This window comes from Hominisplanchenecus murintestinalis (assembly GCF_943193015.1).
Classification (GTDB): Bacteria; Bacillota; Clostridia; order Lachnospirales; family Lachnospiraceae; genus Hominisplanchenecus_A; species Hominisplanchenecus_A murintestinalis.
Genome location: NZ_CALPCM010000021.1, coordinates 1 through 47,685, shown reverse-complemented (window position 1 = coordinate 47,685; position 47,685 = coordinate 1). Strand labels below are relative to the sequence as shown.

Annotated in this window: 35 protein-coding genes and 1 tRNA gene; 14 read left to right on the top strand and 22 right to left on the bottom strand. The window is 44.7% G+C overall.

The window, feature by feature from the left end; genetic code table 11:
- The first annotated feature begins 183 nt into the window (after positions 1 to 183).
- Positions 184 to 1,284 carry a chorismate synthase gene (gene aroC, locus NFR99_RS09040; RefSeq protein WP_251353458.1) on the top strand — a complete coding sequence of 367 codons (1,101 nt, stop codon included), beginning with the start codon at positions 184 to 186 and terminating at the stop codon, positions 1,282 to 1,284.
- Between the two features lie 98 nt (positions 1,285 to 1,382).
- Here aroC and NFR99_RS09035 read toward each other — a convergent pair whose 3' ends face one another.
- Complete coding sequence (locus tag NFR99_RS09035; protein ID WP_120485059.1) at positions 1,383 to 2,438, bottom strand: lactonase family protein; 1,056 nt, start codon at positions 2,436 to 2,438, stop codon at positions 1,383 to 1,385.
- Positions 2,439 to 2,608: 170 nt separating this feature from the next.
- Between NFR99_RS09035 and NFR99_RS09030 the strand changes: the two genes are divergently transcribed.
- From NFR99_RS09030 to NFR99_RS09010, 5 genes are read left to right on the top strand one after another with little or no spacing between them, the layout of a single operon-like run.
- Positions 2,609 to 3,148, top strand: coding sequence for a helix-turn-helix domain-containing protein (locus tag NFR99_RS09030; RefSeq protein WP_120485060.1), 540 nt, complete (start codon positions 2,609 to 2,611; stop codon positions 3,146 to 3,148).
- Between the two features lie 17 nt (positions 3,149 to 3,165).
- On the top strand, positions 3,166 to 4,239 hold the full coding sequence (locus NFR99_RS09025; RefSeq protein WP_120485061.1) for an ABC transporter ATP-binding protein: 1,074 nt from the start codon (positions 3,166 to 3,168) through the stop codon (positions 4,237 to 4,239).
- Positions 4,229 to 5,044: an ABC transporter permease gene (locus NFR99_RS09020; protein WP_120485062.1), complete on the top strand. Its 816-nt coding sequence runs from the start codon at positions 4,229 to 4,231 to the stop codon at positions 5,042 to 5,044. The genes NFR99_RS09025 and NFR99_RS09020 overlap by 11 nt, the downstream gene beginning before the upstream one ends.
- On the top strand, positions 5,041 to 6,921 hold the full coding sequence (locus tag NFR99_RS09015; protein ID WP_120485063.1) for an extracellular solute-binding protein: 1,881 nt from the start codon (positions 5,041 to 5,043) through the stop codon (positions 6,919 to 6,921). Before NFR99_RS09020 ends, NFR99_RS09015 begins: the two co-directional genes overlap by 4 nt.
- A gap of 14 nt (positions 6,922 to 6,935) precedes the next feature.
- Positions 6,936 to 7,442 (top strand): flavin reductase family protein, encoded by a 507-nt coding sequence (locus NFR99_RS09010; protein ID WP_120485064.1) that lies wholly within the window; start codon positions 6,936 to 6,938, stop codon positions 7,440 to 7,442.
- A gap of 75 nt (positions 7,443 to 7,517) precedes the next feature.
- On the opposite strand, the gene NFR99_RS09005 is transcribed toward NFR99_RS09010, so the two are convergent.
- Both NFR99_RS09005 and NFR99_RS09000 read right to left on the bottom strand, forming a co-directional pair.
- Entirely contained in the window at positions 7,518 to 8,048 is a 531-nt protein-coding gene (locus NFR99_RS09005; RefSeq protein ID WP_120485065.1) for a hypothetical protein, read from the bottom strand.
- Between the two features lie 110 nt (positions 8,049 to 8,158).
- The gene (locus NFR99_RS09000; protein ID WP_120485066.1) at positions 8,159 to 9,529 is read right to left on the bottom strand and encodes a sodium-dependent transporter; all 1,371 of its coding nucleotides are present in this window, start codon (positions 9,527 to 9,529) and stop codon (positions 8,159 to 8,161) included.
- 291 nt (positions 9,530 to 9,820) lie between these two features.
- On the opposite strand from NFR99_RS09000, the gene NFR99_RS08995 reads away from it, so the two are divergent.
- Positions 9,821 to 10,714 carry an RluA family pseudouridine synthase gene (locus tag NFR99_RS08995; protein ID WP_120485067.1) on the top strand — a complete coding sequence of 298 codons (894 nt, stop codon included), beginning with the start codon at positions 9,821 to 9,823 and terminating at the stop codon, positions 10,712 to 10,714.
- Here NFR99_RS08995 and NFR99_RS08990 read toward each other — a convergent pair.
- The 6 genes from NFR99_RS08990 to NFR99_RS08965 form a co-directional block, all read right to left on the bottom strand.
- Positions 10,711 to 12,876, bottom strand: coding sequence for a COG1470 family protein (locus NFR99_RS08990; protein ID WP_135976566.1), 2,166 nt, complete (start codon positions 12,874 to 12,876; stop codon positions 10,711 to 10,713). The two genes, NFR99_RS08995 and NFR99_RS08990, sit on opposite strands and share 4 nt — an antisense overlap.
- Positions 12,877 to 13,141: 265 nt before the next feature.
- Positions 13,142 to 14,146, bottom strand: coding sequence for a tryptophan--tRNA ligase (gene trpS / locus NFR99_RS08985; RefSeq protein ID WP_135976567.1), 1,005 nt, complete (start codon positions 14,144 to 14,146; stop codon positions 13,142 to 13,144).
- 122 nt (positions 14,147 to 14,268) lie between these two features.
- Positions 14,269 to 15,654: an MATE family efflux transporter gene (locus NFR99_RS08980; RefSeq protein ID WP_251353457.1), complete on the bottom strand. Its 1,386-nt coding sequence runs from the start codon at positions 15,652 to 15,654 to the stop codon at positions 14,269 to 14,271.
- A 12-nt stretch (positions 15,655 to 15,666) separates the two neighbouring features.
- Positions 15,667 to 16,218, bottom strand: coding sequence for a DUF5662 family protein (locus NFR99_RS08975; protein ID WP_120485070.1), 552 nt, complete (start codon positions 16,216 to 16,218; stop codon positions 15,667 to 15,669).
- Positions 16,112 to 18,028, bottom strand: a complete 1,917-nt coding sequence (locus tag NFR99_RS08970) for an alpha-amylase family glycosyl hydrolase (RefSeq protein ID WP_251353456.1) — start codon at positions 18,026 to 18,028, stop codon at positions 16,112 to 16,114. Before NFR99_RS08970 ends, NFR99_RS08975 begins: the two co-directional genes overlap by 107 nt.
- Before the next feature lie 22 nt (positions 18,029 to 18,050).
- Positions 18,051 to 18,806: an exodeoxyribonuclease III gene (locus NFR99_RS08965; RefSeq protein ID WP_120485072.1), complete on the bottom strand. Its 756-nt coding sequence runs from the start codon at positions 18,804 to 18,806 to the stop codon at positions 18,051 to 18,053.
- A 167-nt stretch (positions 18,807 to 18,973) separates the two neighbouring features.
- Between NFR99_RS08965 and NFR99_RS08960 the strand changes: the two genes are divergently transcribed.
- Positions 18,974 to 19,333 (top strand): DUF1292 domain-containing protein, encoded by a 360-nt coding sequence (locus NFR99_RS08960; RefSeq protein WP_120485073.1) that lies wholly within the window; start codon positions 18,974 to 18,976, stop codon positions 19,331 to 19,333.
- 73 nt (positions 19,334 to 19,406) lie between these two features.
- Here the strand turns inward: NFR99_RS08960 and NFR99_RS08955 are convergent, their stop codons facing one another.
- Together NFR99_RS08955 and gltX are read right to left on the bottom strand one after the other, a co-directional pair.
- Positions 19,407 to 21,278, bottom strand: a complete 1,872-nt coding sequence (locus NFR99_RS08955) for an ATP-dependent helicase (protein WP_120485074.1) — start codon at positions 21,276 to 21,278, stop codon at positions 19,407 to 19,409.
- A 1-nt stretch (position 21,279) separates the two neighbouring features.
- Positions 21,280 to 22,740, bottom strand: coding sequence for a glutamate--tRNA ligase (gene gltX / locus NFR99_RS08950; protein WP_135976570.1), 1,461 nt, complete (start codon positions 22,738 to 22,740; stop codon positions 21,280 to 21,282).
- Between the two features lie 461 nt (positions 22,741 to 23,201).
- Between gltX and NFR99_RS08945 the strand changes: the two genes are divergently transcribed.
- Both NFR99_RS08945 and NFR99_RS08940 read left to right on the top strand, forming a co-directional pair.
- On the top strand, positions 23,202 to 25,592 hold the full coding sequence (locus NFR99_RS08945) for a S8 family serine peptidase (RefSeq protein ID WP_135976571.1): 2,391 nt from the start codon (positions 23,202 to 23,204) through the stop codon (positions 25,590 to 25,592).
- Between the two features lie 23 nt (positions 25,593 to 25,615).
- Positions 25,616 to 26,404 (top strand): Ig-like domain-containing protein, encoded by a 789-nt coding sequence (locus NFR99_RS08940; protein WP_135976572.1) that lies wholly within the window; start codon positions 25,616 to 25,618, stop codon positions 26,402 to 26,404.
- A gap of 112 nt (positions 26,405 to 26,516) precedes the next feature.
- Here the strand turns inward: NFR99_RS08940 and NFR99_RS08935 are convergent, their stop codons facing one another.
- Complete coding sequence (locus tag NFR99_RS08935) at positions 26,517 to 28,049, bottom strand: DUF5722 domain-containing protein (RefSeq protein WP_135976440.1); 1,533 nt, start codon at positions 28,047 to 28,049, stop codon at positions 26,517 to 26,519.
- 23 nt (positions 28,050 to 28,072) lie between these two features.
- Positions 28,073 to 32,842: a GDSL-type esterase/lipase family protein gene (locus NFR99_RS08930; RefSeq protein WP_251353455.1), complete on the bottom strand. Its 4,770-nt coding sequence runs from the start codon at positions 32,840 to 32,842 to the stop codon at positions 28,073 to 28,075.
- Positions 32,843 to 33,267: 425 nt separating this feature from the next.
- On the opposite strand from NFR99_RS08930, the gene NFR99_RS08925 reads away from it, so the two are divergent.
- Positions 33,268 to 34,365 (top strand): prephenate dehydrogenase, encoded by a 1,098-nt coding sequence (locus NFR99_RS08925; protein WP_251353454.1) that lies wholly within the window; start codon positions 33,268 to 33,270, stop codon positions 34,363 to 34,365.
- Positions 34,366 to 34,401: 36 nt separating this feature from the next.
- Positions 34,402 to 35,682, top strand: a complete 1,281-nt coding sequence (gene aroA / locus NFR99_RS08920; RefSeq protein WP_251353453.1) for a 3-phosphoshikimate 1-carboxyvinyltransferase — start codon at positions 34,402 to 34,404, stop codon at positions 35,680 to 35,682.
- Positions 35,683 to 35,702: 20 nt separating this feature from the next.
- Here the strand turns inward: aroA and NFR99_RS08915 are convergent, their stop codons facing one another.
- From NFR99_RS08915 to NFR99_RS08890, 6 genes are all read right to left on the bottom strand, one after another.
- The gene (locus NFR99_RS08915) at positions 35,703 to 36,185 is read right to left on the bottom strand and encodes an acyl-CoA thioesterase (RefSeq protein ID WP_251353452.1); all 483 of its coding nucleotides are present in this window, start codon (positions 36,183 to 36,185) and stop codon (positions 35,703 to 35,705) included.
- 4 nt (positions 36,186 to 36,189) lie between these two features.
- Positions 36,190 to 37,593, bottom strand: a complete 1,404-nt coding sequence (locus NFR99_RS08910; protein ID WP_120485081.1) for an amidophosphoribosyltransferase — start codon at positions 37,591 to 37,593, stop codon at positions 36,190 to 36,192.
- A gap of 90 nt (positions 37,594 to 37,683) precedes the next feature.
- Positions 37,684 to 39,930 carry a DNA gyrase/topoisomerase IV subunit A gene (locus NFR99_RS08905; RefSeq protein WP_120485082.1) on the bottom strand — a complete coding sequence of 749 codons (2,247 nt, stop codon included), beginning with the start codon at positions 39,928 to 39,930 and terminating at the stop codon, positions 37,684 to 37,686.
- A 22-nt stretch (positions 39,931 to 39,952) separates the two neighbouring features.
- On the bottom strand, positions 39,953 to 41,875 hold the full coding sequence (locus tag NFR99_RS08900) for a DNA gyrase/topoisomerase IV subunit B (RefSeq protein ID WP_251353451.1): 1,923 nt from the start codon (positions 41,873 to 41,875) through the stop codon (positions 39,953 to 39,955).
- 264 nt (positions 41,876 to 42,139) lie between these two features.
- The gene (locus NFR99_RS08895) at positions 42,140 to 42,691 is read right to left on the bottom strand and encodes a Uma2 family endonuclease (protein WP_120485084.1); all 552 of its coding nucleotides are present in this window, start codon (positions 42,689 to 42,691) and stop codon (positions 42,140 to 42,142) included.
- A gap of 182 nt (positions 42,692 to 42,873) precedes the next feature.
- Positions 42,874 to 42,945: transfer RNA gene (locus tag NFR99_RS08890), tRNA-Glu, on the bottom strand.
- A gap of 143 nt (positions 42,946 to 43,088) precedes the next feature.
- Here NFR99_RS08890 and NFR99_RS08885 point away from each other — a divergent pair.
- Entirely contained in the window at positions 43,089 to 43,985 is an 897-nt protein-coding gene (locus tag NFR99_RS08885; RefSeq protein WP_120485085.1) for a DUF4474 domain-containing protein, read from the top strand.
- Complete coding sequence (locus NFR99_RS08880) at positions 43,982 to 44,884, top strand: metallophosphoesterase (protein WP_251353450.1); 903 nt, start codon at positions 43,982 to 43,984, stop codon at positions 44,882 to 44,884. Before NFR99_RS08885 ends, NFR99_RS08880 begins: the two co-directional genes overlap by 4 nt.
- Before the next feature lie 217 nt (positions 44,885 to 45,101).
- On the opposite strand, the gene NFR99_RS08875 is transcribed toward NFR99_RS08880, so the two are convergent.
- Genes NFR99_RS08875 through NFR99_RS08865 form a run of 3 tightly spaced genes read right to left on the bottom strand, consistent with a single transcriptional unit; the run spans position 45,102 to position 47,471 of the window.
- Positions 45,102 to 45,968, bottom strand: a complete 867-nt coding sequence (locus NFR99_RS08875; RefSeq protein ID WP_251353449.1) for a recombinase zinc ribbon domain-containing protein — start codon at positions 45,966 to 45,968, stop codon at positions 45,102 to 45,104.
- A complete protein-coding gene (locus tag NFR99_RS08870) occupies positions 45,965 to 46,726 on the bottom strand; it encodes a recombinase family protein (RefSeq protein ID WP_251353448.1) in 762 nt (253 codons plus the stop codon). Before NFR99_RS08870 ends, NFR99_RS08875 begins: the two co-directional genes overlap by 4 nt.
- On the bottom strand, positions 46,665 to 47,471 hold the full coding sequence (locus NFR99_RS08865; protein WP_251353447.1) for an Ig-like domain-containing protein: 807 nt from the start codon (positions 47,469 to 47,471) through the stop codon (positions 46,665 to 46,667). Before NFR99_RS08865 ends, NFR99_RS08870 begins: the two co-directional genes overlap by 62 nt.
- Positions 47,472 to 47,685 lie beyond the last annotated feature (214 nt).

The following is a 47,685-nucleotide window of genomic DNA, read 5'->3' as shown; positions in this document are numbered from 1 at the left end:
ATCCAGCCCTTTGCGAACAGCAAACTTTAAATGGGCTGGATTCCGTAACAGTGAAGCCGCAGGCTGAACTGTTACGAGCAGTTCTGTCAAGCCGAACTGTTACTTGAAAATAGCCTCTAAATCCGATATACTAAAACCCGACAAAAAGTTACTGTAAAACAATTATAACAGCGAGGTAAACATATGGCAGGATCAACATTTGGGAATATATTCAAAATCACAACCTGGGGAGAATCTCATGGCAGAGGCGTAGGTGTGGTAGTAGACGGCTGCCCCGCCGGGCTTCCACTGGACGAATCAGATATCCAGAAATATCTGGACAGGAGAAAACCAGGACAAAGCCGTTACTCTACTCCCCGCAAGGAAGAAGACACCGTTGAAATTCTTTCCGGCATATTTGAAGGAAAAACCACAGGAACCCCTATTTCTATGACTGTATACAACAAATCTCAGCGTTCCAGAGACTACAGCGGCATTGCCGGGTATTACCGCCCGGGACACGCCGACCTCACTTATGACATGAAATACGGATTCCGCGATTACCGGGGCGGAGGCCGCTCCTCTGGCCGGGAAACCATCGGGCGCGTAGCTGCCGGAGCCATCGCCTGCAAAGTCCTGAACCAGCTCGGTATCCGGATTCTAACCTATACAAAAGCCATCGGGCCCATAGAAATCACTCCGGAAAACTTCGATATCCACCAGATTTCAGAATCCCCTCTCTATATGCCAGATTCCCAAGCAGCCGAAAAGGCGGCTCATTATCTGGAAGAATGCATACGCTCTCAGGACTCTTCCGGAGGAGTCATCGAATGTGTAGTGGACGGAATGAAGCCTGGTATCGGAGACCCTTCTTTTGAAAAACTCAGCGCTAATCTCGCAAAGGCCGTATGCTCCATCGGCGCCGTAAAGGGCTTTGAAATCGGCGATGGCATGGCAGCGGCTAAAGCCAAGGGTTCCCAAAACAATGACCAATATGCCCTTTCTCCTGAAGGCGACATTCAAAAACTTACAAACCATTCGGGCGGTATTCTAGGCGGAATCAGCGATGGCAGCCAAATTATCCTGCGTGCCGGTATTAAACCAACCCCTTCTATTTCCCAAAAACAGTCTACCGTTACAAAAAGCGGACAGACTGTCCAAATAGAAGTAAAAGGCCGCCATGACCCCATCATTGTTCCCCGTGCCGTAGTCGTAGTGGAATCCATGGTTGCTTTGACTCTGCTGGATATGATGTTCACAAGCATCAATTCCAACATGGACAACCTAATCCGCTTTTTTTCCTAAACGAACTGCCGCCAGACATCCTGTATCCAGAAACATTTTAAAGGCAGCGCAAACGAACATTCTCTCGCTTGCGCTGCCTTTTGCTAAAGCTTTTCTCCCTACTCTTCCACTCTGGAAATCAGAATGCAGTTTGGCGTATCCACTTTAATCGGCCGCCCTTTCTGGACAATAATTTTCTTTTCATAATCAATGCGGAAAAAGCGTATCTCATTAGATTCATGATTCAACACCACTAACGTTCGCTCATCCGGAAATACCTCTAAATCCTTCGGATACTTTCCGCTGATCGGCAGAATACAAAGTTTCTCCAACATTCCTGTTTCCGGATCAATTTTAAAAATCCCGGCGCTGTTTTCCCCTGCTGTAGAACAGTAGAGATATCTGCCGCTTGGGGATATCCTGAGCCCGGATGCGGCACATCCTCCCTCTTTCTCATCCATCACCGTGCTTACCTTCTGAATCAAATCAAACTGAGGAGACTTGCCCGCACCATCATAAGAATAAACTAAAATCTCATTGCTCAGCTCACAAATGACATATGCAAACCGCCCGTCCTGGCTAAAACGAAGCAGCCTTGGTCCCGATTCCAGCTTACAGCGCACAATATCATACAGCTTCAGCTTTCCGGTGGTGGGATGAACCGTATAAAGCTTTATCTGATCAATGCCATTATCCACTACACACAGGTACTTTCCATCCGGTGTCGGTGTCGCACAGCTTACATGCGGCCTGAAGTTCCGCTCAGCCACGCTCCCCAGCCCTTTATGGAAAATCCCGTCCATGACCGAACCAAGCCTTCCGTCTCTGTGGATGCGCACAACTGTAATCTTTCCATCATGATAACCTCCCACAAACAGACGGTTTCCCTCTAAATTTGTAGAAAGGAAACATCCCCGCATTCCATCAATCCCCACTTTATTTATCGGTGTCAAATCGCCGTTCTCATCAATTTTTAAAACTTCCACACCCTCATCCGCTATGGAATATAGATATTTTCCGTTATTTGATTTCGTAATATGGGAGGCATTATTTACAGGAACCACTTCACGCTCCTTCATATGCCCTTCCTCTACATCCAAATCGTACACATGAATTCCTATGCTGCTCCCGTGGGTATAAGTGCCCACATATGCCACATATTTGTCCTGTCCCATTTTCTATTCCCCTCCTTCGCATATTCAGTAATCTAAGATGTACTTATTTTAACACAGAAAAAATCTATTGACAACTCCTGCATCTTGCGTATAATCAGATATAACGCTTGTTTATTGATACTAAACTCAAAGTTTATTTTTGCTGTTCTACAGCACGAAAGGCGGTTTACATGGACATTGGATTAAAGCTGAAAGAACTGCGCACTGCTTTACGGCTGACTCAGGAGGAACTGGCAGACCGCGCCGAGCTGTCGAAAGGTTTTATCTCCCAGCTTGAGCACAATCTGACCTCCCCTTCGATTGCCACACTGACGGATATCCTGCAGTGCCTTGGCACGAACCTGCAGGAATTTTTCGCAGAGACATCGGAGGAACAAATTGTTTTTAGGAATAATGACTATTTTGAAAAAATCGATACGGAACTTTTCAATAAAGTCGAATGGATTATTCCCAACGCCCAGAAAAACATCATGGAACCTATACGGCTGACGCTTGAACCCGGAGGTTCCACGTATCCCGACCAGCCTCATGAGGGTGAAGAATTCGGATATGTGTTAAGCGGCGCTGTATTGATTCACATTGGCAAACAGACTTACAAAGCGAAAAAGGGCGAATCTTTCTACTTCGTCCCGTCAAAACGGCATTTTATCGAAAATGCAGGAAAGGGCGCTGCCACACTTCTCTGGGTCAGCTCCCCGCCCAGCTTTTAACGAGAAGGGAGATACTTATGAGTAATAAACTGATTGACCTGGTAAACATCTCAAAATCTTATGACGGGCAGCTTGTTCTGGATGAGCTGAACCTGTACATTCGGGAAAATGAATTTCTCACTCTTTTAGGCCCCAGCGGATGTGGAAAAACCACCACCCTGCGCATTATAGGCGGTTTTGAAACTCCGAATTCCGGAAAAGTTATCTTTAACGGCGAGGACATCACCCACCTCCCCCCAAACAAACGGCAGATTAACACTGTTTTCCAGAAGTATGCGCTTTTTACCCATATGAGCATCGCAGAAAACATCGCGTTTGGCCTAAAAATAAAGGGCAAAAGCAAACAATATATTTCCGATAAAATAAAATACGCTTTAAAACTTGTAAATCTGGACGGTTTTGAAAACCGTTCCCCCGCCTCCTTAAGCGGCGGGCAGCAACAGCGTATCGCCATCGCACGGGCTATCGTAAATGAGCCGAAAGTACTCCTTTTGGATGAGCCTCTGGGCGCACTGGATCTGAAACTCCGGCAGGATATGCAGTATGAGCTTATCCGCCTGAAAAATGAGCTTGGCATCACTTTCATCTATGTAACTCATGACCAGGAAGAAGCCCTCACTATGTCCGATACTATCGTAGTTATGAATCAGGGCTACATTCAGCAGATCGGCACGCCGGAAGATATCTACAATGAGCCGGAAAATGCCTTTGTAGCCGATTTTATCGGAGACAGCAATATCATCCCCGGCCTGATGCTGGAAGATAAAATCGTACAGATACAGGGAGTTTCTTTCCCCTGCGTAGATATAGGATTTGGGCATAACCGCCCTGTAGATGTGGTTATCCGTCCAGAGGATGTAGAGCTGGTCAGCCCAGAGACAGGAACCATCTGCGGCACTGTCACCCATCTGATTTTCAAAGGGGTGCACTATGAAATGGAAGTCATGGCGGCAGGACGCGAATGGCTGGTACACAGCACACACATGTTTCCGGTCGGCACAGAAGTCGGAATCCATGTGGACCCTTTCAACATACAGATTATGAACAAACCGGAATCGGAGGATGAGGAGGCGACAGTCATTGAAGAATAAACGTTTACTTGCAGGGCCTTACCTCTTCTGGGCGGTATCCTTTGTGGTAATTCCCCTGCTCATGATTTTTTATTACGGCATGACAACAGAAACCGGCAGTTTCACCTGGGATAACATCGCACGTACGGCTATGCCGGAAAACTTGAAAGCCCTGGGGATTGCTCTGCTTCTGGCTTTCGTCAGCACCGTTATCTGCCTGCTTCTGGCCTATCCGCTGGCAATGATATTGTCCCGGAAAAATGTGAACCAGTCCAGCTTTATCGTGCTGATTTTCATTCTCCCCATGTGGATGAACTTCCTGCTGCGCACCTTGGCATGGCAGACTTTGTTGGAAAAAACAGGCGTTATTAACAGCATCCTGAACATTCTGCATCTGCCCTCGCTGGACATCATCAACACGCCCTATGCCATCGTTTTAGGCATGGTTTACAATTTTCTGCCCTTTATGGTGCTGCCAATTTATAATTCTCTGTGCAAAATCGACGCAGATATTGTAAGCGCTGCCAGGGATTTAGGGGCAAATGCTTTCCAGACTTTTATTAAAATCACCCTGCCTCTGACAGTTCCAGGCATCATCAGCGGAATTACTATGGTATTTGTCCCGGCCCTTACTACATTTGTCATTTCCGACTTGCTTGGCGGCGGCAAGATTCTGCTTATCGGGAACGTCATTGAACAGGCATTTAAACAGAGCAGCAGCTGGAACGTAGGAAGCGGGCTTTCTCTGGTATTGATGATTTTTATTATTGCAAGTATGGCAATCGTTGCCAAATATGATAAAGATGGGGAGGGAACAGCATTTTGATTAAAAAAGCAGCCGAAAAATTTTATCTTGCCTTGATTTTTATTCTCCTGTATGCGCCAATCCTCACCTTGATTGTGCTCTCTTTCAACGCTTCCCGAACCCGAGCAAAATGGGGAGGCGCCACCCTGCACTGGTACCAGGAGCTGTTTAAAAATGAAGCCATCATGAGCGCCCTGTATTCTACGCTTCTCATCGCCTTGCTCTCCGCACTGATTGCTACTTTCATCGGTACTGCGGCGGCAATCGGCATCCAGAGCATGAAACGGAAATTCCGCACATTTTATATGGGGCTTACGAATATTCCTATGATGAATGCGGAAATCGTCATGGGCATTTCCCTAATGCTTCTTTTTATTGCCTTTCGGATAAACCTTGGATTTTCTACCATCCTGATTGCGCATATCACTTTCAATATCCCTTATGTGATACTGAGCGTGATGCCCAGGCTCAAGCAGACAAACAGGCACACTTATGAAGCCGCATTAGATTTAGGCGCATCGCCGCTTTATGCATTTTTCAAAGTGATTTTTCCGGATATCCTTCCTGGCGTACTTTCTGGCTTCATGCTTGCTTTTACCATGTCGTTGGATGATTTTGTAATTACCCATTTTACAAAAGGGCCGGGTATTGACACCCTTTCCACAAAGATTTATTCCGAAGTGCGCAAAGGCATCAAACCGGAAATGTATGCCCTTTCTACCCTGCTTTTTATTTCCGTATTGCTTCTGCTTCTGCTGATTAACTTTTCACCAAAAGACTCCTCTCAGAAAGCCAGAAAGCAGACTATCACACGCAGATCAAGGGCTCTCGCTTTTGCTTTTAAAAGAGTTATACCGGCGCTTCTTGTACTGGCAGTTACTGCCGGCGGTATTTATTACTCTTTCCAGGGACAGAAAAGAAGTAAGCAAAAAGTTATCGTATACAATTGGGGGGAATATTTAGACCCGGAAGTCATTACAATGTTTGAAGAGGAAACCGGCATAGATGTCATCTACGAAGAATTCGAGACAAATGAAATCATGTATCCCAAAGTACAGTCCGGCGCCATCGCCTACGATGTTGTGTGCCCTTCTGACTATATGATTCAGAAAATGCTAGACAACGGTCTGCTGGCTGAAATCAATTTTGACAACGTCCCAAACCTCAAAAACATCGGTCAAAGATACATGGATAAATCCCGGGAGTTTGACCCCGAGAACAAATACTCCGTCCCCTACTGCTGGGGCACCGTAGGTATCCTCTACAATAAGACGATGGTGGATGAACCGATTGACAGCTGGAGCATTCTATGGGATGATAAATACCGTGACAATATTCTGATGCAGGACAGTGTACGTGATGCTTTCGGCGTTACCCTGAAATATTTGGGTTACTCCCTGAACTCCACAGATTTAGATGAACTGACTGAAGCAATGAATCTTCTAATTGTTCAAAAACCTCTTGTCCAAGCATACGTTATCGACCAGGTTCGGGATAAAATGATTGGCAACGAAGCGGCAATCGGCGTCATTTATTCCGGCGAAGCGATTTACACACAAAATGAAAACCCTGATTTGGAATATGTGATTCCAAAAGAAGGTTCCAATATCTGGATTGATTCCTGGGTAATCCCGAAAAATGCGGAGCACAAAGAAAATGCCGAAGCTTTCATCAACTTCCTTTGCCGTCCAGACATCGCATTGATGAATTTCGATTACATTACCTACTCTACGCCAAATACAGCAGCAAGAGAACTGATTGAAGACGAAGACATCCGAAACAGCAAGATTGCATTCCCTGATGATTCTGAGCTGGAACACTGCGAGACCTTCCACTATCTCGGAGATGAGGCAGACGCCGTCTACATGGACTTGTGGAATAAAGTAAAATCAAAGTAACAGGAGGAAACTATATGAACTTTAAAGAAATGAAACCAGAAGAATTACAGAAAAATCCATTTACCATGATTGGAAAGGAATGGCTCTTAGTGACTGCCGAAAAAGACGGCAAAGCCAATACTATGACCGCTTCCTGGGGCGGCATGGGCGTAATGTGGGGAAAGAATACTGCATTCATTGTCCTTCGCCCACAACGTTACACAAAAGAATTCATAGACAGCACTGAAACCTTTTCCTTGTCTGTTCTGGACGAATCCTTCCGAAAAACCTACGGCTACCTCGGTTCCGTTTCCGGAAGAGATGAGGATAAAATCGCAAAATCCGGTCTGACAATCATACACGAAGGTGCAACCCCCTATTTCGAAGAAGCAAGCACCGTGCTCATATGCCGAAAACTCTACGCCCAGGAATATCAACCAGAATGCTTCCTGGATGTAAGTGCAGAACAGAAATGGTATCCTAACAAAGATTACCATACGATGTATATCGCTGAAATTGAAAAGGTACTGATAAAAGAATAATTTGGAATAAAATGCGCCCCGCCGTTTTCTCATATACGGCAGGGCGCGTTTTTAATATCTCAGGCAAAATACCTTTCAAGCTGTAAGGTCTTTCATCCCTATTTTTTCCTTCAGCATCTTCACATCTCCCTCAAGGACATTAATGCGAAGCGCAATCATTTCTCTTTCTGCATCCAGCCTCAATGCCTCGTCAAGTTTTCTGTTCAAATCAAGATGACCTTCCGCCACACGCTGGATATTTTTATTCGTTACATTTTCCACCATCATCTCAAGAATAGTCATGCGCTGATCCAGTTTCTGTACGTTCTCCTTAAGATTATGTACATCCTCTTTCACTACTTTCAATTCACTCTTAAAGTTCTGTAATTCTGCTTTAAAGTTCTGTAATTCTGCTTTAAAGTTCTGCAATTCTGTTTTGAAACTTTGCAATTCCGCTTTAAAAACCTGCAAATCCGTGTTGAAGCTCTTCACCTCTTCTTGGATCTTACGCATATCTGCACGGGAACTCTGTACATCCGCATGAACTTCCTGTACATCATTCTTTAATGGCTGCATCTGAGTCTGAACAATATCAGATATAGCTTTTAACAATTCATTATCTGTCAAAAAATCACTCTCCTTTCTGTTATGGACATACTATACCATAAACAGATAAATACGTCAATTATTATTTTGAGATTTGATTTTTATTTTATGTGACTTTATTATGTTGCATTTTATCCCGCGAACTTTGTATAATATCCCATAATAAAAATTCCGATTACGATAATAGGCAGAATAAATTTCACATATCCCCGAATCCATCTTGGGAATCTCATACCTTTTCCGGCATTTGCTTCTTCCAAAAACTTATCATATCCCCATCCATACCGGCTGGTACAGAATAGCAGATAAATCAAACTTCCAAGCGGCAACAGATTGTTGCTTACAATAAAATCTTCCAAATCCAACACATTGCTTCCCTCACCAAAAGGCATAAAACCGCTCAGAAGATTAAATCCAAGTACACACGGCATCGAAAGGACAACAATTGCCACAAGATTCCAGAGTACTGCTTTCTTTCTGGAACAGCCCGTTAAGTCCATCGCAAAGGATATGATGTTTTCAAACACTGCAATAATCGTAGAAAGCGCTGCAAAGGACATAAACAGGAAAAACAGCGTTCCCCAGATTCTGCCTCCCGGCATAGCGTTAAATACATTGGGCAGCGTAATAAAAATCAGGCTAGGTCCGCTGTCCGGCTGCACTCCATAAGCAAAACATGCCGGAAAAATAATAAGTCCCGCCATCAAAGCAACCAGTGTATCCAACACCGTCACGCTGACAGCTTCCCCTGTAAGCGAACGCTCCTTCCCTATGTAGCTCCCGAAAATTGCCAGCGCCCCAATGCCCAGGCTTAATGTAAAAAATGCCTGTCCCATCGCCGCATAAACTACCTCGCCTATCCCGGATTCAAACAGCTTGCCAAAGTCAGGAAACAGGTAAAACCTAAGTCCTTCTTCTCCTCCCGGAAGCACTGCTGAACGCACCGCCAGCACTATCATCAGGAGCAGCAGGCAGAGCATCATAACCTTCGTTATCTTTTCCACACCGTTTTTCAATCCTTTGACACAGATTCCAAAGGCAATCGCCACCACCAGAATCATAAAAAAGGTCATGGTTCCCGGCTGTCCGGTCAATTCCGCGAAAGCATTTCCTACCTGCGCAGTATCCATCCCTTCAAACTTCCCTGCGCCCATTTTGAGAAAGTACAGAAGCATCCAGCCGCCTATTGTCGTATAAAACATCATCAACAGATAGTTTCCCGCCATAGCCCCCCATTTGTACAAATGCCACTTCGTCCCTTTCGGTTCCAACACATCAAAAGACAACGCCGCACTCTTCTGGCTTCCCCTTCCGACAGCAAACTCCATTACCATAATAGGGAGACCCAAAATCAGCAAAAAGAACAAATACAGCAGCACAAACGCCGCCCCGCCATATTTTCCCGTAATATAGGGGAATCTCCACACATTTCCCAGTCCGATTGCGCATCCCGCCGAAATCAGGATAAATCCCAGGCGAGAGCCAAACTTTTCTCTTTCCATAGCTTCTTCTCCTATTTTTCTTTAATAAACGATTCACAAACATCTCAGAAATATCTTGTATTTCCTTCATATCTGCTTTTTAACGTTATCTATTATTCTACATTATTTTTCCCGGTAAAGGAAGAGAAATTTAAAAGTTCTTTCATTATTTTCCTGTGCGTGCTATAATCGGAGCTGAAAAAGCAAAATTTATAAAAAGGAAATGTAACTATTCAGCTATTAATTGCACTTTGTCCATCTCGCCACAATTGTATATTACATTTGAAAGCTGAACGGTTACCACGGAATCATATGAAGCGAATTTTTAAATATACAATTTCACCGGAAGATTCCGGTTCTACAATAACAAAATACCTTAGGGACCTGGGATATTCCAGGCATATCCTGACCCACTTAAAATATACGGAACGCGGCATCCTTCAAAATGGCAGTCCGGCATACACAAACCGTTGTCTTTTTGCCGGAGACACTCTAACTATTACACTTTTAGAAACGGAATCTTCTAAAAATATCATTCCTATTCCCATGAACCTGTCCATTATATACGAAGATGAAGATATCCTGGTAGTGGATAAACCTGCAGACACTCCTATCCACCCTTCTATGGATAATTATGAGAACACGCTGGCAAACGGCATTGCCTGGTATTTTCAGAAACAGGGAATTCCTTTTATATACCGCTGCATCAATCGTCTCGACCGCGACACCACCGGACTTCTGATTATTGCCAAGCATATGTACAGCGCTTCGCTTCTCTCACAGATGTCTGCACGCCGTGAAATCCATCGGGAATATCTGTCTATCGCCGCTGGTCTTGTTCCAGACTCCGGTGTTATAGATGCTCCTATTGCGCGCCGGGAGGCTTCCGCTATTGAACGGTGCATAGATTTTGAACGGGGTGAGCGCGCCGTTACCCATTTCTGGCGTGAAGCCGTTCAGGACGGCTGCTCCCTTGTCCGCTTAAAACTGGAGACCGGGCGTACCCATCAGATTCGCGTCCATATGCAGTATCTGGGACATCCTTTAGTCGGTGATTTTTTGTATTGCTCAGATTTTCCCGCTTATCAGAAAAGAATGCAGCGCCAAGCGCTGCATTCCCATCATCTGCAATTCCAACATCCCATCACCGGACAGCAGATGAGCTTCACTTCTCCTCTCCCACCAGATATGGCATGGATTTTCTAATTATCTTTATCCCGTCTTTTCTTGGAGTACATGACTCCGCCAATGCACAGCAGACATACCAGACATACAATTACCAACGGAACAATCGGTGAATCGTCACCAGTCTTCGCAGCTGTCTTGCCTGTATTCACAGTACTTGTATAATTCGTCGATGAGTTTCCTGTTCCCGGCCGGACAGTTCCCGTCGTAACGGTGCTGGAAGCAAGTTTGAAAGAGACGGATTTCGTATCTGCCGTGCCGTCATCTACCCATTTATCCCCGTTGTATTTCTGACGGTTATACGTCACCTTCAAGGTATAATCCCCGGCATTGGAAAACTTAAACGTCCCTTTGAACTCATCCGTGGTAAAATTATTTACTGTGCTTACTGCCCAGTTTACCGGCCGGTATCTCACATCGCCTTCTTTCGGACTCTTATTGTCCATGCCGCCGCCAACTGCCTGGAACACAATATCTGTATTTGTACGGTAAGTCTTTCCTGCTTCTAAATTCAATATTTTATTAGAATCGCTGCCCGGTACTTTAGGTACATACGCTTTCACCGTTACACTGATGGAAGTATTCAGACTGATTTTATCTGGATTGTATACGCCGTCAGGCAGCTTAACTTTTCCGGTAACTTTAAATTTCTGAGTCTTTACCTTATACTTGCTGTAGTCCGTATCTTTTACATTCCAGGTCACATTCGCTTTTTTGATCCCGTCCGAAGTTTTAATCTTCACTTTTTCCGGAAGCCCCAAGGCGCTCGCCTTCTTATCCTGACCGTTTTTCTTTGTCACTGCCGACGGCTTCACGATACTCAAAATCTTGCTTCCCGTTACTTTAAAGACAGCTTTTACTGCCGCGCCGCTGCCCTGTTCTGTTTTAACTGTAATATTTTCTTCATATGTGCCGGAATCCAAACCTGCTTTCGGACGCACCGTAAAGCTCGCTTTCGCACCTACTGCCAATTCTGTCGCAGAAAGCGCGCCGACTTCAAAAGCTGCGGCTGATGGCTGAACTAATTTCACTGCGCCTGTTCCGGTATTTGTAATTTCTACCGTCTGTGCCTCCGGCGCTTTATAACCCAGCGTCTGAGATGCAAAATTCAGTTCTGCCGTATTTGCCTTAATCATATACACGGGTGCGGGCTTTGGCGCATTGACCTGAAACTTTGCCTTAACTTCTAATTTCTGTCCATTGTCACCTGCAATCTCTACTGTCTCATCATAAGATTTCTTCTTCAGACCTGTCTTTGGCTGAATTGTAAACACCGCCGTTTCCCCAGCTCCCAAATCTGTTTTTGACAAACTCCCAATCACAAAATCGACTGCCTGAGGCTGTGTAAGTTTTACCTCCGCTGCCCCGCCATTTGTAATCGTTATCGTCTGGCTCTCCGGCGCCGCTGTATAGCCTTCTTCTGCCGTTCCAAAATCTACGGCAGCTTTATCTATACTCAGCGCCGGTGCCGGCGCTTCTGATTCCGTTTCCCCTTCCCGCGGAGCATTGTCCTCTGTATTCCCGGTTCCCTCTTCTGACTTTGCCTCTGGCGGTTTCACGGCTTCTGCCTCTTTCGTTTCCGGAACCTTTGCCTCTGTTTCTTTTGTTTCGGGTGCCTTGATAACTTCTGTTCCCTTTGTTTCAGGAGTCTTGGCAGACTGTGTATCTTTCGTTTCAGGAAGCTTGATGGCTTCTGTCTCTTTTGTCTCCGGCGCTTTTACAGCCTCGTCATCTTTTTTCTCCGTTTGTTTCTCTTCCGTCCCGGACGTCTCTGTATCTTTTGTATCTTTTATCTTAGTTTCTTCCGTCTCACTTTCCGCTTCCTTTTGAACTTCTTTTGTCCATTTGGAAGTATAGGATGTTTTCGAATCTTTGTCCTCTTTTACTATAATACGGAATACTTTTCCCACATCTTTTGCTTTCAGAGTCAGAGACGTTTCTCCATCACCTGTATCAACAGCCTTAGAATCTTTTTCCCCGCTTCCTTTCTTCTGCCACTGAATCACTGCTTCCGACGCGTTTTCCAGTTCCGAAAGGTCTGCTTTTAATTTCTCACCAACCACCGCTTTACCTGTAACAGTGACTTTTACTTCCGCTTTCTCTGTTTCCGCAAACGCCTGTACCGGAAGAATCCCTAGTACCAGACACACTGCCATCAAAACTGCATAAATTTTTTTCTTCATAAAAACACCTTCTCTCCATTCATTAACATCTTAACCCACTGTGTCTCTTGTTATCCTTATTATACTTAAAACACAAAGAAACCACAAGACACTATACGCAAATTTAAGATTTCTTAAGAACTTTCAGTAACAGAACAGAAAATTTCTACAACTATATGTGCAATTCCTTGTATTTTCAAAAAATGAAGAGGAAACACAGTTTCCTATGCTTCCCCTGACTAATGTTCTATACTGTATTTCAGCTCCGCCAAGCCACGCAGCTGCTTTACCGGATTCTGTCCGGAAAACCTACTTTTCTCTGTACCTTCCTGAGCGTCTTCATTGCATAATAATTTGCCTTCTCTGCATTATTCTTAATCACAGAATCAATATATGCCTTATCCTTCTCCAACTCTGCTATCCGCTCCTGGATTGGTCTCAGTACGGATACAACCGCCTCGCCTACTGCAGGTTTTAGCTCCCCATATCCCTTGCCGTCAAACTCGCGCACGGCTTCATCTGGTGTTTTCCCAGTACAGGCGCAGTAAATATTCAGCAGGTTTTTCACTCCCGGCTGTTCATCACGATACAAAATCTGTGCTTCTGAATCTGTTACCGCGCGTTTACACTTCCTCATAATCGTATCTGCATCATCTGTCAGGTAAATGCTGGCATTTGGATTTTCATCTGACTTCGACATTTTTTTAGACGGCTCCTGCAGGCTCATAACTTTCGCCCCTGTCTTTCCGATATAAGCTTCAGGAATCGTAAATACGTCTCCATAAATATTATTAAACCTCTGTGCAATATCCCGTGTAAGCTCCAGATGCTGCATCTGGTCAATCCCTACCGGAACCACATCCGCCTGATAAAGCAAAATATCTGCCGCCATTAAAACGGGATATGTAAACAGACCCGCATTGATATTGTCCGCATGTTTTGCAGCCTTATCCTTAAACTGCGTCATGCGGTTCAATTCTCCCATGTAAGTAAAACAATTTAGGATCCAGGAAAGCTCTGCATGTCCCGACACATGGGACTGATAATAAATACAGTTTTTCTCCGGGTCAAGCCCTGCCGCTATATACAGTGTCAGAAGCGCACGGGCGCGTTTCCTAAGCACCGCGGCATCCTGGCGCACAGTAATGGAATGTAAATCCACGACGCTATAAAAACACTCATACTCATCACTCAAAGACACCCAGTTCTTCAATGCTCCCAAATAATTCCCAAGCGTCAAGTTCCCTGTCGCCTGCATTCCACTGAACAATACCTTCTTATCATTAATCATCTCTGTTCTTTCCTCCATATTTTTCCTGAAAGCAGCGTAACTGTTCCATTCCTCCACTATTACATCTTAGAGACATACGCCAAATTATTCTTATTTTATCATCTGCCCTTCGGAAAGTCAATTCAGCTGTCGTCTTCCACACCATCATCCGCCAAACAATCATTTAACAGGCTGCGTCTATGTATTTTATAGTATACCAGTCCGGTCACGTCTGCCAAAACCCAGCCAATAGGGACAGACCACCAAATGCCTGATGCCCCAAGCGCAGGCAGCGCGGAAAGAACATACGCCAGCGCTACCCTTGTTCCCAGTGAAACCACAGTCAATACCACTGACATCCCCGGGCGTTCCACCGCCCGGTAGAAACCATAAAGCAGGAAAAGACATCCGATACCCCAGTAAAATGCTCCTTCTATACGCAAATATTGTACCCCAATTTCAAGAATCTGAACTTCCTCCCGTTTTACAAAAAGAAGCATCAGCTGTTCAGCAAACACCCATACAACCAGGCTGACAGCCAGGCAGAACAGTACGGAACATACCACCGCGCTTTTTATACCTGCCCGGATACGTTCCGTCTTCTTTGCCCCGAAATTTTGTGCTGCAAAAGTAGAAAATGCATTTCCGAAATCCTGTACCGGCATATAAGCGAAGGAGTCAATCTTCACTGCCGCAGCAAATGCCGCCATCACCACGGTTCCAAAGCTATTCACCAACCCCTGAACCATCAGAATCCCCAAATTCATCACCGATTGCTGCAGGCAGGTCAAAAGCGAAAATCTGGCAATCTCACAGAATATATCGCGCTTTAATTGCATTTTTCCCGGAAGAATACGATACTTTGGGTGCCTCACCCATGTGTAACACAAAAGCCCTGCTCCCGACACAAACTGGGCCGCCACCGTTGCTGCTGCCGCACCGCCAACGCCCCAGTGAAATTTTATCACAAACAAAAGATCCAAAAGGATATTCAGCGCCGCGCACACACCCAGAAAAAGCAGCGGCGTTACAGAATCTCCCACCGCTCGCAGAAGGGATGCAAAAAAATTATAGAGGAACGTAGCAAAAATCCCAAAAAAGATAATCCACAGGTACTCCCTCATCATCCCATAAATGTCATCCGGAACCCTCAAAAAATAAAGAATCGGATCTATCAGAAAGAACACTGCCGCATTCAGCGCCAAAGCCAGAGCCCCAACCATCAAAAACGAATGCAAAATTCCCGCCTGAAGCCCCTCTTCATCTTTCTCCCCACTCCGAATAGAAAATACTGCCCCGCTTCCCATGCACAACCCTAAAAGTATAGATGTCAAAAATGTCATAAGCGTATAGGAAGAGCCGACCGCCGCCAGCGCGTCCGCTCCCAAAAACTGCCCTACAATTAAGGTATCTGCAATGTTATAAAGCTGCTGCAGAAGATTTCCTAAAATCATAGGAAATGCAAAACCAAGTATCGTCCTTGTAATTGGCCCGGCAGTCAGGTCCTTTTGTAATTTTAATGCGCTCATAAACTCTCTCCGCTATCTGTCCCACTTTGCTTTCAAGTATCTCGTCCTTACAAACCGATAAAGCGCAGCTTCCCCTTTTTTATCTAAAATCCGCAACAGCCCTTCCAGCTCTTTTGCCGTATCCGGGTGCATTAAATAATGGTTTTTTCCCTTCAGATAATATGCCAGCGGAAAGCTGTCCGTATATGCCGCCCCATTATATACTTTTGAGGCAGCTATCCTGTCCATCAGCATCTCGGCTACGTATTTTCTCGGCATTTTCACGCCTGCCATCGGCACTGCATTCTGCTCCAGGGTATAATCTGTCCAGTATTCAAAATGGTGTTTATTCCTCCCCTTATGGTGCAGCCATGCCTGGGAATATCCATAGACTTCCCGTTCCGCATTATTGGGACTGCGGCTGCCCTGGTAATAACGGCAGCCAACCAAGAACTCTGTCGGAGAATACTTTGACAAGTCATGAAGAAGCCCCTGACGGTAAAGCCCTATGTGAAAACACCCTTTCATCACCAGTATTTTGTGTTTTGTTATCGTTGCAAAATGTCCGATTATCCTTCTTAACATTTTCCTTTCCTCTCCCAATCAAAACTTTCACTGTTCTCGCCGGAACTGTAAGTATCCTGTCTCCTGTATATACCGGCTCCTCTCCTTCCTGATATACGCCGCAGGCACTGTCAATCGCCACATACCATCCCATGCCGTCTGGCAGGTTCGGAAGCGCAAATTCATTTTCTTTCCAGTGCAGATTATAAGCCACATAGATAAACTCTTCCTCACCTGCATATTCCCCGCAGTACAAGATGCCGATTTCCCTGTTATAACTCTCAAACTCCACATACCATGCGCGGTTGCTGTGATAAGAAATCTCCGGATAGCCGCAGAACAGGGTATCTATGAGCTTTAACTCCCGAGGCATATGTAAAATTTTATGGCGTTTGCGAAACGCAATCACGTTACGCACAAAACCCGTCAGCGCTTCATTCTTCTTCGCTGCCCGCCAGTCTGTCCAGGAAACCTCATTATCCAGACAGTAAGGGTTATTGTTCCCTTTCTGGGAATTCCCAAACTCATCCCCCGCCTGAATCAGCGGCGTGCCTCCGGCAAGAAGAAGCATCAGGAAAGCATTCCTTATCTGCCGGTTCCTGAGCTCCAGAATCTTTTTCTTACGTGTCGGCCCTTCCTCTCCACAGTTCCAGCTGATATTCCGGTCTGGTCCATCATGGTTCTGCTCTCCATTTTCTTCATTATGTTTCTCACTATAGGAAACTAAATCCATCATGGTAAATCCGTCATGCCCTGCAATATAATTGATTACCCCAAAAGCTTCCGGGTTCCGCCTGAGCCTGTATGTAAACGCTTCCAACTGCCCTTCGTCACCTTTCAGAAGTCCCCGCATATCCTCCATAAATCCCGTGTTATATTCTCCCAGATTCCTGATAAAAGGCGTTTTTTTGTCCCGCCGGGCTTCCTCCTGCGGAAAATGTTCACCCAAAAGCTTTATTCCGGCAAGCAGCGGATCCTTCGCAAGCATCTTCGCAAGCCCGTCATTCCCCACAATATGAAAGCCATCAATATGATATTCCCTTGTCCAGTAAATCAGACAGTCAGCCGCCGTCCGGAAATCCATATCCTGGGTGAAATAGAAATCCATCAGCACCTCTATTCCCTGCTGGTGCAGCTCATATACCATATCTTTCATTTCATCAACGGGACTATGCCCAGCCGCATAGGAAGCTTTCGGCGCAAAATAACTGCCCTTCACATAGCCCCAAAAGTTCAGCTTTTCCGGATGGCACTCCATAGTTTCACTAAATTCATAAGCCGGCATCAGCAGCACCTGATTAATCCCCAGCTCTTTCAAATATCCTGCTTTTTCTGCAACACCGCAGAATGTTCCTCTATGACGCACCTTAGAGCCAGGCTGCATTGTAAACCCCCGGACATGCAGGCAGTACATGACAGCATCCTCGTACGGTATCCCCAAAGGAGCATCATCCTTCCAGTTATATGTGTGAAAGGCAAATCCACACCGTATCTGATGCCCATCCTCATTTGAAACAGCTTTCCCAAACTTATCCCTTCCCCGCACGATTACGGCATAAGGATCCTGGACAATCTTCTTTCCAATCCGGTAGTTATATTCGTACCTGCGTGCATCCAGATTGCGGAGCTTTATACCATAAAGCTTCCCCATCACCCGTTTATCCTTCAGCGGAAACTCACCGGTAATCTCATCTGTTCCTTTTTTATAAAGTACGAGATATGCATCTTCTGCCTCATCTAATGTAACGCGAAAAACAATACCTCCCTGTTCTTTCACTGCTCCCAGTCTGCCTATTGTCCCACAAGCCTCTTCTATTATCTCTCTCTTCATAGCCATCCCCGTCCTTTCCCCATTATTCCTCTAACAAAAGCTCTACCGGGCAATGATCGGAACCAAATACCTCTGTATGGATTTTCGCATCTACCAGCTTGTCTTTCAATATTTCTGAAGCGCAAAAATAGTCAATACGCCACCCTGCATTCTTTTCTCTTGCCCGAAAACGGTAGGACCACCACGAATAAATTCCTTCCAACTCAGGATAAAAGTAACGGAACGTATCTACAAATCCCTCCTGTAAAAGCTCTGTAAATTTCTGTCGCTCCTCATCGGTAAATCCTGCATTCTTTCGGTTTGTTTTAGGATTTTTCAAATCGATTTCCTGATGGGCTACATTCAAATCACCGCAGAACACCACCGGCTTTTTCTGCTCAAGCCCTTTTAAATAAGACAGGAAATCCGTCTCCCACCGCATTCTGTAGTCCAGACGCGCCAGCTCATTCTGAGAATTCGGTGTGTAAACTGTGACCAGATAAAATCCGGGATATTCCAGAGTAATTACACGCCCTTCCCGGTCGTGTTCCTCTATCCCCAGGCCGTATGCCACATGCAGTGGTTTTCTTTTTGTAAACACTGCCGTTCCCGAATACCCTTTCTTCACTGCATAATTCCAATACTGGTCATATCCCTCCAACTCCAGGGAAATCTGCCCTTCCTGAAGTTTTGTCTCCTGGATACAGAAAATATCTGCATCTGCCTCCCTGAAAAAATCTAAAAATCCCTTTTGTACACAGGCGCGCAGCCCATTCACGTTCCAGGATATAAGTTTCATTATTCTGCCCTCCATGTCTGCCCTATTCATTCATTATCTTATAGAAAAAGTATAGCACAATCCCGCGCTTATGGATAGAACTATTCTTATAAATAGCTTGCAATCTTATCTTCTATCTGATACATTAGTATAGTACTACTAACAAAAACTTATACGAGGTATGAAAGATGAGCGAATTTGAAAACAGCTGCAGCGGCGATTGCGGATGCTGCGGAAGCGACTGCGGCTCCGTAGAAGGCGGCGCCAGCGTAACTTTGACACTGGATGACGGTTCTTCTCTGGAATGTGCAGTTCTTACTATCTTCCCTGCCGGGGACAAAGAGTACATCGCACTCCTCCCTCTGAATGAGAACGGACAGAATGAAGACGGCGAAGTGTTCCTTTACCGCTTCAGTGAAGTGAACGGCGAACCACAGCTTGAAAACATTGAAGATGATGAAGAATATGATATCGTTGCCGACGCTTTTGATGAGTTGCTGGACAGCCAGGAATTTGACGAAATTGTAGGCGAGGACGAGCTTGACTAAGCTTTCTGCACTTTGCACCACTATGAACTGTGGCGGAGAAAAGATTCTCCGCCACAGTTTTTTTCAATAATGTTTACCGCCGCAAGCATGGTGCCGAATATGGCCGGCCTTTCTTAATGTTCTTCTTAAGTTCCTCTACGAACCTGGACGGATGCAGCGTTTTTCCGTATTTCTCTTTTGCATAATAAATATGCAGATGCTCCTTCGCACGCGTCATGCCCACATAAAACATTCTCCTTTCCTCCTGCATATCCACATCCAGGACAGCTTTTCGATGGGGCATATTTCCCTCATTGGCATCTACAAGAAACACAATCGGGAATTCCAGGCCTTTGGCGCTGTGGAGCGTCGTAAAAATTACTGCATGGCTCTCCCTCTGTTCCTCCTTTGCCTGACGCTTCAGTGTTTCGGCATACTCTTCTATATGGCAAAACCAGTCTTCAAATGTATGGAAATTTTTCGCCGCCTCCTGAAGCTCGTTCAGCACGTCATAAAGCTCCTCTGGTTTCATCCTGCGGTAACGCGCATATTCTTCCAGATATTCCTCATATCCCACTCCGCAGCGGATAAAATTTACCGCTGCAAACGGAGTCATTCCAGCCAACAAGCGCAAATCATACTCCAGCTTATCGACGCGCTCTTCCATCCATTCTTTATCCTTGTAATATGTCCTCAAATTCTCAAAAGAAATCTCCATACTATCCAGGCATTCCCGGCTCACATAACGTTTTGGACGATTGATAATCCGAAGGAACTCTTTCCTCTCCCGGCTCCCCATCGCCATTTTTATATAAGACATCAAATCTTTGGCAATCCAGTGCTCATAGATATTCGGCAAAATGTCCCTCATACGAAAAGGAATATTATACTCCATGAATTTTCCCACCATCAATCTCGCCCCGGTATTTGTACGGAACAGCACCGCAATATCCTCCGGGCGGTAACCGCCGTCCAGATATTCTTTCACTTTATTTACCAGATATGTATTTTCCTGCGCCTGATTTACAAAACCATGAACCTCAATACGCTCTCCCGCTTCCTTAACGCCATGAATCTGCTTTGGATAACGCATCGTGTTATTTTCAATCACCCGCACCGCACCTTTGATAATATTCTCTGTAGAACGGTAATTCTCCTCCAGTTTCACCAGTTTTGCCTCTGGGTAATCCTTCCCGAAATTCAACATAATTTCCGGTCTGGCTCCCCGGAAACGATAGATAGACTGGTCGTCATCTCCCACGATAAATAAATTATTTTTTGGCTCTGCCAGCAGACGGATAACGTCATATTGAATCTGATTAATGTCCTGAAACTCGTCAATTAAAATATATGGAAAGCGCTGCTGCCAGCCTTGCCTTATGTCCTTCCTCTCCTGCAAAAGCTCATAAGTATAAACCAGCATATCATCAAAATCCAGAAGCCGTGACTCCATCAGTTTCCGCTGGTACTTTTCAAAAATTTCCCGAAAAATCTCTTCAGAACAGTTCGCCGAATAATAATGTTCCAGCGGCACCCTGTCATTTTTCACCGTACTGATTTCCGCCGTAATCCCAGACAGAAATTCCGACTCGTCTTCTATCTCCAGCTCCATCCGTCCGATGATTTCTTTCAGGAACTGGTATCTTTGCTCTTCCCGCAGAATATTCGCTCCCGTATAATGATATGCGTTCTTCAAAATATTAAAAAAAACAGCGTGAAAAGTCCCAAACGTGACAGGCAGATGCTTCCCGCCCATCAGCCTTCCAAAGCGCTCCTTCATTTCAATAGCGGCAGCTTTTGTAAAGGTAATTACCAAAATCCCGGAAGGCTGCACGCCGCCCTGCTCTATCAGATATTTTATTCTCTGTGTAATAACGGTGGTTTTGCCGGAACCGGGCCCTGCAAGGCAGATGCAGGGTCCTTCGGCATGGGCGACTGCCCGTGATTGTGCTTCGCTCAGACTCATATTACTCTCGCGCACCCTCCAGCTTTTCTATCGCTCTGCGGATTCTGCCAAGAGATTCTTCTTTTCCGATAATCTCCAGAATCTCCGTAGCGCCCGCCGGAGTTGTCTGCTTACCGGATGCCGCAGTACGGATAGGCCACATAACATATCCTGTTTTGTATCCTTTATCTTTCGCATACGCAGACAACATCTCAAACAATGCGTCATTCCCAAAATCTTCCTGCGCCTCCAGCAGAGGAATCACATCTTTCAATACCCCCAGTGATGTCTCTGCATTTGTTTTCATCTTCTTATGCGTATACATCGAAAGGTCATAATCCGGCACTTTCTCAAAGAAATTAATCATTGCCGGAATATCCTGGAATACTTCGATACGGGTCTTTACCATTTGTGCAATCTTTTTATCATCCACTTCCCTGTGAATTGTCTCCCTGATGAATGGAAGCGCCCTTTCATAAAACTTATCGAAATTCATGGCCTTGATATATTCGCCATTCATCCATTTCAGCTTTACCATATCAAATACTGCCGGGGATTTGCTCATATTCCGGTACTCAAATGCCTCTGCCAGTTCCTTTAAGCTAAAAATCTCTTTGTTATCTTGTGGACACCATCCAAGAAGCGCCACATAATTTACCACCGCTTCCGTCACAAACCCCTGCTCAATCAAATCCTCATAAGAAGAATGGCCGCTTCGCTTACTCAGCTTCTGATGTTTTTCATTCGTAATCAAAGGACAGTGTACATAGATAGGTACCTCCCAGCCAAACGCTTCATACAAACGGTTGTATTTCGGCGCAGAAGACAGGTATTCGTTCCCCCTCACCACATGCGTAATCCCCATCAGGTGGTCGTCCACCACGTTTGCAAAATTATAAGTAGGAAAACCGTCAGACTTTATCAAAATCATATCATCCAGCTCTGCATTCGGCACTTCAATCACGCCGTAGATCTCATCCTCAAACTTCGTTGTTCCCTCCCGCGGGATATTCTGACGGATAACATAAGGCTTTCCTGCCGCCAGGTTCGCCTCAATTTCTTCTTTTGGCAGGTGCAGGCAGTGCTTATCATACATCACGATTTCCTTTCCCGCCACATCCTGCTTCAGAGATTCCAGTCTTTCCTTATCACAAAAACAGTAATATGCTTCGCCCTTCTCAATCAGCTTTTTTGCATATTCCAGATAGATTCCTTTTTCCTGGCGCTCGCTCTGAACATAAGGTCCTGTGCCTCCGTCCTTGTCAGGCCCCTCGTCATGTATCAGCCCCGTCTCTTGCAGCGTATGGTAAATAATCTCCACCGCCCCCTCTACGTAACGCTCCTGGTCGGTATCCTCGATACGCAGGATAAAATCTCCGCCCTCGTGCTTTGCAATCAAATATGCATACAATGCCGTTCTCAAATTTCCTACATGCATCCGCCCGGTAGGACTGGGTGCAAAACGTGTTCTCACTTTACTCATTTTCCATTCTCCTCAGCTATTTATACAAAATCTACACATCAGTAAATTTCTCTCCGGAAATTATATACTGAAAGATGGGTTTTGTCCAGCGTCTGGTGAGACATCCCTGGTAAATTGCGTTTTATCGCAGAGACTGCCACATCCCGCTAAAAATCTGCGAAATCATTAGCAGTACTTACTCCGGACAACTACGGAACCGACGATTTATCATTTACAGCAGATAATTACGGAACTGATAATTTCCCAATGTTTACTCTGGATGTCAATAATCCAATATTCAAAAGCAATCAGCAAATTATATTCTTGAACTATATATTTTAATAACATATATTGACAATAAGTTCATTTTAAGCTATAAATATATTTATAAGTAACAATTTCCAATATTAAATCAGTAACTGTTTTAATAATATTATAAGTTTTAAACGATTATATTTTCAAAAAGAAAAGGGGGAAATTTCATGAAAAAAGCACGTAAATTTTGCGCACTTATACTGGGTATATCCATATCTTTCGGAACTTCTAGCCATGCAGCAGAAATTATAGAACAACCTGTCAGCCCAGAAATTGTACTGGATGACGCTCAGAATGTAGAAAAAATACTTGAAGAAAAAACTTCACTAGAAGAAGTAGAGCGAGATATTGATACATTGAACAACCTACTGCCTGCTCAAAAAAAGCGTTTTTCACTTCAAGAACAAATGACAATAGAAACAATTACAGAACTATCCAGAGAGGATGCTATATCTACTGCGGAAGCTATAAATCAGATTCAAGACGAAAAGCTTTATGAGACAGCATTACACGAAGTATTGAATGCTTATTATGAGGAGGAAAGTTTCAATATAAGTCAGATAACTGCTTTTTCAAGCAAAACAGATTCACGTGCAAATAGTATGTTAGCAGATTATGCTGAAGCAAAAGCAGAACGGGATAAGCAAAATCTATTGAATTATAAAGCTGGAGAAGTTCTTATAACTTTTAAAGACGGAACTACTGAAGAACAAATTGCAGAAATCGCCAATTACATTGGCGGGAGTTATCATATTTTAAGAACTTTTCCTATTAATGAGAACTTGCCTGAATGTGATTTAAAACGACTTGAAAAAGTAAAGGATTATAAATTCCCACTAATCGTAGCTATGAATATTGGCTTGGATATGACTGTTGAAAAAGCAAAAAAACTTTTGGGAACTTTAGACTGTGTTTCCCATGTAGAAATGGATGGAATTGTAAGAAATCCTGTGTCAATACAAAGTGATTTTGGTGTAAATGACACAAAAGTAAATGAACAAACCTATTTAAACCAAATCCAAGCAACACAGGCATGGAAAACCTATCAAAGCTCTGGAACAGAAGTACTAGCCCAAGAAACTTATGTGGCAGTGATTGATACTGGTCTTGATATCACACATGAGGACTTAAAAAATCAATATTCTAAAGAATTAAGTATCTCTTTTGTAAAAAACGGAAATAGTGTGGATATACAACCTATGAATCTCAATAACTGCTATTTGCGAGACTATGTTACTTATGCCGATCATGGAACAGAAGTCGCAAGCGTTATTGCAGCAGAATCCAATAACAAAAAAGGAATCGTTGGCATAGCAAGCCCAGAAGGCAATCTAACTAAAATCATCGCAATAAATTTGTACTATCAACCATATATTGAAGATGGAAAAAAACAATATCATTTTGAAAACAAATCCCTGATTGAGGCAATTCGTTATGCTGTAAGCAATGGAGCACGAGTTATTAATATGAGTCTTGGGATCTCTTGGGAAGATCCTGACGTACAAGATGTAATTAATTATGCCCATGAGGCAGACGTGGTCCTATGTGGTGCTGTAGGAAATAACGGTAAAAATGAAAGTTATTGCCCCGCTAATTTTAACCATGTAATATCTGTTGCTTCTGTAAATAAAGATAATACACGCGCTAGCTTCTCAAATTATCATAATACTGTCGACCTCGCAGCACCGGGAGTTGATATCTACGTTTGTACTCTTAATAATGGATATATTTCAAGTGGTGGAACTTCCCTTTCTACACCTATGGTTTCTGCTGCCGCCGCAATCCTTGCTTCTATGCGATCTGTACCTACAGATAAGATTTTAAGCGCGGATGAAATTGAATCCATTTTATGCGAAACTGCAACTGATCTATTTACTCCTGGAAAGGACATTTATTCCGGTTATGGACTATTAAATATCAACCTTGCTCTTCAAACTGCCAAACAAAAATTTATCAGTAACATTGCACCAACAAATATGCAAGCTGTTGCAAAAAATTATAATTCTATTGCTCTGCATTGGAAAGGAATTACATGGGCAGAACGTTACCTAATATTCCGTTCAACAGAACCAAATGGAACATATACAAAAATAGCCAGCCTCCATTGTGATACAACCTGCGATACGAATAGTAATGGAAATGGTTATTGGTGGTATAAGGATTCAAATAGAGCGACTGGCACTAGATATTATTATAAAATACGTGCTGCTATTTCCTACAAAGATAGTTTTCGATTTAGCAATTATACCCCTATTGTTAATGCTGTATGCACATTGAATACGCCGACAGGTTTATCATTAACTTCCACTACTGGAAAAATAACTGCTGCTTGGCAGAAAGTTGATGGAGCAGAAGGATATCAAATTTGGCGTTCCGAAAGCAAGAACGGTACATACAAACGTATTCATACTATAACCAGCGGAACAATTCTTTCCTATTCAGATGCAACACCAAAAGCTGGCACTACATATTATTATAAAATACGTGCTTACCGCAAGCCAAATGGAACAGCCATTTTCTCAAATTTTTCTGCAATCGCAACTAAAAAAGCAAAATAATAATTATACAAGGAGGAATTTCTATGAAAATCTCAAAAAAATATTTTCTTTTCCTGGCATGTCTGCTATATATCTTTTCTATTCCTGTCACGGCAAAAGAAAAACCGCAGCCAAAGAAAATCATACTAAATCGCCGGGAAATCCTGCTGTACGTGGGAGAGACAAAAAAATTAAGCGTAGAAAAGGTAATCCCCAGGCAAGCTTCTGTAAAAGTAGGATGGAAATCTAAAAGAAAATCCATCGCGTCTGTATCACCGCAGGGATTAGTAACCGCAAAAAAAGCAGGAACAACACGCATTGCTGCAAGCTCCAGAAAAAATGTAAAAATCAATGCTTTTATAAAAGTAATTGTTAAAAAACGCCCCAAAAAATCAGAAAAGGAATGCGTCATTTCTGGGCAGACTTATCTCAATTCACCTTACATGAAAGAGAATCCTATTGTTATCAGAAGCCAGGAAGATATTGATGAGCTTTTAAAAAAGATGGCGAAAGATGGTTTTTATAAAAGAAGTTACCGGAAGGCTCTGAAATCTTCTCCCCTGGCGGCATATCGAAACATGAACTTTGATAAAGAGACTCTTGTTCTTCTGGAAACTTACCGCCAAGAGAAAGAGCCTATCACATCCTGCAGGACAAAACTGGATGCTGACGGAAAACTTCAGGCTATTGTCACCTTTCCTTATAAAGAGCGGGATTCCAGCCTTCCTCCCTTACCACCCACATTGACCAGTTATACTCTGGCTCTAAAACTAAATAAAAAGGACGCTGCCATGATTGATTATTATACGCTTGATTATCAGGAAATACCTTAAATCAAAGATCCCGCCGCAAGCAGCAGTCACTTAACTCTCTACTCACGAGAATAAACGGCAGCTCAGTTTTTCCGCTGAGCTGCCGTTATATTATATATTTGTATGAATAACTCTATTTAAATCTTGAAGCCTTATATCCCGGAACTGCCGCTTTCCAGTCTCCCCCTATCGTTTTCCGATATTTCTTTGCATACACGGAGGATTTCTCAGAGTCCATGTATTTGTACACCTTGTATGCTGCACGGCGTTTTCCGTTCAATCCGGTCAGCCCCATAGCATACCCCTGTGTCACTTCCCATTCATCATCATGCTCACAGCGCATGATGTACGCGTCCACCATAGAATTAAACTCTGCAATATAGTAAGAGTAAAGAATAGATGCTGCCTGTGCCCTTTCGCCCATAGAAGCCATATATCCCTGCTCTGACAGGATGATCCTGGTGGACGAGCCGTATTTCCTCTTAATATAATCTGTTAAATATTTGAGATTCTGAGGTGTAATGTACGGTGATTCTGCGCTTTTTGTCACATACTGATTCTTTTTGTATGGGGCGGACGGCAACGGAAAGGAATAGGAGTGATATGCCAGATTCCACTTCGTCCTGGAATCCTCTGTTTTCAAGACTTTTGCAAACTCCGTCAGAAACGTCTTGCCGTTCCACCCTACCTCGGATATCGGGATATTCCACGCATTGTCCAAAGGCACGAATACTCTCGCATTTGACCATCCCGCATGGACGGCGTCGCTAAGCATCTTAAACGCCTGCACATAAGCCTGCACATATTTTTTGAAAGAGAGATTTCCGGCATGATTCCATTGTTTCTGGGAATTCACCTCATTTCCCAACACCCAATTTGAAACCAAACAGTCCGGCTGGCTAAACACCTCGCCCAGATAGCAGAACGCTGCCTCCAGGGTTTCTCTGGACTTATTATGTAAGGTATTCAGCATATACCAGTAATCGTCCCGGGGCTGCCTTGCCGTAGGATAAATCAAATATTGATTCTCACTGTTCCAGGGCATGTACACTACCAGAGTCACGCAGACTCCCCGTTTTACAAACATTTTTACTTCCCTTTGCATGGTTTTGTTAAAATAGTAGGTCTTACCATTGTAGACGTAAGGTGTACCTTCTCCCTCTTCTGCTATCAAATCATTCAGGTTTACATTTACCAGCGTATGTTTAGAATCCAGATTCGTATCTGCCGCAAAGTGAATGCCCTTCTTTGTGGGCGGAAGCTTATATTTCTGGGTATTCTCCGCAGCAGCCTGAGGATTACTCACATATTTCGTATTGCTGATAAGCTTTAGTGACTTCCCTTTCTTTACTGCAATGCCGAATTTAGAAACCACATTGACTTTGTCCTGTGTATCCAGTTTAAAAGTAAGCTTTGATTTCTTCGGAGATTCCGCCAGTACACAGACAGGTTTCCCGGTAAGTCCATTGATCTTTACCAGATAATAGTTTCCGTCGCTGCCTGATACTTTACCATTCACTTTCGCACGGACTACCGTGCTGCCAGACACAATCTTTGCAGACGTAATCTTTGCCGGCTTTGATGCTGCTTCTGCCTGTCTTCCAGACAGACAGAAGCACACTGCAAAAAGAATGATTAAAACCAGTCCAATCCTTCTATATCTCATTTTATCCCCTTCTTTCCTTCCGTTTATTTTTTAATCTTTACGCTTTTCCCCTGGCCTTTCTTTTTCAAAAGTTTTGTATATGCCTTATATTTCTTTTTCGGAACCTTAATGACTGCTTTCTTGTAAATGCCCTTAAATGCATTTTTCCCTGCTTTTTTCAGTTTCGTGCTTTTAATCACGATACTCTTCAGTTTCTTACAGTTATAAAATACCTTTCCTTCCAACTGCTTTAATACTGTGCTCTTCAAAACGGCTTTCCTCACCTTCTTACAGCCCGCAAAAGCATTGTTTCCAATTTTTAACACATTTTTTCCTACTGTAATACTTGTCGCTTTTTTGTTATTTTTGAATGCCGACGCACCGATTTCTGTTACTTTATATTTCACGTTCTCAAATATCACTGTGTCAGGAACTACAAGTTTTGTGAAACTCCCCTTCATTCCTACTACCGTCACCGTACGTTTTAAAAGACTTGTAACCTTATAGAGATAGCCCTTACTTTCATAGATATTTCCCTCTCTGATGTCACTATACCCAGGGGTTGAACCAGGAGGTACAGGCCGTGGATTTGGATGCGGTACAGGATTCGGTTTATCTGGGTCTGGCTTATCTGGATCTGGCTTATCTGGATTTGAACCAGGATCTGGTTCTTTCAGCACCAGCCCCTGCTCTGCTGCCAGAAACACATTTTTATATCCCTTCAGAAGCTCTACATCCTTCTCATCCTCTTCTATTGCCCGTTTCATGGCATTATAAGCCTGCACGAACTGACTCCAGGACTCTTCTGTATATTTTCCTCCGTCCTTCTGTATCTTATCCGCATACTGACTCACATAGCCGGACAGTTCATCCTGCAGTTCCTTTACTTCCTGATTTGCTTTTTTCACAAGCCTGATTACCACTTTTCCTTCGATAAACTCAATGTCTGTCGCTTTCTCATCAAATCCCAGCTTTGCGGCATTTACAACTGAAATATCTATCCCATCCATGTCAATCACTGCATCCCCATTTGGTGTGAGGATAATTTCTGCTGTTTCTTCTTCTTCATCCCATTTTATTTCTGCATTCATACAGGCATCCGAAGGCAGTGAAATGTTTCCGTCATCCTGAATGGTTATCGGCTGTTTTCCTGAAATGGACATTTCCCCCGGCATAGTGTTCTCTGTCCTGTCGCCGGACAATGCCATCAATTCTTCCTCCGTATACACATCATCTGTTATCGTAATGAAAGAAACCTGGCCGCTAAAGCCATTTGTCATTCCATATGCGAAATTCTTATATTTCCCACCGCCAACCACGAAACTTGTGATATCGGAATCCGTCTTATTGAACCAGCTCTGCCAGCCGTCTCTCCACCATCCCGGCACCATGATATCGCTTCCTCCGTCTATACTGACGCGAATCTGCCCCTGATAATCTTGCCGTGTAGTATCAAAGCTCATAGCAACCGTATGCCACGCTCCATCATTAATTGCTGAGCCTAACTCTCCCCGCAAACCGCTTGTCTCTGTCCGGAAAGACGCACGGAATTTGCCGTTTGCCGCCAGCCCATAGACCATATCAGATGACTGCGCCGTAGTGTTACTTCCGCCTGCCCCCCAAACCGTTGTCCCTACTGTCTGGGTAGTTTTAAAACGATAGACGATTGTGCCGCCTGTGGTGCGTTCCCTCAGATTCTGCATTGCACGGATGTATGCGCCTCCCATATAACGGGAATCATTTGCATCTCCCAAATCTACAATATTCGTACCATCAAAAACCACATCAGAAAGATCCAGATCTAATGCCATTTTGTCCGTATCAAACGAATTCTTTGCCGCCGCACGCACTGATTTCAGCATAGGCATTGTCTGAATGATAAATGCCCCTTCTGCCGCATGTTCACCAATTTCTGCCCGAACGCGGATGCTGTAAGCCCTGTTTGCATTCAAAGCCTTTTTTACTTTCAGAGCCGTACCTGTAATCTCAAAATAATCATTATCCTGTGCGCCCTCTCCATCAACAAACATATACGTGCAAGTCCCCTCCGGAACTTTTCCTTTCATTCCAAAACTGCCTGCCTCTGTCCCAACTGCCGTTTCCCTAAGCTTTCGGTTACTTAGCGTCAGCACAAACTCTTGCACCTGTCCTTTTTTCAATTCTACATTCTGAGTCTCAAACTTCACTCTTTTTGCTGTATTTCCTGTCACCAGTGCGTGGACTTCCACCTGATAAATCCGATCTGTCGGAAGCCCGTCAAGCTTAAGTTCCTCTCCACCTCCTTCTATGGAATAAGTCCTTCCGGAAGTCTTTTCCGTAGCCGTAAGACATACATCGCCAAGCGTCCCTTCGCTGTATAATTCCTGCAAATTCTCTTTACTCAGCACAATAGAATTTTCTCCAAGCATATATATTGGAGCCTCATCTTTTGCTACATCTTCATAAGCAAACTGGTACTCCAGATTCGCAATCCTGGTGTTCGTGTTCAATCCGCACTCACGAATGAACTGCCTGGTCATCCTTGCCTGGCCTGCCGCCCCAGGATGAACCGTTCCATCTCCAAAATAGTGCGCACTGTTCATCAAATAGGGATATACATCTATTTCTTCCTGCCATTTGGTCCACTGGTCGATAAACAATATCTTCCCATCTTCTTTTGCCACATCCCGCATACGCGCCACGGACCCGGTCGCTCCAGGAATCTTTGTCCCCCAATTTCCTGTCCCCGGCGTCGGGCTTCTGAAAATAATCAATGCATCCGGATTTACTTCCCTGATTTTCGCCGCTATCTGCTTAAGCTGTACCTGGTAAGTATCATTTATCGCATCGTTTGTTCCGAGCATAATAGATACGATATCAGGGCAATACTTTGTCATACGCTGCTCAATGTGCTCCAGCGTCCTCGCCGCCGTCGCACCAGATACCGCCGTGTTTATTACGATGTCGTCTACTCTCCCCAAATCTTCTTTTACATATTTTTCAAAAAGCTGTGCAATACCGTCATGACCGCCCGTATGCTGCGCGGCATGGGTAATCGAATCTCCCATAAAAAGCCACGTCAACGGAGTTGCTTTATCATCTGCTTTCGCCCGGATTGCCTCCTGCAGCTCCGTGCGTTCCGTCTCCGCCGCAGCTGCCTGATTCCCTTCCTCAATCTCTCCTGCCACCGGAACAAACTGAACCGTTCCGTCCTGCGTCCTGACTGTCAGGGTGTATTCTTTTCCCTTAGGAAGCTCACTGATCGTAAATGGATTTCCGAAAGCTAACCCGCTAATTTCCATCCCATCTATCTCCAGAATGTATCTCCACCCTGTTCCGGGTACCTCCTGGGGAACCGTCACTTTCAGGCTGTCAGACGAAGCTGCCACTCCCGGCGCCTGTGACAGCCAGGTATCCGGCGCCTCTGTCTGACGCCAGTCCTGTATGGTCGGAAAACCTGCCGTCTGCCCATATACATCTTCTGAAAACTGCTTTGCAATCTCATAATGCCCTGCAGCATTCAGCAATCCGTCCTCTGTCAGCATCGTATTTTTAAAATTATCTGTATCTGTCCGGCTCAAATGATCTACAAGAATAATCCTCCGCCTGTTTTCCGGGCTGGCCGTCTGCACAACTTCCCTCGCCGCTGCCGCATAAAGGGAAACATTTTCTGCTGTTTCTGCGTCCTTTACCGCATGTGGAAGCTGAATTACCGCAAACCCCTCATTATATTTCATAGCAAGAGCCTTTAGAATAATACTGGTTAACGCGCCCTTAAAATCCTCTATCCCTTCTGCACCTCTCAGATAATCTTCTGGTCCAACCAAATAAGATACCGCCATTGGATCCAGCCTGGAAATATGGCTGTCCAGCTCAGACGCAAACGCCTGGGCATCCTGGCCTGACTTTCCAGCGTTCATCGTATACCGCTGCATCCCAAGCACAACACCGTCCACACGCTTTACCCAGCGCACATATTCCTCAAACTGTCCGATAAAGTTCCTGACTCCTCCGACTTCTTCGAACCTTCCCTGCGTCTCAACACCGCCGCCAAACAGCCAGGTATTGTCATATTTATCCGCCGCGAACATCCCGGTAGCGTCTCCGCGTTCTGATACTCCTGAAACAGTCACGGCAGTAACTTCTCCATTTAGATTTCCAAAATTCGTATGCTTCTGGTAACTGTTTCCGCTTAATCCTCCAATCGTTACCGCATCTATTTCCGTGCGCCAATCCCTGTAATTCGTTGAGGTTTCTCCAAAAAACGCCCTAAAAAAATCCTTCGTGCCTTTTGCCGTAGCATCTGTTGCCGCCCATTCATTTCCGTTGTCCCACGAACAGCTTGCGCCTGTCCCGGAAATAGACAGATTTAATGTATAAGACGCATTAGCTGAAAGCCTTTGCCCTGTCGGTATCGCCCAATCCGTGCTTCCCTGTGAACTTCCCGACATCACATATACCGTACCGTTTGTGCCGACAATCACAGCAATCGATGAATTTTTGCCGCTTTCAGAATTCGAATTATTATCCTTGTCGTAAATTTCCAACAAATTAATATAATTTTTAGGAAAGCTTGTTGGCTTAAAAGTAATCGAAATATCTACGCCTATGGCGCTCCGCAAATTTTCTTTAAGAAGATTTGCGTCGCTTTCTGACACTGAAAACACATTTGTTCCATTAAAAGATGTCCCTCTGAACTCAGACGCATCATAGGAAAGTCCCTCTTCCATGGACGCACCCCTCGACGTACGTTCCGCCGCCTGCACGCTTCCCCCGCTGACAGCCAAAATCCCTGCCAGTACAAGCGAAAGTATCTTCTTGCATTTCTCTTTCATATTCTCCCTCCTGCATTTAATCAAATTTCTTGGGTAATTCCTATAATTTTCATAGCTTATTCGCCTCTGTTTTGTGAAAAATCACATTTTTTTAATTATATTCCTTGAAACTACATTTGTCAAATCATTTCCTCACCCCAAATACCCCAAAATGCCGCCTCGCTCTCCCAAACTGTTGGTAACAGTTCAGCCTGCGGATTCACTGTTACGGAATCCAGCCCATTTAAAGTTTGCTGAGCACAAAGGGCTGGATTCTCTGGCTGAATTTACGCATTCTCACGGACTTTGCAGCAAGTGCAAAGTCCCGGGCTGAACTGTTACAACTGTCGCACTGTGACGCAACAAAGTGTTGACATTGGAATTCCTGCATAGTAGAATAACAATAATTGTGCGTTTAAGGACGCGGCAGAGAAAGGACTTTTTTCATGAATGATTTTAAGGTTGGCTTTATTGGCCTGGGACTAATTGGCGGTTCCATCGCCAAAGCATTGAAATATTTTTATCCGGGCGTGCACATTACTGCCCATACAAGGAGCATTGAAACCGCCCGGTATGCGCTTTCTGAGGGGATTATTGATGATGCGTGTACAGAAATCGGCAATGCTTACGGGGAATGCGATTACATTTTCCTGTGCGCGCCCGTGGAAGCAAATGTCGCCTACCTCCAAACCCTGAAACCTTTTCTAAAGGAAGATTGTATTCTGACAGACGTGGGAAGCACCAAAACGGATATCCATGAACACATCAACGCCCTCGGGATGCAGAAAAACTTCATCGGCGGCCATCCAATGGCAGGCTCTGAAAAGACAGGAATCGTCAATTCCAAGCGGCATCTTCTGGAGAACGCTTACTATGTGCTGACTCCCACTGAGGAAGTCTCGCCTGACAAAGTAAAGCGCTACGAAAATCTAGTACAGACAATCAAAGCGCTCCCCCTAATCCTGGATTACCGGGAACATGATTACGTGACAGCGGCAATCAGCCATCTCCCCCATCTCATTGCGTCTTCACTGGTAAATCTGGTGAAAGATTCTGACAATGACAGGGAAACGATGAAAACCGTAGCCGCGGGCGGCTTTAAAGATATCACAAGGATTGCTTCGTCTTCCCCGGAAATGTGGGAGCAAATCTGCTCCACAAACCGGGAAAATATCATTACCGTGCTGGACAACTATATCAACAGCCTGATATCAGTCAAAATCGCGCTCGCAGAGCATGACAGCCACAAGATTTATGAGCTTTTTGACACTTCAAGGGATTACCGGAACTCTATATCTGACGTTTCACGGGGACCTCTCAAAAAAGTCTACTCTATTTACTGCGATATGGTGGACGAAGCCGGAGGAATTGCCGCACTGGCTACAATCCTGGCTACCAACGGTATCAGCATTAAAAATATCGGTATCGTCCACAACCGTGAGTTTGAAGAAGCCGTACTCCAGGTCGAGTTCTATGAGGAAGAAGCACGGAAGAAAGCCGTCGGATTGCTTAGGAAATACCGTTACACCATTTACGAGCGATGACACAGCCGGCATATTAGAAAGGAAACTACAGATATTATGAAATATAGCAGAGTAAAAAAACTACGCGGGGAGCTGACGGTTCCCGGCGACAAATCCATCTCCCACCGTGCAGTTATGCTGGGAGCGTTAGCAGAGGGCACGACAGAAGTTACAAACTTTCTTCTGGGCGCCGACTGCCTTTCTACCATCGAATGTTTCCGGAAACTTGGTATTTCTGTGGAACTCCTGGAAAATACTGTCCGCATTCATGGAAAAGGGCTCCACGGGCTCTCAAAACCCACGTCGGAACTGAACACCGGGAACAGCGGGACTACTACCCGGCTGATTTCCGGTATCCTTGCCGGGCAGAAATTCGAAACTTTTCTAAATGGAGATGCTTCTATCCAAACTCGCCCCATGAAACGGATTATAGAGCCGCTCACACAGATGGGCGCACAGATTACCAGTATCCGGGACAACGGATGCGCACCGCTGCATATTACGGGAAAGTCTCTCCACGGCATTCATTATCTATCTCCCGTGGCGTCTGCACAAGTAAAATCTTCTATTTTACTTGCAGGGCTTTATGCCGACGGCCCTACCAGCGTAACAGAACCTTACCTCTCGCGGAACCACTCAGAAATCATGTTGCGCTATTTTGGGGCGGACGCCCGCTCTGAAGGCACTCATGCATCTGTCAGCCCAAACCCACGGCTGACCGGGCAGCATGTCCATGTACCGGGAGACATTTCCTCCGCCGCATATTTTCTCGCTGCCGGGCTTATGGTTCCGGATTCTGAAATACTGATAAAAAATGTAGGCATCAATCCCACCCGTGACGGCATCCTGCGGGTATTTCGAGAGATGGGCGGCAGCATTACACTCCTGAATAAAAGACAAAGCAGCGGAGAACCCACGGCTGACCTGCTGGTAAAAACAAGCCGTCTCCACGGCATTACTGTAAACGGCAGCATCATCCCGACACTAATTGACGAAGTCCCAATCCTCGCTGTCCTGGCATGTTTTGCAGAAGGCACCACTGTCATCAAAGACGCGCAAGAACTGAAAGTAAAAGAATCCAACCGCATCGACGTTATGGTTAAAAATCTTTCGGCTATGGGCGCGCACATCCGCGCCACAGCGGATGGCATGATAATTGAAGGCGGCCATACACTCCACGGCGCACAAGTTGACAGCTGCCTGGATCACCGCATCGCTATGTCCTTTGCCGTCGCCGCTCTGGTTTCCGAAGGAGAAACAGAAATCCTGGGAGCCGACTGCGTAAAAATCAGCTACCCAGGATTCTATACAGATTTAAAACAAATCATCTGCTCATAATATACTTTTGTATTCCTGAATTATTTTTTCATGGTCTGCGCATTTCCTGTGCAGACCTGTCTTGAAAGTATCTCATAAATCTCCTGCCGGCTTCTTTTAAGAGACATCGGGTGCCCCGCCTGATCCAGAAAACAATGCCTGCTTTCCCCGGTACACCGGACTTCTCCTGTCTCTCTATCTTCTACCCGGTAAGCCAGCCGCAGAGTAATTCCGTTAAATTCCACCACATCTACACGGATAACCACCATATCTTCGAAACGCGTCATCGCCCGGTATTTTGCCGATACTTCCAGCACCGGGCTGGCAATGCCCCTGCACTCCATTTCTCCATACCCAATTCCTATCTGGCGAAGCATATCTGTCCTGGCTTCCTCAAACCAGCGGATATAATTGGAGTGGTGGACAATGCCCATCTGATCTGTTTCATAGTACTGTACTCTGTGTTCATATGGCTGCACTTCCCTCATCTCCTTAACAATTCTGCTATCCGACTGTCCTAACATACGCTTACTCTCTGCCGCTCCAGCAATATGTACAAAGCTTGCACGGTGAAATCCCAATAGACGCTTCCATATCATCCAGCCTGTGGAACCGAAGGCTGGTAAAATTCAGCTGCTTCCGTATCTCATCCACCATCTCTTTATAATTCTGGCTGTCAGGGTTCGCATAGTCCTGCAGTACTTCCGCCTCCTTATCGCCTTCACGCTCCCGGATAATCCTTCTGGTAATCAGATCCAGCTCGGATTTCGACCTGGAGAAATTCAAGTATTTGCATCCGAAAAGCAACGGCGGACACGCCGGGCGGATATGTACTTCCTTCGCACCGCTCTGATACAAAAACTCTGTCGTTTCCCTTAGCTGCGTGCCGCGCACAATAGAATCATCAATCAGCAGCATCTTTTTTCCACGAATCAAAGCATCTATCGGAATCAGTTTCATCCGGGCGATCAGATTTCTCTGGCTCTGTTTCGCAGGCATAAAAGAACGAGGCCAGGTCGGCGTATACTTAATAAACGGACGCGCAAACGGTATCCCGGACTCATTGGCATAGCCAATGGCATGGGCAATTCCTGAATCCGGAACACCTGCCACATAGTCCACATCCACATTATCACGCTTAGCCAGCATTTTTCCGCAGTGGTAGCGCATCTCTTCCACATTTACACCTTCATATGTTGAGGTAGGGTATCCATAATATACCCAGAGGAAAGAACATATCTTCATCTCCTTTCCCGGAGGGCTTACTGTCTCTACACTCTCAGGCGTCATATACACGATTTCCCCAGGTCCTAATTCCTTATAATCTACATAGCCCAGGTTAATATATGCAGAACTTTCAAAAGATGCACAGAACGCATCCTTTTTCTTCCCAATAACCAGCGGCGTTCTTCCCATCCTGTCCCTGGCGGCATATATTCCCTCTTTTGTCATAATTAAAAGCGTCAAGGAGCCTTTCACGATTTCCTGTACAAACCGAATACCTTCTACAAGACTATCCTTCTGGTTAATCAGGGAAGCCACCAGCTCCGTAGCATTGATTCTGCCGCCGCTCATCTCCAGAAACTGAGTCGGGCCTTTCTGATATGCCAATTTAATCAATTCCTGTTCATTATCCAGCCTTCCCACTGTCGTAATCGCAAAACTTCCCAGGTGCGACTGGATAACCAAAGGCTGCGGCTCGCTGTCCGAAATACAGCCGATTCCCAGATTCCCTTCCATCTCCTCTACATCACGCTCGAACTTTGTCCGGAATGGTGAGTTTTCTATATTATGGATTGCCTTATTGAATCCGGCTCCTCCGTATACAGTCATTCCCCCTCGCCTCGTTCCCAGATGGGAATGGTAGTCCACTCCAAAAAACAAATCCATCACACAATTCTGTTTCGATGCAACACCGAATATTCCACCCATAACTTATACTCCTTTCAAAATTGAGCCTTTCTGTACTTCTCTATCAGTATACCCTCTTGTGTATCCGAACTCAACCCCATTCGACATTTTTTACACGCGGGTCTTTGTTCCCTTTGTATCACGTTTGCCAATTCGCAGCCGTTTCAGGCAGATTTCTTTTTCTTTATATACTGCCGTGCCTTCGCAGGAAGCGTCCAGATAATGCACCGCTTCCAACACATCCTCTTCTCCCAGCCGGATTCCCCGGACGCCCACGGCTCCCTTTTTCTTGTAAGGAACCTCTTCCGCCTGAAATCTCAGGAAAAATCCCTGGCGGGTCTGGAGCGCCAGCTGCTCAATACCCTTCATATCTGCAATCGAAACCACTTCGTCACCCTCCTGCAGTTTCGTTGCCGCTATGGTACGTTTCGCCACATCAAATTCGCTGCCCTCTACCTGTTTCAGCATTCCCTGGGCAGTTGCAAACAGAAGCACCGCCCCTTTCACTCTCTGCAGGCACTCTACCAATACGATTTTCTCTTGAGCGCTGTCATAATTACACAGATTATCGATAGGCGTCCCCTTGTCCCGGAACTTGCCGTAAGGCACGTCGGGCACTTTCACCGTATGCTGCTTTCCGGTATCTGTAAAAATACAGATTTTATCTGTATTCATACAGGTCAGCACGTATTTATTTTCCGAATCCGCCGCTTCCCGGTTCCGCTCATACACTGAAACATCCACCGTCTTGGCGTATCCGAATCTGTCCATCAGAAATACCACTTCTGTCTCGACAGGCTTTTTCTCTTCATAGACAGCTTCTGCAGCATTTTCTATCACGGTTCTCCTCGGCGTCCCATACTCCTTTTTCACTGCCTCCAGCTCTTTGATAATCACTTTCGCCATAGACCGATAATTATTCAGGATATCCTCATAGCGGGCAATATTTTTCAGGGTCGCCTCATGCTCCTTCATCAACGCCTCAATCTCCAGCCCAATCAGTTTATACAGACGCATTTCCAGAATCGCTGTAGCCTGCGCCTCTGTAAAACGCAGGGCTGCCGCCAGCTTTTCTGATTCCTTTGACTTAAACTTAATCCCTTCCGTCTCCCCATTGATCAGGCATGCCTTTACCTGCTTCTGGCTCTTGCTTCCCCGCAGGATTTCAATAATCAAATCAATCACATCACATGCTTTGATAAGACCTTCCTGAATCTCCTTTTTCGACAGCTCTTTATTCAGAAGCGTACGGTATTTCCGCGTCGCCAGTTCAAACTGGAAATCGATATGATGCTCCAACACATTTCTAAGACTCATCGTCTCAGGCTTTCCATCGCATACCGCCAGCATATTCACGCTGAACGTATCTTCCAGCCGGGTTTTCTTATACAACAAGTTAATCAGGTTTTGCGCATCTGCATTTTTCTTCAGCTCCAGCACGATACGGATACCTTCTTTTGAGGACTGGTTTGAAATATCCACGATGTCCGAAGCCTTTTTCGTCTCCACCAGGGACGCTACATCGTTTAAAAACTTCCCGATGTTCGCCCCCAGCATCGTATAAGGAATTTCCGTAATCACGATGCGCTCTTTCCCGCCCTTTAGCTGCTCCACTTCCACCTTGCCCCGGATTTTGATTTTCCCCGTCCCGGTCTTGTAAATCTGGGGCAGGTCATCCTTGTTTACCACAATTCCCCCTGTCGGAAAATCCGGTCCCTGGATGTACTGCATCAGCTCTTCATCCGTAATTTTGCTGTTTTTAATCATGGCCTGCACTGCATCCACCACTTCACCCAAATTATGCGGCGGAGCGCTGGTGACCATTCCTACGGCGATTCCCTCGGAACCGTTTACCAGAAAATTCGGAATCCGTACCGGAAGCACCTCAGGTTCCTTTTCTGTCTCATCAAAGTTTGGCAGAAAATCCACTACATTTTTATCCAAATCACCTAAAAACGTCTCCTGGGTAATCTTCTGCAGGCGTGCTTCTGTATATCTCATAGCAGCCGCCCCGTCCCCTTCTATGGAGCCAAAATTTCCATGGCCGTCCACCAGAGGAAGCCCTTTTTTAAATTCCTGCGCCATCACTACCAGCGCTTCATAAATAGAACTATCCCCGTGGGGATGGTATTTACCCATCGTATCGCCCACGATACGGGCGCACTTCCTATACGGCCTGTCATAGCGGATACCCAGCTCATACATATCATAAAGCGTACGGCGCTGCACCGGCTTGAGTCCGTCCCGGATGTCCGGAAGCGCGCGCGAAACGATAACGCTCATAGCATAGTCAATATAAGACTTCTGCATCACGTCCGAATATTCCGTGCGTATAATATTCTGCTCTAAACTTTCCATCTCTGTACCTTACCTTCCATTGCTATACGTCAAGTTCCGCATCCTGGGCATGTTCATAGATAAATGCCTTCCGTGGCGGAACTTCCGTCCCCATCAGCATCTCCGTCACATCCGAAGCCATCCTCGCATCTTCAATTTCCACACGCTTCATTATCCTGGTCTCAGGATTCAGCGTTGTCTCCCAAAGCTGGTCAGCATCCATTTCTCCAAGGCCTTTATAGCGCTGCAGGGTAAATGAGCCTTTGTGTGCCTTACGGTAACGCTCAAGAGCTTTGTCATCATAAAGATATTCTTCTTCTCCTTTTGACGGCATCGCCTTGTACAGAGGCGGCATCGCAATATATACATGCCCTTCATAAATCAAATCCGGCATAAAACGGTAAAACAGAGTCAGAAGCAGCGTGCTGATATGGGCGCCGTCCACATCAGCATCCGCCATAATGATAATCTTGTCATAACGCAGCTTTGTAATGTCAAAATCGTTTCCGTACCCTTCAGAAAATCCGCAGCCAAACGCATTGATCATTGTTTTAATTTCTGCATTGGCCAGCACCTTATCAATACTCGCTTTTTCCACATTCAAGATTTTCCCCCGGATAGGAAGTATCGCCTGGAAATTCCGGTTTCTGGCTGTCTTTGCAGAACCTCCCGCAGAATCTCCCTCCACAATGAAAATCTCACACTTGGAAGCATCTCGGCTCTCACAATTCGCTAATTTTCCGTTCGAGTCAAAAGAATATTTTTGCTTCGTCAGCATATTCGTCTTAGCTTTCTCTTCCGACCGTCTGATTTTCGCCGCTTTCTCCGCGCAGGAAAGCACGCTTTTAAGCGTCTCCAGATTTCTGTCGAAATATAGAACCACCTCTTCTCCTGTCACCTTCCCTGAAGCCTTTGAAGCGTCCTGATTGTCCAGCTTCGTCTTTGTCTGCCCTTCAAACCGGGGCGCCGGATGTTTGACGGAAATTACAGCCGTCAACCCGTTTCTTATGTCCGCTCCGGTAAAGTTCGCGTCTTTTTCTTTCAATATGCCAAGCTCCCTGGCATACGTGTTCATCACTGTCGTAAACACTGTTTTAAATCCCGTTAAGTGCGTACCACCCTCCGCGTTGTAAATATTATTACAAAAGCCCAGTACATTTTCATGGAATTCATTCACATACTGGAACGCACACTCCACGGTAATTCCTTCAGATTCCCCTTTAAAATACACCGGCTCATGGATAGTCTCTTTCTTCTTATTCAAATCCTTTACATATCCAATAATGCCATCAGGTTCATGAAACTCAATATGTTCCGTTGCCCCGTCCCGTTTATCCTCAAAAACAATCACCAGATTCGGGTTCAGGTAAGCCGTCTCATGCAGCCTGCTCTTCACCTCTGCCGCTGCAAACCTGGTCTTTTCAAAAATCTCCGGATCAGGCAGAAAGTTAATCCAGGTTCCCGTCTTTTTCGTCCTTCCGATGACCGGAAGCAGCCCATTTTCTAATTCAACGGTAGGAACGCCTCTCTCATAACGGTCATAGTGCACTGCACCTTCACGGCTTACTTTGATTTCCAGATAAACAGACAGCGCATTGACTACCGAAGAACCCACCCCGTGCAGCCCTCCGCTCGTCTTATATACCGTATTATCAAACTTTCCTCCCGCATGGAGCGTGGTAAACACAAGCCTCTCTGCAGACATCCCTTTCTCGTGCATCCCCACCGGAATCCCACGTCCATTGTCGTTTACCGTAGCAGAGCCGTCTTTCTCCAGTGTTACCTCTATCCTGTCACAGTGCCCTGCCAGATGCTCGTCCACGGCATTATCCACAATCTCATATATCAGATGGTTCAGCCCTTTCCGCGACACGCTTCCTATATACATGCCCGGCCGTTTCCTGACTGCCTCCAGTCCTTCCAACACTGAAATACTGCCGGCGTCATATGTGATACTTTTCGCCATTTTTTCATTCCTTTCTCCGCCGGAACCTGCCCGGCATACACTCCGGATTTCCGGAAAGATATCATCCCGTCTTATATGCGAACTAATATTCTGTTACCCAACGGCTATTATAACCATAAATCCTACAGAAATGCAAGAAAAAAAGCACTATTCCTTCGATAAACCACATCTGCCAAACTACCATGATTTATTTCTCCGCTTCTTCTACACGCGGATATGGAATATTGCTTTTTGTCCTTCTTACCTTCTTCTGATTCGCTTCTTCTATAAACCTTCAAATATCTCTCCCAGCGTCATCGTTATATGCGGAAATCCTCTTAAACTGATCACTGTTTCTGCATTATAGTGTTCCTCTTCTTTGTCATTTTCTAAAATATAACTGTACCTCAAAATATATTTTCCATTTTCCAGGTAATAGATTTCGACGGCTCCCTGCTGTGAAACAATCCAATATTCTTCCACTCCTGCTTTTTCATAAGCCGCCATTTTTTCTGTCCTATCTTTCATGACCGTTGACGGACTTAACGTTTCAGCAATAAACTTTGGCACGCCGCTGTAACTCCCGCCTTTCAAATGCTTCCTGTCACAGATTACCATGATATCAGGAACGACATAATCATCATTTTCCTCCGGATGATATTTAAAATCCAGATTTTCCATGAATACCAGGCACAAGCTATTCTTCAATCCTATCTTTATAATCGTATTAATATTATTATTAATGATTCCATGCCTGTAATTTGGCGATGGCGACATATCATATACGATGCCATTCATTTTTTCCTGCTTTCTATATTCTTCTTTCAATAATGGCATAGTTTCACATCCTTTCCTAAAGCGTGCAGATGGCAGGAATGAATTTTCAAACACGCTCTAATATCAAATTATAGCACAGACCCCAAATGCTGAAAAGAAATTTTCTAAAACAACAATTCCTACAAAACAATAAAACGCTATAACACTCACCTTGCGTGCTTTAGCGTTTCACATTTTCTCAACAGTCCGTAGGGGAATCGAACCCCTGTTTCCGCCGTGAGAGGGCGGCGTCTTAACCGCTTGACCAACGGACCATATCTTAACCGACTCCCATATATTACTACACCTTCCGTCAAAATGCAAGCGTTTTTTTCTCTTTCTTCTCTTTTTCACTCCCGCACAGCTCCGTCCCGTCAAACATATGATAAAGTAAAAAGAAATCAGGAGTATCTAAGCCATGTATTTAGGCGTTGGTATTTTTATCATAATATGTATCTTCTTTTTCTATCTCCGGTTTTACCGGAAACCCTGCGCGATCCGCAAAGTATGCTGCCTGTGCATGAAAGAAAAATGCTGTATCCTTTCAGACCTTATTACTCCGTTTGGATATGCTTACGATGAGCAGCAGGATATATTCACCTCACGAATTGACGCATGGCAGCGCCATTACGGTTACTGTACCCTCTTTGACGCCACCGCGCCCTTTTTCCAGATGGTGTTCGACTGTGAACCTGTCTATTTTAACTATAAAGGCTGTACCTGGATGATTGAATTTTGGAAAGGGCAGTACGGAATAAATACAGGATGTGAAGTAGGCGTCTACAAAGCTGATCGTCTTCTTCGTCCATCCGAACGCAAACACACGCTTTTCTATGGAGTCAGCGGATGCGAAATGCTTCCCTTGGAAATCCGCCTGTGTAAAAACGGCCGTCCACTCTTTGCTCTATCCAAATGCCACTGGTGGCTGACTGGATTTTGCATGGGAATGTTCTCAAAACCACGCGAACTGCAGCTGACAGTCTCCATCACATTTCCGAATTGCGACATGATGCATGCTTTCACAGAAGCTTTACAGGAGAACGGCTATTGCCAAAACACTTTCTGCATAGAAGACCATACTGTTACCCTCTTTTTCGATATCCCAGAATCGCCGCAGCCCTGCCGCCATTTCAGGCTTCGCCGCGCCATAGCACAGTGCATGAACCGTCTGTTCTGCTGGATTTACCGCCGGATTACCAGGCCGTTTTGCAAAAACATCGACCGCCTTCTGTACCTGTATTATTTCCTCCCCTTTGCTTTCAGGAAAATGATTACCATACGAAAACCAAGAAAACGCCGGAGGACTATGCGATGAATTATAATCACCGACTCCAAAAAGCTTTCCTTCAGGCTCCCACTCTCCCGCTCTCCGAAGATTCCAAATATATTTTAATCAGCGACTGCCATCGGGGAAATGGCAGCTCCAGCGATAATTTTTTAAAAAACCAGCATCTGTACTTTGCAGCGCTGCAGCACTACTATGCCCAGGGTTTTACCTATATCGAACTCGGGGACGGCGACGAGCTTTGGGAGAACCGTTCCATGCAGCAGATTATAGATGTCCACAGCAACGTATTTTGGCTGCTCTCAAAATTTTACCAGAAAAAGCGGCTCTATCTGCTATATGGAAATCATGATATTATAAAAAAATCACCCAAAAAGGCAGAACAGTTTTTTGAATCTTATTCCTGTCCTTCCGAGCGTAAAGACCTCCCCCTCTTTCCCGGAATCACCTTCTATTCCGGCCTGATTCTAAAAGATTCCGAACAGCAGAAAGACATTTACCTAACTCACGGCCATCAGACCGACTTTTTAAACAGCAATCTGTGGCAATTAAGCCGTTTCCTTGTACGTTATGTATGGGGTCCTGCCGAACGTATGGGATTCCACGACCCTACCAGCGCCGCCAAGAATAACAAAAAGAAACGCCGCGCCGAAGAAAAACTTACAAACTGGGCGCAAAGCAAAGGTCATATATTAATCACCGGGCACACACACCGCCCCATGATCGGAACAGCCGACGCACCTTACTGCAACACTGGAAGCTGCGTCCATCCCCGCTGTATCACTTGCATTGAAGTTGAACATCGCTGCATGACGCTTGTAAAATGGACGATGAATACACGGGCTGACCAAACCCTCTATGTCGCGCGTGAAGTACTCGCAGACCCCATCTGTATCAGCGAATATACAAAAAACCCCTCGGCATCCTAGCCGGGGGAGTTTTTATACCTCTGACAGTTATCCAAAAATCAATTGACATAAGTAAATCTTATGATTATGTGCAGCATCGATTTATTTAAAAAATAGCATATATCTTTATATTGCCCTTTTAATAACATTTAAAATTTGACCCCAATTTTGACCCCAAAGATTACATTCTGAAACAACCGAAAACGACCTGAAATTCAATTTTATAGCTTTTAAAGCATTAAAAAAGTGCCGAAAATGCTATGTTTTCGACACTTTTCATATATGGAGCTGACTGTTTCAATGTCGAACTCTCCACACCCTTATCACCGTCAGCATTTTTAGTATCAGTAATTTCTGTAAGCGTGTCTAAATCAATCACTGTTTCATTATTTATATAATACCATGTGATAACAAGCCTGTCATCATAAACATAAATTTTATCAACGAAATATTCTAAAATCGTATTTCTTGTTTCTGTATCATCAAAGTCTGCATTGGCATACTTGTCAAAATACTGCTGTATGCTGTGTCCATCATCTACAATAGCCTGTTTTAGCCTCTCTGTTTCGATGGCTTCTTTAATAGCTGTTTTCCGATTCTCTAATTCGGCAAGGCGATTTGTAACAGTATCAGACAGCACGCCTTTTTCAATAGCCTTTATTAAATTATTGATACCTTTCTCGGTTTCTTTTAATTCGGCTTCTAAACCACCTATATAACCATTATCAGCGTTTAACTCTTTGTAATATGTAGCTACATCCACAGCTAGGCTTGCCAGATTTTCTGAATTTTCAAGAAGTTGACGCAAAACCCACACCACATGGACTTCTAATTGAAGTTGAGGTATGTTCCGCAAATTACATTTATGTTTGCGATGATTTTTACAGGCATAATAATAATGGATTTTACCAGTCTTTGAAGTGCCGGACATTCCATGCATTGTTGCACCGCACTCACCGCAATATAATTTCCCGGTCAGCCAGTAACGAGGAGCGTCCTCCTCAATAGATGGCGTTTTTGCCTTGTGCTTATTTCTTTCAAACCGCTTCTGTACTTCTTCAAAAAGCTCATCCGATACAAGTCTTGGCATACCATCCTCAATCATAATATCCGAATACTCATATACGCCTTGTTTTTCAAAATATGCCTAAGGCTATTCACTTTAAATACACGCCCATGCACTGTCCTTACTCCCTGTGCATTCAACTCATCCGCAATTTCAGTCAATGGCTTGCCATCTGCATACTGTTTAAAAATATACTGTACCACAGGAGCAGTTGTTTCATCTTTAATATAATGCTTTGTATCGTCCACTTTATACCCTAACATCTTATGACCGTTATAAAGGGCATTCTCTGCATTATAACGCATTCCGCGCACAACATTTTGACGCAACTGCTTTGAATAAAATTCTGCCATAGATTCCAGCATACCCTCCATCAGAACAGATTCCGGTGAATCATCTGGAATCGCTTCTGCAATATAACTTATAGAACAGCCAGCATCCCGGATTGTTTTCTTTGCAAGGGCAAGGGTATATCTGTCCCTACCGAGCCTGTCTGTTTTCCAAAGTATCAGAACAGCAGGTTTTAATTTGCTAACTTCTGCTAACATTTGCTGGAATCCTGGTCTTTCGTCCGTTGTTCCTGATATTGCCCTGTCCGTATATTCTTTGATCATATTCAAATCATGTTTTTCCGCATAAAATTGCGCCTGTTCCCTTTGCTGGTCGATAGACGCTTCATTTTGAGAATGGGAACTAAAAAGGTAACACTCAAATTGAATGTTACCTTTTTTGCAACTATTGTAACGGTCTTCTCTTCCCGCATTTGGAGCATTCTTCGTAGTTGTAGGGTTTTGCATAGGGAGTACAGTCCGAGCAGCTGCCATGACCGTATTCACGGTTGAGAGCTGCTTCCACTCTGTGAGCCTGCCACTCCTTTGCATTAGCGAATATCTGACCACATGCACATTGGCAATACACTGGACCGCTGTCCGTGGTAAACACTCTGACCCAGTCATGCTTACACTCTGTACCAACATTCTTAACAGTTACCTTACAAGTAGCTTTCTTCTTAGAGCCATCTGCGGCGGTAGCAGTAATGGTAGCTGTCCCGTTAGAAACAGCCGAAACTTTACCGTTACTGTCTACTTTGACAACTTTAGTATTACTTGATTTCCATGTGACCTTACGCTGATTAGCATTGGTCGGCTTTGCTGTAGCTTTCAGAGTAACCGTAGCACCTTTCTTAGTAAGAGTGGCGGTCTTTTTATTCAGTGTTACAGAGGTAACAGGCTGTTTTACAGTCACCTTGCAGGTGTATTTCTTGCCAGATACCTTAGCGGTAATTGTAGCTGTGCCCTTTTTCTTAGCGGTTATTTTTCCTTTGGAATTTACTGTGGCAACAGATTTTTTGGATGTAGACCATGTGACTTTCTCAGTCGTTCCAGATACTTTAAGATTGTATGATTTCTTGACGTTCAGCGCAATTTCAGTTTTATTCAATTTCACTTTTGCCTTTGCCTCTGCTTGCATGGGCATAGCCAGTGTTAAAGCCATAGCAATAATAACAATAGTTGCGATTGATTTTCTGATGATGTTCTTCATAATGAATCCCCTTTCTTTGGTATATGCTAAATATTCATTTTTGTGAAAAAAATCGTCATTTTTCGACATATGTTAGCTTAATTAAAAATTATACTCTCTTTTATCAGTTTTGTCCATTTCAAAATCAGCTCCTTTCTTTTTTACTTTTGCACCCGCTCCCTTAATTATAGCCTAACGCAATAGATACAGAATAAGTGAAAAGAGATACAGAACC

Coding starts and splice junctions, on each gene's coding strand:
- aroC (WP_251353458.1), top strand. CDS start 184: ATGGCAGGATCAACATTTGGGAATATATTCAAAATCACAACCTGGGGA.
- NFR99_RS09035 (WP_120485059.1), bottom strand. CDS start 2,438: ATGGGACAGGACAAATATGTGGCATATGTGGGCACTTATACCCACGGG.
- NFR99_RS09030 (WP_120485060.1), top strand. CDS start 2,609: ATGGACATTGGATTAAAGCTGAAAGAACTGCGCACTGCTTTACGGCTG.
- NFR99_RS09025 (WP_120485061.1), top strand. CDS start 3,166: ATGAGTAATAAACTGATTGACCTGGTAAACATCTCAAAATCTTATGAC.
- NFR99_RS09010 (WP_120485064.1), top strand. CDS start 6,936: ATGAACTTTAAAGAAATGAAACCAGAAGAATTACAGAAAAATCCATTT.
- NFR99_RS09000 (WP_120485066.1), bottom strand. CDS start 9,529: ATGGAAAGAGAAAAGTTTGGCTCTCGCCTGGGATTTATCCTGATTTCG.
- NFR99_RS08995 (WP_120485067.1), top strand. CDS start 9,821: ATGAAGCGAATTTTTAAATATACAATTTCACCGGAAGATTCCGGTTCT.
- NFR99_RS08990 (WP_135976566.1), bottom strand. CDS start 12,876: ATGAAGAAAAAAATTTATGCAGTTTTGATGGCAGTGTGTCTGGTACTA.
- trpS (WP_135976567.1), bottom strand. CDS start 14,146: ATGATTAATGATAAGAAGGTATTGTTCAGTGGAATGCAGGCGACAGGG.
- NFR99_RS08980 (WP_251353457.1), bottom strand. CDS start 15,654: ATGAGCGCATTAAAATTACAAAAGGACCTGACTGCCGGGCCAATTACA.
- NFR99_RS08975 (WP_120485070.1), bottom strand. CDS start 16,218: ATGTTAAGAAGGATAATCGGACATTTTGCAACGATAACAAAACACAAA.
- NFR99_RS08970 (WP_251353456.1), bottom strand. CDS start 18,028: ATGAAGAGAGAGATAATAGAAGAGGCTTGTGGGACAATAGGCAGACTG.
- NFR99_RS08965 (WP_120485072.1), bottom strand. CDS start 18,806: ATGAAACTTATATCCTGGAACGTGAATGGGCTGCGCGCCTGTGTACAA.
- NFR99_RS08960 (WP_120485073.1), top strand. CDS start 18,974: ATGAGCGAATTTGAAAACAGCTGCAGCGGCGATTGCGGATGCTGCGGA.
- NFR99_RS08955 (WP_120485074.1), bottom strand. CDS start 21,278: ATGAGTCTGAGCGAAGCACAATCACGGGCAGTCGCCCATGCCGAAGGA.
- gltX (WP_135976570.1), bottom strand. CDS start 22,740: ATGAGTAAAGTGAGAACACGTTTTGCACCCAGTCCTACCGGGCGGATG.
- NFR99_RS08945 (WP_135976571.1), top strand. CDS start 23,202: ATGAAAAAAGCACGTAAATTTTGCGCACTTATACTGGGTATATCCATA.
- NFR99_RS08940 (WP_135976572.1), top strand. CDS start 25,616: ATGAAAATCTCAAAAAAATATTTTCTTTTCCTGGCATGTCTGCTATAT.
- NFR99_RS08935 (WP_135976440.1), bottom strand. CDS start 28,049: ATGAGATATAGAAGGATTGGACTGGTTTTAATCATTCTTTTTGCAGTG.
- NFR99_RS08930 (WP_251353455.1), bottom strand. CDS start 32,842: ATGAAAGAGAAATGCAAGAAGATACTTTCGCTTGTACTGGCAGGGATT.
- NFR99_RS08925 (WP_251353454.1), top strand. CDS start 33,268: ATGAATGATTTTAAGGTTGGCTTTATTGGCCTGGGACTAATTGGCGGT.
- aroA (WP_251353453.1), top strand. CDS start 34,402: ATGAAATATAGCAGAGTAAAAAAACTACGCGGGGAGCTGACGGTTCCC.
- NFR99_RS08915 (WP_251353452.1), bottom strand. CDS start 36,185: ATGTTAGGACAGTCGGATAGCAGAATTGTTAAGGAGATGAGGGAAGTG.
- NFR99_RS08910 (WP_120485081.1), bottom strand. CDS start 37,593: ATGGGTGGAATATTCGGTGTTGCATCGAAACAGAATTGTGTGATGGAT.
- NFR99_RS08905 (WP_120485082.1), bottom strand. CDS start 39,930: ATGGAAAGTTTAGAGCAGAATATTATACGCACGGAATATTCGGACGTG.
- NFR99_RS08900 (WP_251353451.1), bottom strand. CDS start 41,875: ATGGCGAAAAGTATCACATATGACGCCGGCAGTATTTCAGTGTTGGAA.
- NFR99_RS08895 (WP_120485084.1), bottom strand. CDS start 42,691: ATGCCATTATTGAAAGAAGAATATAGAAAGCAGGAAAAAATGAATGGC.
- NFR99_RS08885 (WP_120485085.1), top strand. CDS start 43,089: ATGTATTTAGGCGTTGGTATTTTTATCATAATATGTATCTTCTTTTTC.
- NFR99_RS08880 (WP_251353450.1), top strand. CDS start 43,982: ATGAATTATAATCACCGACTCCAAAAAGCTTTCCTTCAGGCTCCCACT.
- NFR99_RS08875 (WP_251353449.1), bottom strand. CDS start 45,968: ATGATTGAGGATGGTATGCCAAGACTTGTATCGGATGAGCTTTTTGAA.
- NFR99_RS08870 (WP_251353448.1), bottom strand. CDS start 46,726: ATGCAAAACCCTACAACTACGAAGAATGCTCCAAATGCGGGAAGAGAA.
- NFR99_RS08865 (WP_251353447.1), bottom strand. CDS start 47,471: ATGAAGAACATCATCAGAAAATCAATCGCAACTATTGTTATTATTGCT.